Origin of the sequence: Paracoccus sp. S4493 (assembly GCF_000967735.1) — a bacterium.
GTDB lineage: Bacteria > Pseudomonadota > Alphaproteobacteria > Rhodobacterales > Rhodobacteraceae > Paracoccus > Paracoccus marcusii.
The window spans coordinates 1-56,645 of record NZ_JXYF01000028.1 but is presented as its reverse complement, the minus strand read 5'-3'; the positions used below and the strand labels follow the sequence as shown (position 1 = coordinate 56,645).

Here is a 56,645-nt window from a genome sequence, read left to right as displayed (position 1 = left end):
GGGTGATCCTGTCGGGCCATACCGACACGGTGCCGGTCGAGGGCCAGGACTGGGCCAGCGACCCCTATGCGCTGACCGCGCGCGACGGGCGGCTGTACGGGCGGGGCAGCTGCGACATGAAGGGGTTCCTGGCCTGCGTGCTGGCCGCCGTACCGGACCTTGTGGCGCGCGATCTGGCGCGGCCCGTGCATCTGGCGTTTTCCTATGACGAGGAGGTCGGCTGCGTGGGCGTGGTCGGCCTGCTGGAGATGCTGCGCGACGAGGGCCTCCGCCCCGCCCTGTGCATCGTCGGAGAGCCCAGCTCAATGCAGGTGGTGATCGGGCACAAGGCCAAACGCTCGATGCGGGTGACGGTGCGGGGCAGGGGGTGTCACTCCTCGCTGGCGCCGCAGGGGGTGAATGCGGTCGATTACGCCGCCCGGCTGGTGGTGCGGATGCAGGACATCGCGGCCCGGCTGGCGACCGAAGGCGGGCGCGACGCCGACTATGACATCACCCACAGCACCGCCCATACCGGCACCATCCGCGGCGGCACGGCACTGAACATCGTGCCCGACCTGTGCACGCTGGACTGCGAGTTCCGGGTGCTGCCGCAGGAGGATGCCGACGCCCTGGTCCAGGAGCTGCATGATTACGCCCGCGACGAGTTGGAACCGATGATGCGGCGCATCGCCCCCGAGGCCGGGATCGAGATCGAGGTCTTTGCCCAGTTCCCCGGCCTGGAGACCCCGCCCGACGCCGAGGCCGTCACCCTGGTCAAGCGCCTGACCGGCAGCAACGGCCATTCCAAGGTCGCCTTCGGTACCGAGGGCGGCCGCTTTGCGGAGATGCTGGGGGTGCCCACGGTGATCTGCGGGCCTGGCGCGATCGCCCAGGCCCACAAGCCCGACGAATACATCGAGCGGTCCCAGCTGGACGCCTGCGACGCCTTCCTGGGGCGGCTGGCCGATTGGGCGACGCGGGGGGCGTGACGCCGCCCGCTGGCCGTCAGCGCGGCATCAGCTTGGCGGCCAGCGTCTGGACGTCCGGCCCCGAGACCTTGGGCACGATCCGATAGGCCGCGTTCACGAAGCAGAACAGTGCGAATCCCAGCAGCCCCAGGCAGACGCCCGTCACCAGGATCTGGCCATAGACCTGCCCCGACAGCCAGGAGAACGCCTCTCCGGTGCCGCCGGCCTGCTGGGGGTTGGCCTGCCAGGCCGCGAAGCCGAACAGCAGGCCCACCACGCCGACCACCACGCCATGCGCGATCAGACCCGCCTTGAGCACGGGGTTCCAGCGCGTGGTGACCGGGTTGGCGCGCAGGTGCTGGCGGTATTCGTTGGTCCAGCCCTGGCGCATGTAATGCCCGCCCGCCCCGATGATCAGCACCGCCGCGGCCCCGATCAGCCAGCGGCCGCCGGGCCATTCCATGACGGTGCGGACATGGCCGGGGATGCTGGACCCCTCGCCCGAGCCGCCCCCCGACCCGCCGCCGAACAGCAGCGGAAAGACGGTCGCGCCGATCCCCAGGTGGATCGCGCCGGTCACCAGCATGCCGATGCGGGCGACGATGCCCTTTGCGTCGCTGCCGTAGTCTTCGAGGTCGAAGGCCGCGTCCAGCACCCGCCACAGCGCATAGGCCAGCATGCCGATGAAGATGACGAACAGCAGCACGCCGCCGCCCCAGGTCGTGTCCAGCCAGCCCAGGGCCGAGGACGTGTCCTGCGCGCTGCCCCCCCGCCAGATCGAATAGAGAGAGATCCCCGCGACGGCCAGATAGACCAGCCCCTTGCCGATATAGCCTGCCCGCATCAGCGGCATGGCCCAGCCCAGCTTGCTTTCGGTCATGTTCGTCGTTCCCGTTCCGGTTTGTGCCGAACCTACCGCAGGTCCGGGCGGCCGCGTCAAGCGATTGGCCCGAAAACCCGCCGTCAGCCCTCCGGCCCGCGCGGATCGTGTCGGGCAAAGGCGCTGATCAGGTCGGTGCGCGTCACCACCCCCACCAGCGACGGCCCCGACAGGACCGGGACGGCGTCCACGTCGCCCTCGGCCATCAGGGTCAGCAGATCGCCAAGCGGCGTGTCGGCCCGCGCGGTGGGCATGTCGGCCCGCATCAGCGCGGCCGCCGGGCCCGCGGGCCGCACATCGGTTGCGATCATGTGGATCTGGAAGATCATGCCCAGATAGCGTCCGTCGGGCCCGGCAACGGGGATCGAGGTGAAGCGGTGGCGCCGGAACAGCGCCGCCACCCGTTCGGCCGGGGCGTCGGGGCCGACGGTCACCAGATCGCGCGACATGATCGTGCCCGCCGTGACCGGCCCGACCCGCTGCGCCGCCGCCTGCAGTTCGGCCGCCCCCACCAGGCGGGCCAGATCGCCCGCGCCCAGGTTGAAGTTCTGCCGATAGCGTTCCAGAAGATCGGTCAGCTGATCCTCGGACAGGCCGATGCGCGCGGCGGGGTCCGGGTCGGCGGTGCGGTGGGCGTTGCGGTCGTCCACCTGGCGCATCGGATAGCGGCGCCCGGTCAGCCGCGCATAGACCGCCGCGACGACGACCAGCAGCACCGTCCCCGCCGCCACCGGCGTCACCGCAAAGCGATAGCCCAGGTCCGCGATGGCGTCGGGGCTCATCGCGGCGGTCATGGCGACGGCCCCGGCAGGGGGGTGCAACGCGCGGCACAGGATCGTCGCGGTGATGGCCAGGCCCACCGCCACCGCGATCCGCAGCGCGGGATCGGCGACATGCAGGCACACCGCGACACCGATCAGCGCCGCCACCGTATTGCCCACGATCGCGGCCCAGGGCTGCGCCAGGGGACTGTTCGGAACCGCGAACAGCAGGACCGAACTGGCCCCGAAGGGCGCGATCAGGTACAGGCCCAGCTGGCTGTCGACTGCGGGAGACAGCACGAACAGCCCGGCGATGATCAGGCCCGCGACGGCCCCGATGCCCGCCCGCACCGCCTCGGGCAGGGGGGTCGAGGCGACCGACGGGCCCAAGGCGCGCAGCGCGCTGATCATCAGTGGTCGCATGGTCACGGTCCCGGTCAACTGCACGTTTCGCGGTCACTATGTCCATTATTTGGGCAGATGAAAGGGCATTCCGGGATATGCCCGCGGCGGGCCCCTGCAGCCTGTGCGGTGTTCATCCCTTAGCAGCGGCCCAACGCGCGGTCCGCGCATCGGGCCGGGGATGTCAGGTCTTCAGGAAATCCTGGGTGCTGATGACATCGCCATAAAGAAACGCCAGCGCGCCCATGATCGCGGTGTGGACATGCGCCGCGGGGGCGGTCTGTCCACCGAACTCGATGTCGCGGGTCGCGCAGGCATCGTGGATCGTGGTGGTGGCAAAGCCGTGGTCGTTGGCGGCGCGTGTGGTCGCGTCGATGCACATGTGGCTCATGGCGCCGACGACGACCACGTCGCGGACGCCATGTTCGTCCAGCAGATCCTTGAGCCCGGTCTCGCGGAACGAGTTGGGGTGGTTCTTGGTGATGACCGCCTCGTCCTGGGCGGGGGCCACGACGTCGTTGATCCGGGCACCCGCGCTGCCGGGGACGAAGATCGGGCCGCCGGGAATCTCGTGGCGGATGTTCACCACCAGATCGCCCCTGGAACGGGCATGGGCGATCACGCGGGCGGCGTTGTGGGCGGCGGCCTCGATCCCGTGAAGGGGAAGGTTGCCGTCGGGCCAGTATTCGTTCTGCAGATCGACGACCAGAATGGCGCGTTTGGACATGGGGTTCCTCCTGTCAGTCGGGCCATGGTGCACCGGATGCCCCGCATCGCGATAGGGGTCATGGCGCAAAGCCTGCGATCCGGACGGAACATCGCCCGCGGCGGGATGTTGATGCGGACATGACCGACGAAAGGACCGCGCCATGGACGACAAGAAGAAATCCGACCCCGTCGTGCCCCGCCAGAACGGCCAGGGCCAGGGCCAGGGCGTACCCCACGACCCTAAGGAGTTCGACGTGATGAACCCGGCCAAGATGGACAAGCCGTCCGCCGACGAAACCCCGTCCAAATCCTGACGTGACGGCGCATCCCTACGCGGCCGCGACCCCCGACGATCAGGGGTCGCGACAGGCCGCACGGGCGGTCGCGGTGATCGTCATCGCGACCGCCGTCAAGCTGGCGGTCTTTGCGGCGCTGGAACGTCCCTGGGGCTGCGACTGCGGCCGGATCTGGGCGATGCCCGGCGATCCGGCGCTGAATTCCCAGACCCTGCTGGACCCGTATTCCCTGCTGCATGCGGTGACGGGCGCGCTGCTGGTCCTGATGGTCACGCGGCTGCGGCCCGACCTGGGCCTCTGGGCGCTGCTGGCCGTCGTCGTCGCCAGCAGCACGACCTGGGAGGTGATCGAGAACCTGCCCGTCAGCATCCGTCTGTTCGGCTATGACGCGGCGGACCCATTGGCCTATCACGGCGACAGTCGTCTGAACGCATTCGCCGACACGGCCTGCGCGGTTGCCGGGGCACTGTTCGCGCGGGTCGCATCGGCGCGGGTTGTGCTGGCCGTGGCGGTCGGGACAGAGATCGCGCTGTCCCTGTGGATTCAGGACGGTTTCCTCATCGCTGCCATTCGCGCGCTGCAACAGGCGCTGTGACCAGGGTCGGGCGCCGGCCCAGCACGCCTTCGATCGCGTCTGCGGCCCCCGCGGCGCGCGGCCAATGCGGCGCGTCCTGCGCAAAACCGCGGGCATTTGCTCGAAACGACGGGTCGTCCAGCAGGCGGCACAGCGCGTCGTGGATGCGTGCCTCGGACGCCCACCGGGGCGACAGGCGCAGGCCGGTCCCGGTCCGGGCGATGCGGGCGGCGACGCCCGGCTGATCGTTGGTCAAGGGCAGGGCCAGCATCGGCACGCCCTGTTCCAGGCACTCCATGACCGTGTTCATGCCCGCATGGGTCACGCAGACCTGCGCGCGTTCCAGGATCGCGCGCTGCGGGACAAAGCTGCGGACCCAATCCGCGGGGATGTCGCGCGCGCCCTCGGCCGACTGGCCGCCAAGCGAAACAAGCACCTGCGCCCCGGCCCGGCGACAGGCCCGCGCGATCCGCGCCAGCAGGCGGTGCCGGTGCCCCTGCAGCGTGCCCAGGCTGACATAGACCAGCGGCCGATCCGGGTCGGGGCGGATGTCGCAGGGCAGCGGCTCGGCGACGGGCGCGCGGAACAGGCCCATGTGGCGCACCCGCCCGCCGGTCACGGGACGGGGGTGGTCGAACCCCGGCACGGCCTGCGCCAGCGTCATCAGGGGCGACACGCAATCGGTGAAATCGCGCAGCGGCCCAAGGTCCCAGTCCAGGGCGATGGTCTGGATCACCCGCGACTGCCGCCGCATCACCCATTGCGCGATCCGCCGCGCGGTCCGCAGCCGTTCGATCCCCCGTTCGCTGTGGTCGGGGCGCCAGCCCAGGAACGGGATCGGCACGCCGGGTTCGTCGTCGAAGGGCAGGGCGCATGCGATCGACACCATCGGGATGTGCATGTGGCGCGACAGCAGGCCCGCCGCCGGCTCTGTCTGGTCGCCCAGGATCAGGTCGGGCCGATAGGCGGCGATGGCCGCCGGACCAAGCCGGCACAGCATTTGCGTGCGCGCGGCGCCCGCGGCGATCTCTCCGTGCAGGCGCGCCGAATGGGGGCGGTTGTCGGGCGGCAGGCAGGGCCTGGAGCGGACCGTGTCGCCGGCCAGAAAGCGGACATGGTGGCCGCGGGCGCGCAGCTCCTCGGCCAGCGCGGCGAAGGCCTGGCGATGGCTGGGATAGGGCGGGCAGATCATCAGGATGCGGGCGGCAAGCCGGTCGTATTGTACCATCATCGTCCTCTTGCAGGCCCAACGACGGCTTGGGGCAATCGTTGCAAAACTTTCTCCCCGGCAATGCACCATCGACGGATCGGGCCTTCGTGGCGGGCTGAACCGCGATCGGGGCGGTTTGTTCCGCACCGTCAGGAACATGGTCCCGACTTGCCGGTTGCGCCGCCCGTGCGGAACGTAAGGAACGGCCATGACCTGCAGGATACTGATCGTGGAGGACGACTATTGGGCCGCGCTGCACCTGGCGACGGAGGTCCGCGACCGCGGGGCGACCGTTCTGGGTCCGACCGGGTCGATCCCCCTGGCCGTCGCGCTGATGTCCGCCCGGCGGCGTCCGCATGCCGCGATCCTGGACGTCCAGCTGCGCACCCAGCTGGCCTTTCCCCTGGTCGACGCGCTGGCGGAACAGGGGGTGCCCTTCATCTTCGTGACCGGTTTCGAAAGGGAGGACATGCCCGAACGCTTTGACGCGGTGCCGCATTTCGTCAAGCCGATCATCGGCGATGCCTGCATCGACGCGGTGATGGCCCTGGCCGACGCGACGCGCCGGACCCGCGTGTTCCGGCCGCAATGCCGCATCCGGTCAGCCCGGCGCGGCGTGATCGGGGGCTAGCCGTCCCGGCGCGCCTTGGACGCCGCGATGGCGGCCTCAAGACGGCGTGCCAGTTCCTGCAGCCGGGGCGGCACGGCCACCTTTTCCATCTCGATCAGCAGTTCCTTCATGCTGTCGTCCATTTCGTCCTGGGGCGGGCGGGGATCCGTCTTGCTCATCGTGACCTCAAAAGCGCCTGGCGGCCTGCCAAACACGTCTTCCATTGCCTTCAGCAGATACCACGGCGCGGGGTCGGTGACAGTTCACATTTGCCGTGGCACCGCGAATTCGTCCCCGACGGTCACGCATCGTTGCGAAAACGGCGCAGGCACCCCCCGTGATGTCCGTCCGCTGAACCTGCAAACCGTTGGGATGTTCCCGAAGACGCGCGCATCGCCGAAACAGGCGGGAAACGGCCGGCCGATCACGTTTTCGGAACCAGATCGGTATGTACGCATTTGTTCAGCGTTCTGCTTTGGGAACAGGTGTAGCCGACCATGTCCGACAATGTACTTCACCACATTCCTGCCCTGCGTGCCTATGCGCGCTCGTTGTGCGGGCGACAGGAGGATCCCGACGATCTGGTCCAGGAGACCCTGTTGCGGGCCATCGAACATGCCGACAAGTACCAGCCGGGCACCCATATGCGGGCCTGGCTTTTCACAATCATGCGCAACCGTTTCTATACCAACGTCCGCAAGTCGGCCCGCGAACGCACCGGGTCCGAGGATTGCGTGTCCGACAAGCCGATATCGCAAGCCACGCAGGAATGGCACCTGCGCCATCAGGAGGTGTGGGACCAGCTGGGCCGGATCCCCCTCCATTATCGCGAGGCCATCGTTCTGGTGTCGGTCTTGGGCGAAAGCTATATCCGCGCGGCCGAGATCCTGAAATGCGACATCGGCACCATCAAGAGCCGCGTGAACCGGGCGCGGACGATGCTGAAACGGGCGTTGGAACCGGAGTTCTGACGCGTCCCCATGCGTTAGGCCCGGTCAGCGTCCGCAGTTTCGATGACATCGCATGATGTCCCTGCGCCGGGTGAAGGGGGCCCGATGATCGGGCCCCGCACAGATCGTCATTCGTCGCGGTCGTCCACGATCACCGTCAGTTCCTGACCATCGCGATGCAGGGCGATCACGTCGTCGGTGGTATGATCGGCATCCTCCAGCGCGTCCGTGACGGCCTGGTTTTCCAACAGGGTTTCCCGCAGGGTGGTCAGGTTGTCCTGGGCCTGCTCCAGCGCTGCGTCGACATCGCCCGGCGTGCTTTCGGTCACGGCACTGGCCTGGGTTCCGCCTCCGGTCGCCATCCCGTCCGCGATGCCTGCGGGGGCATCCGCCGCGCCGCCGGCCGAGGCGCCGGAGGTGCTGTCCGACTGCATCGCCGCCGAGCCGTTCGTGTCGATCGTGGTCTGGCCGCCGGTCATCGGGGGCGTTCCCTCCTCGGCGGTCGAGACCGCGCCGCCGCCCACCTGTTCCAGCTCGCTGAGGCCCATGACGGTGACGGTCGTGTCCGCATCCATCCCCTCCAGCTGGTCGCCGTAGTCGCGGCCCGACTGCAGGTCGGCCACGACGCGTTCATAGGTCAGCGACATGTCGGCCGAACCGCCCGACTGCGCGGCCGATCCCGTATTCTGACCGCTGCCGGTCGTGGTGCTCATGTCGGCGGTGCTGGAGCCTTCGGCCCCGGCATCCTCCGTGCCGGTCATCGGGGCCCCGCCGCCGCCCAGGACGGCACCGTCCGCCGCCGCGCCGCCGCCTGCGCTGTCGGGTGCGGTGGTCTGGGCCAGGGCCGCGCCCGGCAGTGCCAGGGCAAGGGTCGCCGCGACAAGGGCCGCGCGGCTGGTCTGTGTCAGTGTCCAGGTCATAATGTCTCCTCCGGAAATGATGATGCGCCGTGGTCATGCGCTTGGACGGTCCCAACCGGGGCAACCCGCAGATGTTCCCGCACGCCTGCGTGAGACGAAAAAAGGACCGGCGCTCGGGCACAGCGCCGGTCCCGAAGGACGACCCGGGGGAGTTGGGCGTCCTTCACAGCATGTCGGCGGTCCGCTGCATCCAGTCGCGGTGCCGACGTTCGTCCGCCAAGGCCTTCTGGAAGAAGGCCAGCGTCTTGGGAAGCGCCGAGGGGTGGCTCGACGCGCGTTCATAGGCGGTGACGGTGTCTTCCTCGTTGGTGCGCATCGCCTTGAGGATCGTGCCGTCGCCCATCAGCCCGGCCAGGGCGATCTTGCCCGTGGTCAGCATCTGCTTCATGTCGCCTTCCGCCGGCGCATCGGCGCCCGTCTCGGCGGCGATCTGGTTCAGCACCTCCAGGTGTTGCAGGTGATCCTGGCGGAACGTCTCGACCTGCTGCGACAAAGCCGGGTCCGACAGCCGCGAGATCGTGGATTCGTAAGCGGCGATGGCATCGCGCTCCAACAGGATCAGGTTCGTGACCAGGTCTGTGATCGTGTCTTCGGTGCCGACGGTGGTGGCCATGGGAGGGTCCTTTCTGTGGGACGTTCCGGATTTGGGGGCGTGCAACCGGCGGATCGCCGGTTTGTTCCAGGGCATCGTTCGACGGCACCCGATCCGCCCGCCGCGACGATGGGCGGGAACATCGCGGCCCCGCCCCGGTTGCACGTCCCGCCCCAACAGGAGAGGCCCATGACCCAGGATCCCGAACGCCCGTCGCCCGCCGATCAGCCCGCCGATCGACCCGCCGATCGACCTGGCGCCCAGACCGACGGCACCGCGCCCCCGTCCGCCAGGATCGACGAATCCGCCGCCGAAAGCGGCCAGCCCGCCGACATGGCCTATTACCGCGTCCCCGCCAGGTCGGGGGCGATGATGCTGCTGGGCACCATCGCCATCCCGCTGGCGGTGATCGTGGGGATCGCCGTCGTCCTGCTGATCGCGCTGTGAGTTTTTCGGTCGGCGCGCTGGAACATTCGCCGCAACCGCCGGTTCAGCAGCCCCAAAACGTCAAGGAGAGCACCCATGGCCGAACAGACACTGGACACGCTGTTTCATGAAACGCTGAAGGACATCTATTACGCCGAACGCAAGATCGGCACCGCGCTGCGCAAGATGGCACGTGCGGCGCAGGACCCCGAGTTGAAGGCCGCCTTCCAGACCCACGAACAGGAGACGCAGGCCCAGTACGAGCGCCTGTCCGAGGTGTTCGATGCCCTGGGCAAGCGCCCGACCGGCAAGACCTGCGACGCGATCGAGGGGATCATCGCCGAGGCACAGGAGATCATGGAGGAGTTCAAGGGCAGCCCCGCGCTGGATGCGGGCCTGCTGGCCGCGGCCCAGGCCGTCGAGCATTACGAGATCGCCCGCTATGGCACGCTGAAGACCTGGGCCGCGCAGCTGGGCCTGGCGGATGCCGAGCGCCTGCTGGACCAGACCCTGCAGGAGGAGACGGCCACCGACGAGATCCTGACCGGTCTGGCCGAGACCGTCATCAACGCCGCGGTCCAAGGCTGACCCGACCCCACCGGCCCGCATCGCGCGGCGCCGGTCCCCCAAACCGGAGAGATCCATGTTCTATACCGACAACAAGCTGCAATATCCCGTCCGCGTCGATGCCCCGAACCCGCTGTTCGCCCGTGCCCTGCAGCAGGCCATCGGCGGCGTCGAGGGAGAGATCCGCGTGGCGATGCAGTATTTCTTCCAGGCCTGCGGCGCGCGCGGCGACGCCCGGTTCCGCGACCTGCTGATGAACACCGCCGCCGAGGAGCTGGGCCATATCGAGATGCTGGCCACCGCGGTCGCCCTGAACCTGGAAGGCGCGCCCCTGGCGATGCAGGAGGAGGGCGCCCGCGACAAGGCGGTCGAGGCCGTGATGGGCGGCATGAACCTCAAGAACCTGCTGTCGGCGGGTCTGTCGGCGATGCCCGTGGACAGCGACGGCGTGCCCTTCGACATGTCCCATATCTATGCCAGCGGCAACATCGCCGCCGACATGACCGCCAACATCGCCGCCGAATCCACCGGGCGCACGTTGGCCGTGCGGCTGTACAACATGACCGACGACCCGGGGATGAAGGACATGCTGTCCTATCTGATCGCGCGGGACACGATGCACCAGAACCAGTGGATGGCCGCACTTGAGGAGTTGGGCGGCGCGCAGGGCGCCTTCCCGATCCCCAACAGCTTTCCCCAGGCCGAGGAGCAGTCCGAATTCAGCTATGCCTTCCTGGGGTTCCAGGCGGATGGCAGCGCGCCGGTCGACGGCCGCTGGTCGCAGGGTCCGTCCGTCGACGGCAAGGGCCAGTTCACGTCCCAGCCTACGACCGCGATGGGTCAGCAGCCCGACCTGGGCCCGGCCCGCACCGGCAGCGGCGCGCAGACCGAGCAGATGTAGCATCCGTGCCGGCGGCCTTGGGGTCGCCGGCACGCCCTCGTGCCAGGACATGCCCATGACCGACAACCTATCCGTCGCCACCGTACCTGGGATCGGGCGCCGCAGTCTTTCGGCGCCTTGCGACAGGTCGCACCGGGCGACAGCCGTCCGCACGGAACGGCGGATCGGTCGTTGCGCGACGCCCATCCCCGGCCGGATGCCGACGCGATCATGAGACAGTCCATTTCCGGTCACGCCGGCGCAGGTGACAGCGTGATGCTGGACTGCGTCATCATCGGCGGGGGTCCGGCCGGGCTGACGGCGGCGATCCATCTGGCCCGGTTCCGGCGTCGCGTGGTCGTCATCGATGCAGGTGCCAGCCGCGCCGCGCTGATCCCGCGGACCTGGAACCATCCGGGCTATCCAACGGGCATCCGGGGCGGTCGCCTGTTGGGGCGGATGCGCCAGCAGGTGACCGATCTGGGCGTTCCCATCATCCGGGGACGCGTGGTGCGCCTGGACCCCCTGCCGCATGGCGGGTTCGAGGTTCTGGCGGGTAGCCTGTACATCGCGCGGCATGTCATCCTGGCCACCGGGGCCGTCGACCGGCTGCCGCCGATCGCCGATGCCCGCGCCGCGATCCTGGCCGGCCAGCTGCGCCTGTGTCCCGTCTGCGACGCCTATGAGGCGACGGACAGGCCGGTGGCCGTCATCGGCGCCGATGCCCATGCCGCGTCCGAGGCGCTGTTCCTGTCCCATTACACGCGGCAGGTCACCCTGCTGACGCTTGGTGCGCCGCTGCGACTGTCGCCTGACGATCACGGTAGCGTGACGAATGCGGGCGTCGCGGTCGACACGTCGCCGGACGTGACCTGGGACCTGTCCGGGCCGGGGGTCGCGCTGATCCGCCCAAATGCGCCCCCGCTGCGGGTCGAGGCGGTCTGGTCGGGCCTGGGGGCCGTGGCGCAGGCGGGACTGGCGACTCGGCTTGGCCTGATCCCCGCGCCGGATGGCCGGATCCCCACGGACGATCATCAGCAGACGACGGTGCCAGACCTGTTCGCCGCAGGCGATCTGACGACCGGGCTGAACCAGATCGGCACCGCGATGGGCCAGGCCCAGATCGCCGCCAGCCGCATCCACAGCATCCTGCGCAGCGCCGAGGGGCGCGCCCTGGCCCCCGTTCGGCAGGAGGGCGGGTGATGCGGGCGTGGCTGCCCGCGGTGATCCTGGGATTTGCCTTGGGCGGCTTTTTCGACGGGGTCCTGCTGTACCAGATCCTGCAATGGCACCATCTTCTCAGCCTGGTGCCGGGCATGGACGACCTGCGGCTGCAGATCCTATGGGACGGCTATTTCCACGCCGCAATGTACGCGGTCGCGCTGGTCGGGCTGGTGGCGGTGTGGCGCCACCGGTCGGTGATCGGCGCCGATCCGCGCCGCCGGCTGTGGGCTATGCTGCCGGTCGGGTTCGGACTATGGCACGGCATCGATGCGGTGCTGTCGCATTGGGTGCTGGGCATCCACCACATCCGGGACGACAGCCCGGTCCCGCTGCTGTGGGATGCGGGCTGGCTGATCGGGTTCGGCATCCTGCCCGCGGCCGCGGGATTGTACGTGGCGATGGGGCCGCGCGGTCCCGAAGGTCGCATCGGGGGCTTCACGGCCGCGCTGCTTGCGCTGACCGTCGGGATGGGCATCTGGGCCGCACAGCCGCCCGGCGACGGCCGGCTTGCCTCGGTCGTGTTCCGCAAGGACCTGACGGACGCCCAGATCCGCGACCGCCTGACCGCAAAAGGTGCAACCATCATGTGGCAGGACGCGGCCCTGTCCCTGGCGGTGGTCGACATGCCCGCCGGCGGCGCCTGGCGCCTGTACGGACAGGGCGCCCTGCTGGTCGCGGGCGGGGGCCTGCCCGCGGGCTGCCTGGGATGGCGCAGAACCTGATATTGCACGATAGGCAATTTTTCGCCGAAACAGGCCCTTCCGTTAAGGTATGTTTAATGGGCAGTCTTTGCGTGATTGGATAGGGTCATGCCTGACGATGGCGATCCGGGGGGACCATGCGCATTCTGGTGGTCGAAGACGAATTCCTGATCGCCGAACAGCTGTCCCGCGACATCAGCAATCTTGGCGACACCGTGATCGGTCCCTTTTCGGACATCGGCGATGCGATGTGCAGCCTGACCAGCGCGGATGCCGAGGCGGCGATCCTGGACGTGCGCTTGGGCGCGCAGACGTCGTTCTGCATTGCCGATCAGCTGAGCCTGCAGGAGGTGCCGTTCGTCTTTCTGACCGGCTATACCGTGCGGGACGTCCCGGACCGGTTCAGCCAAACCGTCATCCACGCCAAGCCCAGCCCGACGCGCAGCCTTCTGCTGCAGCTGCATGCGCAACGCCTGCGGTTCGGTGACGCGGACGGGGTGCAGGAGGTCATGGTGGACATGCTGTCCTATGTCCGCCTGGTCGCCTCGGACGCCGCCGCGGCCGAACGTCTGGTCGAGCGGGTGATGCTGCAGGCGATCCGCGCCATCGAGGGCGGCGATGCCGTCACGGGCACCCTGCGCGGCCTGATGATCGCTCTAATGGACCACGAGATCGCGCGGAACCTGCCCCGCCATTTCCACTAGGGCGGGAACATCGCGCCCTGTCGCCGGTTGCAGGCACCGGTCCGTCCCGTGACGGGCCCGAATGCCACAGGAGACCGCGCATGACCGATTATCCCTATCCGCCCTTTCCCGAACAGGAACAGGACCTGCCCGGCAGCTTCCGCAGGATGGACCCGGTTCCCGATCACGGCGAGGACAGCTGGAAGGGCAAAGGCCGTCTGACGGGGGCGTGGCGCTGATCACCGGCGCCGACAGCGGCATCGGGCGCGCCGTGGCCATCGCCTATGCCCGCGAGGGGGCCGACGTGGCGCTGGTCTGCCTGGACGAGAAGGGGGACATGGAGGATACCGCCGCCTTGGTCCGCCAGGCCGGCCGCGAGTGTCTGGTCATCATGAGCGACCTGTCCAAGGCCGAAAACTGTCGCGACGTGATCGCGCAGACCGCCGATCGGTTCGGGCGCATCGACATCCTGGTCAACAACGCCGCCCATCAGCGCAGCTTTGCCAAAATCGAGGACATCAGCGACGAGGAGTGGCGCTATACCTTCGCCACCAACATCGACGCGATGTTCCATCTGACCAAGGCCGCGGTCGCGCATATGGGCCGGGGGGCGGCGATCATCAACACCGCATCGGTGAATGCCGACAAGCCCAGCCCGGACCTGCTGGCCTATGCCACGACCAAGGGCGCGATCCAGAACTTCACCGCGGGCCTTGCGCAGATGCTGGCCGATCGCGGCATCCGCGCGAATGTCGTGGCGCCGGGGCCGGTCTGGACGCCACTGATCCCGGCCAGCTTTCCGGGCGACAAGGTCGCCACCTTCGGCCAGAACTATCCCATCGGGCGGCCGGCGCAGCCTGCGGAACTGGCATCGGCCTATGTTATGCTGGCGGAGGCGGCCTCTAGCTACATCTCCGGGGCGACCATCGCGGTCACCGGTGGCCAGCCGATCATCTGAGGGGGATGCCATGACCAGAACGCTTGCCCTTGTCGCGGCCCTTGCGGGGGTCGCGCTGCTGGTCCGGTCCGCCACGCGCCGATCCGGCCCTAACGCGGGCGACGCGATCCGTCCTGCAGGGCCCGACCAGATGCGCGATCCGCCCCCGGACTGGTCCGATGTCGATGAACGCGGGGACGAATCCTTTCCGGCCAGCGATCCGCCGGGCACCTACTAGGGCCCGGCCTTCCTGCCTTTGGTGCGGGCAAATCGACCCTTGTTTCGCCTTCTGCCGGAACATTCGCGGGCGGTGCCTGTTCTGTTCCTGTCCGATCCAAGGAGGCATATCCGTGTCCAACGACCAGCCCGCCACGCCATCCCCCGCCAAGGCCCGCACCCCCCGGCGATCGCCGCGACGGGCGGTCGACGCCGATCCGACCCTGCTGCGCCTTGCCGCCGCGCGTCTGGCGATCGAGGGGATTTCCCATCAGGTCGATGGCGGGCGCTTTGCGGCAAAGGTCGTGGCCGGGCAGCCGGACCTGTTCCAGGCGGACATCTTTTCGGACGGGCACGACATCATCGACGCCGTTTTGCTGTGGCGCCCGGTCGGGCAGGATGATTTTGCCGAAGTGCCGATGACCTTCGTCATCAACGACCGCTGGCAGGCCAGTCACGCCTTCGACGCGCCGGGGGACTATCAGATCGGCTTTGCCGCTTGGCGCGACCTGTTCGCGACATGGCGCAAGGAGATCCTGGCCAAGCATGCCGCGGGTCAAGCCATATCGCTGGAACTGACCGAGGGCCGGCGCCTGATCGAGGCCGCCATAGGCCCCAAGGGCCGCGCCGGCGCCGACGACCGGGCCGCGCTGGAGGCGGTTCTGGCGCAGGACGACGGTCTGGCGGCGCAGGGTGATGCGACCCGCCTGGTCGCGCTGACGGATGATCCGGTGACCGCGCTGATGAACCGCGCTGCACCTCGGACCGACCTGACGCTGTCCGACACGCTGCCTTTGCATGTCGACCGGCAGGCCGCGGCCTTCAGCGCGTGGTATGAACTGATGCCCCGGTCACAATCGGGCAGCATGGATCGGCACGGCACCTTCGACGACGTGATCGCGCGCCTGCCCTATGTGCGCGATCTGGGCTTTGACGTGCTGTATTTTCCGCCGATCCACCCGATCGGGCGCACGAACCGCAAGGGTCCGAACAACAGCCTGACCGCGGGACCGAGCGATCCCGGCAGCCCCTATGCCATCGGGTCCGCGGATGGCGGGCATGATGCGATCCACCCCGAACTGGGCGATTTCGACGATTTCCGCCGCCTGATGGACGCCGCCCGCGACCACGGGCTGGAGATCGCGCTGGATTTCGCGATCCAGTGCTCGCCGGATCACCCGTGGATCAGGGAACACCCGGAATGGTTCGACTGGCGCCCCGACGGCACCATCAAGTTCGCCGAGAACCCGCCCAAGAAGTACGAAGACATCGTCAACGTCCATTTCTATCGCGATGCCCTGCCGGGGCTGTGGTACGCGCTGCGCGACATCGTGCTGTTCTGGGTGAACCACGGGGTGCGCATCTTTCGCGTGGACAACCCGCACACCAAGCCTTTCCCGTTCTGGGAGTGGATGATTGCCGAGGTCCGCCGCGTCGATCCGGGCGTGATCTTCCTGGCCGAGGCTTTCACCCGGCCCAAGGTGATGAAGCGGCTGGCCAAGGTCGGGTTTTCGCAATCCTATTCCTATTTCACTTGGCGCAACGAAAAGGCCGAGATCACCGAATACCTGACCGAGCTGACGCAGACCGACAGCCGTCTGGTGATGAACCCGAACTTCTTCGTGAATACCCCCGACATCAATCCACGCTATCTGCAGTCCAGCGGTCGGCCCGGCTTTCGCATCCGCCTGGCACTGGCCGCGACCCTGGGTGGCAATTACGGCGTCTATAGCGGCTTCGAGATCTGCGAGGCCGCGCCCGTGCCCGGCAAGGAAGAGTATCTGGACAGCGAGAAGTACCAGCTGCGGGTCTGGGACATGGACCAGCCGGGCAACATCCAGGACGACATCCGCCTGATGAACCGCCTGCGCCGCGATCACCCGTCGCTGCGCCAGTTCACCGATCTGACCTTCCACATGGCCCATAACGACCAGGTTCTGGCCTATGGCAAGCGTTCCGGGGACGATTACGTGCTGATCCACGTCAACCTGGACCCGCACAACACCCAAGTGTTCCAGTTCGAGGTCCCGCTGTGGGAATTCGGCCTGCCCGACGACGCGTCGATCGAGGTCCGTGACCTGATCCACGGCAACAGCTTCACCTGGCACGGCAAGACCCAGACCCTGGATCTTGATCCGCAGACCCGTCCCTATGCCATCTGGCAACTCATCGCACCCGGAGCGCCGCGCCCATGAACATCCCGAACCCCAAGCGCGACGGCGCAACCTTCGCCGCGACCGGCGGCATCGACCGCGACCAGGCCGACTGGTACAAGGACGCGGTCATCTATCAGCTGCACATCAAGGCGTTCATGGATTCGAACGGCGATGGCATCGGCGATTTCGCCGGGCTGATGCAGCGGCTGGACTATGTTCAGGAACTGGGCGTGACGGCCATCTGGCTGCTGCCCTTCTATCCCTCGCCCCTGCGCGACGACGGCTATGACATCGCCGACTATCGGTCGATCAATCCGTCCTATGGCGCGATGCGCGACTTCAAGGCCTTCGTGACCGAGGCGCATCGGCGCGGCATCCGCGTGATCACCGAACTGGTCATCAACCACACCAGCGACCAGCATCCGTGGTTCCAGAAGGCCCGCCATGCCAAGCCCGGATCGGCGGCGCGCGATTTCTATGTCTGGTCCGACACGGACGAGAAATGGCCCGAGACGCGGATCATCTTTCTGGACACGGAAAAGTCGAACTGGACCTGGGACCCTGTCGCGGGCGCCTATTACTGGCACCGGTTCTATTCGCACCAGCCCGACCTGAACTTCGACAACCCCAAGGTGCTGGCCGAGGTTCTCAAGGTCATGCGCATGTGGCTGGAGATGGGCGTGGACGGTCTGCGCCTGGACGCGATCCCCTATCTGGTCGAACGCGATGGCACCAACAATGAGAACCTGCCCGAGACGCATGACGTTCTGAAGGCCATCCGTGCCGATCTGGACAAGCATTTCCCCGACCGGATGCTGCTGGCCGAGGCAAACCAGTGGCCCGAGGACACCCGCCCCTATTTCGGCGAGGGTGACGAGTGCCACATGGGTTTCCATTTCCCGCTGATGCCGCGCATGTACATGGCGCTGGCGCAGGCCGACCGTCACCCGATCACCGACATCATCCGCCAGACGCCCGAGATCCCCGAGAACTGCCAGTGGGGCATCTTCCTGCGCAACCATGACGAGCTGACGCTGGAGATGGTGACGTCCGAGGAGCGCGACTATCTGTGGCAGACTTATGCCACCGACACGCGGGCGCGCATCAACCTGGGCATCCGCCGCCGCCTGGCGCCGCTGATGCAGAACGACCGCCGCAAGATCGAACTGCTGAATTCGCTGCTGCTGTCGATGCCCGGTACGCCGATCATCTATTACGGTGACGAGATCGGTATGGGCGACAACTATTACCTAGGCGACCGTGACGGGGTCCGCACGCCGATGCAGTGGTCGGGCGACCGCAATGCGGGCTTTTCCACGGCCAAGCCGCAGCAGCTTTATCTGCCGACGATTATCGACGCGGTCTACGGCCACCAGGTGATCAACGTCGAGGCGCAGGCGGACGACCCGTCGTCGCTGCTGAACTGGATGCGCCGGATGATCACCGTGCGCCGCCAGCATCCCGCCTTCGGGCGTGGAGAGATGACGCTGCTTTATCCGCGCAACCGCAAGATTTTGGCGTATGTCCGCGAACACGAGGGGCGCGCCTATCTGTGCGTCGCCAACCTGTCGGACAGCGCGCAGGCGGTCGAGCTGGACCTGGCCAGCCGCCGCGGCATGGTGCCGGTGGAGCTGACCGGTCGGTCGGCCTTTCCGCCGATCGGCGATCTGCCCTACATGCTGACGCTGCCGGCCTATGGTTTCTTCTGGTTCGCCCTGTCGGGCGAGGAGGAGATGCCGTCCTGGCACGAACAGCTGCCCGACATCCTGCCGGAATTCATGACGCTGACCACTCGCGACGGCAAGGTCAGCACCGCGCTGGCCGGCCGCGAAGGGGCGCAGCTGCAGGCAGAGGTTCTACCCCAATGGCTGCCGCTGCAGCGCTGGTTTGCGGCCAAGGACCAGTCCGTCCCGACCCGTGTCCGTCTGCGTCACCTGGGCGATCTGGGGCAGGGCGAACATGCGATGGTCGCACTGGACGTGACCCCCGGCGGCGAGGGCGAGGAGCAGAGCTATTTCCTGCCCCTGTCGGCCCGGTGGGGCGACGAGAACCTGCGTCCCGGTGCGCCCAAGCTGTCCTGGACGCTGGCCAAGATCCGCCACACCGCACGGGTTGGCGCGCTGGTCGACGGCGCCTTCGACGAACGCCTGCCGCAACTGCTGCTGGACGGGATGGTTGAGGGCAAGGCCCAGGGCGATCTGCAGTTCCACGGCACCGACGCCCTGCGCGCCATCACTGAACCGGGCACTCCGCGCCAGATGGGGGTCGAGCAGTCGAACCTGTCGATCGCCTTCTCGGACCAGATCATCCTGAAGCTGTATCGTCGCCTGCGCACCGGGCATCAGCCCGATGTCGAGGTGGCGCAGTTCCTGACCACGGTCGCGGGCTTTGCCCATACGCCGCGCTATCTGGGCCATCTGGATCACAAGGGTGATCAGGACACGACCCTGGCGGCCGCCTTTGCCTTCGTTCCGAACCGGGGCGACGCCTGGACGGGCATCGTCGATGCGCTGATGCTGGAGCTGAACGAAAGCGACGGCTGGACCTCGGCGGGCGATGCCGCGCCGGTGCGGCACGGATACGACTTTCCGCTGTCGATCGGCACCTTGCTGGGACAGCGGACTGCCGAGCTGCACCGCGCCCTGGCGACGCCCACCGATGATCCGGCTTTCGCGCTGCAGGACCTGACCGCCGAGACGCTGCGCGGTTGGGCCGATGATGCGGTCGCCGATGCCGAGGCGATGCTGGCCCGGCTGGAACAGGCCGACCTGCCAGACGATGCGGCGCCCTTGGCGCAACAGGTGCTGGCGCAGCGCGACGCGTTGCTGGACCGGCTGCGCCGGGTTGCGGAGCTGACCCCGTCCGGCGGGCTGTCGCGCATCCATGGCGATTATCACCTGGGCCAGGTCCTGCTGGCGCAGAACGATGTGGCGATCATCGATTTCGAAGGCGAACCCGCGCGGTCGCTGGACGAACGTCGGGCTCTGTCGTCGCCCTTGCGCGACGTGGCGGGCATGCTGCGGTCCTTTGATTATGCCGCGATGACGGTCGTGGCACGGCATCGCGCCAGCTTTGGCACGACGGTCGAACAGGCGCTGGAGCGGATCGAGGATTGGCGGCGCACTGCCAGTGCGGCCTTCCTGGACAGCTATCGCCAGCATGTCGACGGGTCCGCGAACCTGCCATCCGATCGCGCCGCGGCCGATGCATTGCTGGATTTGTTCCTGCTGCAGAAGGCCATCTACGAGACCGGATACGAGCTGGGCAACCGCCCGGCCTGGGTCGGCATCCCGCTGGCCGGTATCCTGGAACTGCTGACGCAGGAGAACGCATGACCGATGTCGCATATCTGCCCGACGGGCTGACCTCCACCGGGATTGAGGCGATCCTGCGGGGTCAGCATCACGATCCCTTCGCGATCCTGGGTCCGCATGACGGGCAGCTGCGCGTCTTTGCGCCCCAAGCCGCAGAGGTCCGCGCGGTGGCCGATGGCGGTGTCTTTTCGCTGGAACGCATCCACCCCGAGGGGTTCTTCTGCGGGCCCGCCCCACAGGGGGACTATCGGCTGGCGATGCGGGCAGGCGATCATGAATGGCAGGTCGACGACCCCTATCGCTTTGGCCCCGTGCTGGGAGAGATGGATGAATATTTGCTGGCCGAAGGCAGCCACCGCCGCCTGTACGACAAGCTGGGCGCCCATCCGGTCACCCATCAGGGCGTCGCCGGCGTGGCCTTTGCGGTCTGGGCACCCAATGCCCGGCGCGTCAGCGTGGTCGGCCATTTCAACGCATGGGACGGACGCCGCCACCCGATGCGCCGCCGTCTTGGCCCCGGCATCTGGGAGCTCTTCATCCCCGGCCTGACGACCGGCGAGATCTACAAGTACGAGATCCTCAGCGCACATGGCGAACGCCTGCCGCTCAAGGCGGACCCCGTCGGCTTCGCCCATCAGCAGCCGCCGGAAACCGCGTCCGTCGTCCACGGTCTGCCCGATCACGACTGGCGCGACGGCGAATGGATGACCGAACGCGCGCGCCGGCAGGACCGTCAGGCGCCCATCTCGATCTATGAGGTGCATCTGGGGTCATGGCGCCGGGGCGGCGATGCCGAGATCCTGGACTATGACGCGATGGCTGATCTGCTGGTGCCCTATGTCCAGCAGATGGCCTTTACCCATGTCGAATTCCTGCCGGTGGGCGAACATCCCTTTACCGGATCATGGGGCTATCAGCCCGTGGGCCTGTTCGCCCCGACCAGCCGCTTTGGTTCCCCCGAGGCGTTCGCGCGGCTGGTGGACCGGCTGCACCAGGCGGGCATCGGCGTCATCATGGACTGGGTGCCCGCGCATTTCCCGTCCGACGCCCATGGTCTGGCGCAGTTCGACGGCACGGCGCTGTACGAACATGCCGATCCGCGCCAGGGGTTCCATCAGGACTGGAACACGCTGATCTACAACTTCGGCCGCCGCGAGGTTGCCAATTTCCTGCAGGCCAGCGCGCTCTACTGGGTCGACAAGTTCCATGTCGACGCGCTGCGTGTGGATGCGGTGGCGTCGATGCTGTATCTGGACTATTCGCGCCAGCCCGGCGAATGGGTGCCCAACCGCAATGGCGGCAACCAGAACCTGGAGGCCATCGACTTTCTGCGCGAGGTGAACACCCGCGTCACCACCGACAATCCCGGCGCCGTCACCATTGCCGAGGAATCGACCGCCTTCCCGATGGTCAGCCGTCCGGTCGACCAGGGGGGCCTGGGCTTTGCGTTCAAGTGGAACATGGGCTGGATGCACGACACGCTGGCCTATTTCCGGCTGGACCCGATCCATCGGCAGTATCATCAGCACGATCTGACCTTCGGCCTGGTCTATGCCTTCTCCGAGGATTTCGTGCTGCCGCTGAGCCATGACGAGGTCGTGCACGGCAAGGGATCGCTGATCCGCCAGATGGCCGGAGACCGCTGGCAGAAGTTCGCGAACCTGCGGGCCTATTACGCCTTCATGTGGACCCATCCGGGGAAGAAGCTGTTGTTCATGGGCTGCGAATTCGCGCAGGACCGCGAATGGAACCACGACCAGTCGCTGGACTGGCATCTGCTGGAAGACCCCATGCATTCCGGCGTGCAGGCGCTGGTCGGGGACCTGAACCGGCTGTATCGCGACACGCCCGCGCTGCACCGGCTGGATTGCGATCCCGACGGGTTCGAATGGATCGACAGCAGCGACAGCGCCCAGAGCGTGCTGGTCTGGATGCGCAAGTCGGACGACGGCGCGCCCCCGGTGGTGGTGGTGTGCAACCTGACCCCCGTCGTGCGCGAGGATTACCGGATCGGCATTCCGGTTCCCGGTGCCTGGCGCGAGGTGCTGAACAGCGACGATCAGGCCTATGGCGGATCGGGTGTCGGCAACGCGGCGGTGCGCGATGCCGAAGCCGTCGTCTGGCATGGTCGCGACCAGTCGCTGAGCCTGACCCTGCCGCCGCTGGCGACCATCGTGCTGATGCCGGTGCAGGCATGACCTCTGCCCCTCCGGCGCAGGGTGATGGCAGCGACCTGCATGCCCGCGCCCGCGCCTATGGCATCCAGCCGCAATACGACCTGGTCGGGGGCGCGGTGCATGACGCCCCCGACGAAACTTTGGGCGGGTTGCTGGAGGCGTTCGATGCGGACACGCTGCCGCCCTTGGCATCAGAGCCACGCCTGACCGCGCCTGCCGGTGCGCAATGCCATGTCCCCGGGCAGGGTCGTCACTGGGGCATCGCCTTGCAGCTGTACCAGCTGCGCAGCGATCGCAACTGGGGCATCGGCGATTTCGGCGACCTGCGCGTGCTGGCCGGTCATGCCGCACAAGCCGGGGCGGCGTTTCTGGGCCTCAACCCGCTGCACGCGATGTTTCTGGCCGACCCGTCACGGTGCAGCCCGTTCTCTCCGTCGAACCGCCGGTTCCTGAACCCGCTGTATCTGGCGGTCGATCAGGTGCCGGGATTTCGCGCCGACATGGCCGATGCGGCAGTGCTTGAGGACCTGCGCGCCGCGGAACTGGTCGACTATCCGGGCGTAGCCGCGGCCAAGCTGTCGGCCTTGCGCGCCATCTGGTCCGCGGGCGCGACCCTGCCGGACGATTTCGTGGCCCAAGGCGGCGACGATCTGCGCCGTCATGCGCTGTTCGAGGTCGCATCGGCCGCGATGGTCGATGCCGGTTACGGCGCGGGTTGGCTTGGTTGGCCCAAGGCATGGCGCAATGTCGATGGCGATGCCATGCGGCAGCTGGCGCAGGAACGGGCGGATGACGTCACCTTTCACATGTGGCTGCAATATCTGTGCCAGTCACAGCTGCAGACCCTGCGCGACCGCTGTCGCGATCTGGGCATGGCGATCGGCCTCTATCTGGATTTCGCCGTCGGAGAGGCGGCCGACGGGTCCGGCAGCTGGGGCAGCGACATCGTGCTGCCCGACGTGCGCATCGGCGCGCCGCCCGATTACTTCAACGAACAGGGGCAGGACTGGGGTCTGGCACCGCTGTCGCCCGTCGCCATGGCCGCGACCCGCGCGGCACCGTTCCGCGAGTTAATCCGGCACGCGACACGGCAGGCAGGCGCGCTGCGGATCGATCATGCGATGGGACTGTGGCAGCTGTTCCTGATGCCAGAGGGGGCAGGGGCCGCCGACGGAACCTATGCCCGCTATCCGCTGGAGGACATGCTGTCCGCCCTGGCCGAGGCATCCCGGCAGAACCGGACCACCATCATCGGAGAGGACTTGGGCAACGTCCCCCCGGGCTTCCGCGAGGTGATGGAGGCATGCCGCATCCTGTCCTATCGCATCTTCTTTTTCGAACGACGCGAGGACGGCTTCATCCCGCCTGCGGACTATCCGCGCGACGCGCTGGCCTGCCTGTCCACGCATGACCTGCCGACGTTTCGCGGCTGGTGGAAGGGCGATGACGTGGCCCTGCGCCAGCGGTTCGGCTTCATCAGCGACGCGGCCGCGACCGAACAGCGCGATGCGCGTACGGTGGAACGCGCCGATCTGTTGGCCGATCTTGTCGCGACAGGGCTGCTGACGACCGACGTCGCGGCGGGGATCGACCCAAGCGACGCCCCCGCCACATTGACCATCGCCGTGCATCGCCACTTGGCCAGCGCGCCGTCGCGCCTGTTCGCCGTGCGTCTGGAGGATCTGGCGGCCGAGTTGCACCCGGTCAACGTGCCGTCGACGGTGGACGAATATCCCAACTGGCGGCGCAAGTTGTCGATGCCACTGGACGATCTGGTGGCAACGGCGCTGTTTCGGGATCTGACAGGCGGACTGGCGGCGGAACGACCGATCGAACCCGACGCTGCCTGACCCCTGCGGATCAGGCAGCGCCAGGGGCCGTCAGTCGTTCTTCAACGCCTTCATCTCGTACTCCATCATGAACGAAATGAAGGACCGGATGACCACGATCGCGCCCAGCAGCAGGATGTTCGCCAGACTGAGATGCAGGATGGTGCGGATCAGGTCGGCCACGATGAGCACCTCCAGCCCTGCCAGGATGTGTCGGCCAAGTGCCAGCCGCCCATGGTTCAGCTGATGATGGCGGTCATGCGCGTCGCGGTGCATCACGTCGCCCGACACGAAGCGCGTGGCGAAACGCGCCACGCCCAGAAGCAGGATCCCGATCGCGAACAGCTCCAGCGCGATCACGATCCATTCCAGCCCCGTCGCCACCATGCCCAGGTGATCCGCCATGGAGGACATCGTCGTGTCAGTCATGCTGCCTCATCTGATGGCTGCCGGTTCATGCCGTTTCGGTCCGTTTAGGCAGGGAGTAGAGCAAGACGGCATCCGATGCACCTCCCAAGGTTCGACGGACATCGTCGCCCTGATGCCCGACGCCAATAGGTGGTCGCCTGTCCGCCCTCCGGCGCGGCCATTGGGGCGTCATTCACGACCGTTACAAGGAAAGCGTTACGGAAAAGGTCTGATCCCGAACCATTCAAACCCAACAGAAAATCCCGGCATTCCTGCCGGGATCGATCCTACTGCCTGAACTGTTGGCCGGTCATCAGGCCTGATCGCCATGCCCCTGCACGACCTGCGCGTGCTGGACGACCGTCCAGTCCTCATGGGCCTTCTGTCGATAGACGGATGTGCAGGTGGCGGTGAAGGTGGTGTCGCCCTTCTGCGCCTTGACCTCATAGCCGACGACGATCAGGCCCTCTTGGGGACGAGAGATATGGCGGTTCGAAAAGGCGACCTCGTCCCATTCCGGCGTGCCGGTGACGGCCTCGACCGCTGCCTCGTCGTGAAACAGATAGGGCGCATGGCTCAGCGCCATCACGCATTCGGGGTCGACCCGCTCATGGTACCGCCCTTCCGAGGCGCGCCACAGGCTTTCCTCAAAGTTCCAGACCCGTGTGTCATCCATCATGCATCTCCCGTTTGCGTTCCACCTCAACAGGAGGGATCGCAGCCGGTTCCCCGAAGGGCGGCACAGTGTCGTGATGATGACAGGGGGCGTTTCGGTGATCGCGGATGGATCAATCGGCAATCCCGTCCCGCACGCGTCGCGTACAAAACCGGTTCGGGTAGATAAACAACCGGGGAAAGAACCTAAAACACCGCCAATCAACGTCCCCGGTTGTTATGTACCTTATGCCTGAAATTGATTGACCAGTCAGCCTATCTGTTTCGACAGGGTGGGGTGATCGCATATCGGACGGCACCAACAAGACCGGCCCCCGGAAACGGGACCGGGGGCCGCTGCAGGGGCCTGATCCACCCGCCTAATGAAGGCTGAGAGGAGAGGGAACTCGCTGATCGGGCAAACCCTGCACATACACTTTACGGGCGGGGTCCGGAAAAGTTTCACCCTATGCGGTCAAGATCTCCTAGAGCGACAGATCCTCGATGATCTCGGCCCGCACGCCCTTCAGCGGGTCGTCCTCGGTGTGCTGGACAAGATAGTCATAGGCCGCCTGATGGCTGTCGAATGCCATGGGCGCGTCGGTCGCGGTGAATCCGTCGCCTGCCTGCGACAGCTTCATGTGCGGGGCGGCGCCCAGGGCGATGACGAATGTCTGCATTCTGCTCTCTCCGGTCCGGGATGGTGGGGGCGGGCATGGCTGCGGCCCGCCGATCCCTGCTGCAACGCACGCCGGGCGGAAATGGCGCCGACCGTCATGCGGTCGGCACGGTCCCCCCGTCGATCACGTATTCCGTGCCGGTGATGCTGGCGGCGCGATCGGACGCCAGGAACGCGATCAGGTTGGCCACCTCGGCGGGCCGGGACGGGCGGCCCAAGGGGATGCCGCCAAGGCTGTCCATGATGATCCGCCGGCCCCCGTCCAGGTCCGTTCCCGCATCCGCCGCCACGCGTTCTGCCAGCCGGACCGAGGCCTCGGTCTCGATCCACCCCGGCGCCACGCGGACCACGCGCACGCCATGGGGCGCGACCTCCTTGGACAGGCTCTTGCTGTAGACCGAAAGGGCGGCCTTGGCGCTGGCATAGGCGGTCGTGGCCTCGGGCAGGGGCAGCAGCGCCTGGATCGAGGTCACGTGGATCACCACCCCCGACCCCTGCGCGACCATGCCGGGCACCAGCGCGCGGTCCAGACGCAGCGCGGGCCGCAGGTTCAGGTCCAGTTCGGCCTCCCACTCCGCCTCTCCCAGGGTGGCAAAGCCGCCGCCGGGGGCGGACGATCCGCCCAGCATGTGCACGATGATGTCGACGCCACCCATCCGATCCCGCACGGCGGCCGCGACGCTGTCGCATCCCGCCAGGGTGGTCAGGTCGGCGGCGACGAACAGGTCGTCCGGCAGGTTGGCGGCCTTGCGCGCCGTGGTCAGCACCCGCGGCCAAGGTCGCGAAACAGCGCCACCGTGGCCGCGCCCGCGCCCTGCGTGCCGCCGGTGATCAGGGCGCGCTTGCCCTGCAGCGTCAGGAACCCAGTCATGCCCCGATCTCCAATGCGGTGATGCGATCGTCGGACAGCGCGAAGGCAAAGCGCAGCATGGCCGGGCTGCCGGGGAAATCGCCGGTGACGGTGGCGCGGACGAAGGTCCTGCCATCGGCCTGGGTCATGTCGATCGGTTCGGCATGGTGGCGGTACTTGGCCTTGGCGGCCAGCCACCAGTCGCGGATCTGCCGCGGCCCGTGATGGTCGCGACCTTCGTCGTGGACCACGGCATCGTTGGCAAAGGCGGCGGCCAGGGCGTCGCCATCCTGGGGTGCGCGGGCGGTGAAATAGGTGCGGATCGGGGGCGGCATCTGCATGGGACGTCCTTTCATGTCTGCTGCCCCCAACATAGCGCTGGACGGTCATGCGGATAATCGGGATAGATCGGCATCTGGTAATGACAGGATCGGGACAGTGGGCGTCGTGCGATGGATGGAGGGCTGAAGGCGCTGGAGGCAGTGCTGGCCATCGCGCGGCGCGGGTCATTCCGGGCAGCGGCGCTGGACCTGGGCATGTCGACGACCGCCCTGTCGCACAGCATCGCGCGGCTGGAGGCGGCGCTTGGCGTCCGCCTGTTCAACCGCACCACCCGCAGCGTGTCGCTGAGCGATGCCGGCCGCGCCTTTGTCGCCCGCATCGGCCCCGCGGTGACCGAGATCCGCACCGCGATGGAGACCGCGCAATCGCAAGGGACGACCCCCTCCGGCCTGCTGCGCATCAACGCATCCGTCCAGGCGGGGCGCGAGGTGGCGCCGCTGGTCCTGGCCTTCCTGCGCCGTCACCCGCGGATGCAGGTCGATCTTGTCACCGAAGGGCGGCTGGTCGACATCGTGGCCGAAGGGTTCGACTTGGGCCTGCGCCCTGCGGACCTGGTGCCGCGTGACATGATCGCCCTGCCCGTGGGGCGGCCGCAGCGCCATGCCGTCGTCGCATCGCCGGATTGGATCGCGGCACATGGTACGCCCCTGACGCCCGCCGATCTGCCGCCGGCGGAGTGCATCCGGGTGCGGCTGCCCAACGGCGCGCTGCTGCGCTGGCCGTTCCAGCGCGGCGCCGAGGTGGTGCAGATCGAGGCCCAGGGCCGCCTGACCCTGGACGAGGCCGCCATCGCGCGCGCCGCGGTGCTGGATGGCGCCGGCATCGGGTTCTTCATCGAACAGGACGTGGCCGATGACATTGCTGCCGGGCGGATGGTGCGCCTGCTGGCCGATTGGACGCCGCCACGGGCGCGGTTCAGCCTGTACTATCCGGATCGGCGCAATCCGTCGGCGGGGTTTTCGGCGTTCCTGGCCATGGTCCGCGACGCGGGGCGTGCGTGATGGTCCGCGGTCCTATCGCGGCCGCAGCCCGTCCAGGAACACGTCCAGCAGCAGGCCGGCCCGCGCCGGGTCCGCGCCGGGACCATAGCTGAGGCTGAGCAGCACCCGGATCAGGTCGTCCGCCGTGACCGTGCCGCGGACCTCTCCCGCGGCCACGGCGCGGTCGCGCAGCCCGCCCACGGCCGCCAGCATGCGCGCCGACTGTTCGGTGAAGAACGGCGCCTCCTTGTCCAGCACTGGGGCCATGGCCGCGACCATGCCCCGCTTGGTGGCCATCATGTCCAGCGCGGCGTGCATCCAGACGGGCAGGTCGTCGGCGCGGGCCAGTGCCTCCAGCGCCTCGACCTCGCCGGCATAGACGGCCTGGAACAGCGCCTCGCGCGTGGGGAAATGGCGGTACAGCGTCGCGATGCCCAGGCCCGCGCGCCGCGCCACGGCCTCCAGGCTGGCGGCGTCGCTGCGAAAGACCTCGCGCGCGGCGATCAGCAGGCGGTCGCGGTTGCGGGCCTGATCGGCCCGCGGCTTGCGCGCGACTGGCGTGTCTTCGCCCATTCCCCGACGTCTCCTTCATCGTTGTTGCGAAACGGAGGATGCCTCCGTATAGTGATGCCATGGCCGCCACCGGTCCGACTTCCCGATAGCTTACCGCCAACGAGGGAAAGATGACACAGACCCTGAACCTGACCATCAACGGAACCGCCCGGGCGATCGCCCTGGACGACCCGCGCGCGACCCTGTTGGACGTGCTGCGCGAACGCATCGGCCTGACCGGGACCAAGAAAGGGTGCGACCGCGGCCAGTGCGGCGCCTGCACCGTGCTGATCGACGGGCGGCGCATGAATGCCTGTCTGGCCTTGGCGCTGTCCCATGACGGGGCCAGCATCACCACGGTCGAAGGCCTGGCCCAGGGCGAGGACCTGCACCCCGTTCAGGCCGCGTTCATCCGCCATGACGGGTTCCAGTGCGGCTATTGCACGCCCGGCCAGATCATGTCCGCCGTCGCCCTGATCGCCGAGGGCGAGGCCGGGCTGGACCCCGAGCGCGTCCGCGAAGGGATGAGCGGCAACCTGTGCCGCTGCGCCGCCTATGCCGGCATCACCGAGGCCGTGCTGGACGCGACCCGCGTCATGACCGCCCGCGAGGACGCGGCATGAACCCGTTCGATTACACCCGCGCCGACACGCTGGAGGCCGCGGTGGGCGCCGATGGCGCGATCCTGGCAGGCGGGACGAACCTGCTGGACCTGATGAAGATCGGCGTGGCGACGCCATCGCGGCTTGTCGACATCTCGCGGCTGCCGTTGCGGGAGATCGACGACCATGACGGCGGCCTGCGCATCGGCGCGATGGTCAGCAATGCGGATCTGGCGCGCGACTCGCGCATCCTGGCCCGGTTTCCCGCCGTGGCCGAGGCGCTGCTGTCCGGCGCGTCCCCGCAACTGCGCAACGCCGCCAGCACGGGCGGCAACGTGATGCAGGCGACCCGCTGCAGCTATTTCCAGGACCCGCTGTCGCCGTGCAACCGCCGCGAACCCGGATCGGGCTGTTCCGCCATCGGCGGCGTGACCCGCAACCACGCGATCCTTGGCTGGTCCGACGCCTGCATCGCGACGCACCCGTCCGATCTGTGCGTAGCGCTGGCGGCCTTTGACGCGGTGGTCCATGTCGCAGGCCCGACCGGCACCCGCAGCGTGCCGATGGCCCTGTTCCACCCGCTGCCCGATGCGGTCGGCGTGCCGCCCGCCCTTTCGGCCGGAGAGGTCATCACCCATGTGACCCTGCCCGATCCCGGCGGCATGGCCCAACACGCCCGCTATCTGAAGCTGCGCGAGCGGACGTCCTATGCCTTTGCCATCGTCTCGGCCGCGGCGGGGGTCCATGTGGAAGACGGCCGGATCGTGGCCGCCCGCCTGGCCCTGGGCGGGGTCGCGGCCCGCCCGTGGCGCGCCCATGCCGCCGAGGCCGCCCTGATCGGCCAGCCCGCGTCCGGGGACGCCTTTGCCCATGCCGCCGCGCTGGCGGTGCAGGGTGCCGCGCCGTCGGGGGACAATGCCGCCAAGATCGTGCTGGCACAGCGGATCGCCCTGCGCGCGCTGATGCTGGCCGCACAGGGCACGCCCGACCGGATGCCGGCGCTTCCCGCCTCTGTCTTCAAAGGAGACGACCATGGCTGACATGACGACCACCCAGCAGCATGTGCGCTTGGGCTCGAACGCGGGTCAGCCGATGACCCGGCGGGACGGGCTGCTGAAGGTGACGGGCCGGGCGCCCTATGCGGCCGACCTGCGGCCCGAGGGCGTGCTGCATGCCGTCACCGCCGTCGCGGGCATCGCGCGGGGCACGGTCACGCATCTGGACACCGACGCGGCCATGGCGCATCCGGGCGTGGTCAGGGTTTATACCCCCGCGAACCGACCCCCGCTGGCGGTCCATCCCGACACCAAGATCCACGGCTTTGCCTGGAAGACCGAGGCGCTGCAGGACGACACGGTCCGCTATGCCGGCCAGCCCATCGCGCTGGTCGTCGCCGAGACGTTGGAGGCCGCGACTGAGGGCGCGCGCCTGCTGAACCCGCAGTATCGTACCGACCCGCCGCGGATCGGCCTGGACGGCGATGCGCCCTATGAGCCGGAGACCGTCAGCATCGGCCGCCCGCCGTCGCTGCAGGTGGGGGACATGGACGCCGTCCGCGCGCGGGCTGCCCACCATGTCGACACGGTGATCGAGACCGCGGCCCAGTATCACAACGCGTTGGAACCCCATGCCATCACCGCCCGATGGATCGGCGACCGGCTGGAGATCGACACGCCGAACCAGGCCATCGGCCTGCTCAAGCAAAGCTTTTCGGCCTATTTGGGCATCGATCCGGCGCAGATCGTGATCCGCAGCCCGTTCCTGGGCGGCGGCTTCGGGTCCAAGGCCATCCTCTACGGTGCCCAGCTGACGGTGGTCCTGGCGGCGCGGGACCTTGGCCGGCCCGTCAAGCTTGCCCTGCGGCGCGACCAGATGTACGGCCCGGTCGGCCACCGTCCCGCCACGCGCCAGACGCTGCGGCTGGACCTGGACGACCAGGGGCGCATCATGGCGCTGGACCATCACACGCTGGCCGTCGCCTCCAGCTTCGACGATTTCATCGAAAGCGCTTCGAACGCCTCGCACAGCGTCTATGCCACGACCGCGATGCGCACGACGCACAGCGCGGTGCGCGCCGATACCGGCACGCCCGGCCCGATGCGCGCGCCCGGAGAGGCGCCGGGATCGGCGGCCCTGGAGGTGGCCATCGACCAGGCGGCCCATGCGGTGGGCATGGACCCGCTGGCCTTCCGCCTGCTGAACTATGCGGAAACCGACCCGGCATCGGGGATGGCGTTTTCGTCCAAGGCGCTGCGCGAATGCTATGCGCGGGCCGCTGACCTGTTCGGTTGGGCCGACCGCCCGACCGCGCCGCGGCAGATGCGCCAGGGGCGGCTCCTCAAGGGCTGGGGCATGGGCACGGCGCAGTTTCCCTGTCCGATGTTCCAAGCCGCCGCGCATGCGACGCTTCGTGCCGATGGCAGCGCAGTGGTCGAAACCTCGGCCGCGGACATGGGGCAGGGCGCCTGGACCGCGCTGGCGCAGATCGCCGCCGACGGGCTTGGCATCGATGTCGACCGGCTGGAGTTCCGGTCGGGCCATTCCGACCTGCCCGATGCCGGGGTGGCGGGCGGATCGGGCCACACGGCCACGGCTGGCACGGCGCTGTTCAACGCGGGCGCCGACACGGTGCGGCAGTTGGCCGACATCGCGACGAAGGATCCCGGATCACCGTTGTTCGGGGCCGGCAATGCGGGCGTCACCGCGCGGGGCGGGCGCCTGTACCGCAACGACGACGACAGCCGCAGCGAGGCCTATGAGGACATCCTGGCGCGCGCCGGGCTGGACCTGCTTCGCGGAGAGGGCAGGGGCGCCCGCGAGGGCGAGCCGGAACGGGCGATGTTCTCTCATGGCGGGGTCTTCGCCGAGGTGCTGGTCGACCCGGACCTGGGCCAGATCCGGGTCAGCCGGCTGGTCGGTGCCTTTGCCGCCGGTCGCATCGTCAACCCGCATCTGGCGCGCAGCCAGCTGCTGGGCGGGATGATCTGGGGCATCGGCTTTGCGCTGCACGAGGAGGCGGTCCATGACCCGCGCACGGGGCGGTTCACCAACAACGACCTTGCCGGATATCACATCCCGGTCAATGCCGACGTGCCGCATGTCGAGGCGCTGACCGTCCACGAGGACGACGAGTTCGTGAACGCGCTTGGCATCAAGGGTGTCGGAGAGCTGGGCGTCACCGGCACGGTGGGCGCCATCGCCAATGCCGTCTGGCATGCGACCGGCATCCGCCCGACGCGGTTCCCGATCCATCCCGAAAGCCTGATCTGACGGAAAGGGCCGGCCCCGTGCAGGGGCCAGCCGCAGGGATCAGTTCGACTTGACCGCGGGCAGGTCGATGTTGATCTCAAGGCTGGACATGTTGTCGCCACGCTCCATGCGGACGTCGACATCCTTGTCGCCGATCGGCACGTGCTTGCGGATCGCCGCGACGATGTCGCGCTGCAGCATCGGCAGGTAATCCGCCTCGGCGGTGCCGCTGCTGCTGCGTTCATGGGCCAGAAGGATCTGCAGGCGGTCCTTGGCCGTCTGCGCGGTCGCGGGCGGGGTCTTCTTGCGGGCGAATCCGAACAGGTTCATGACGCCCGCCCGAACAGACGCTGGAACAGGCCCGGGCGGCGTTCGCCCTGGATGCGCATCTCGACCTGGGTGCCGGTCAGTCGGCTGACGGCGTCGTTATAGGCCTGGGACGCGGCGGAAGGGCCGTCCAGGGTGACGGGCGTGCCGACGTTCGACGCCTTCAGGATCGCCTTGCTTTCCGGCACGACGCCCAGCAGCGGGACGGCCAGGATCTCCAGCACGTCGTCGACGGTCATCATCTCGCCGCGGTCGACGCGCTCTTGGTCATAGCGGGTGATCAGGACCTGCGCCTTGATGGGCTCGGCGCCCTGGGTCTCGGCGCGCTTGGTCTGGCTGCTCAGCAGGCCCAGGACGCGGTCGCTGTCGCGCACCGACGAGACCTCGGGGTTGGTCACGACGACGGCCTCGTCGGCGAAATACATCGCCATCTGGGCGCCGTGCTCGATCCCCGCCGGGCTGTCGCAGACGACATAGTCGAATTCGGCCTTCAGCTCGTTCAGGACCTTCTCGACGCCCTCCTTGGTCAGGGCGTCCTTGTCGCGGGTCTGCGAGGTCGGCAGGATCGACAGCGTGTCGACCCGCTTGTCCTTGATCAGCGCCTGCTTCAGCTTGGCGTCGCCCTGGATGACGTTGATGAAGTCGAACACCACCCGGCGTTCGCAGCCCATCGTCATGTCCAGGTTGCGCAGACCCACGTCGAAGTCGATGACGACGGTCCGGAAGCCCTTCTTGGCCAGCGCGGCCGAGATCGCCGCCGACGATGTCGTCTTGCCCACGCCGCCCTTGCCCGACGTGATCACGATGACCCGCCCAAGGGGCGGGTTGGTCTTGGGTTCTGTCGTCATGCGATCACCTCCATGCAAAGTTTTTCATCCCTGAGATATATGTGCGTGCAGCGTTGGAGGGCCGCCGCATCCAGCGTCTCGCTGGTCTGGTAAAGGCCCGCGATGGCCACCAGTTCGGCGCTGAGGTTCTGACAGAAGATATGCGCGCCCTCGTCGCCATGACATCCCGCCATCGCGCGCCCGCGAAGCGTGCCATAGACATGGATGTTGCCCGCCGCCACCAGCTCGGCGCCCGACGCCACGGTTCCGATGATGGTCAGGTCGCCATGTTCGGCCATCACCCGCTGTCCGGACCGGACGGGCGCGTGGATGACGACGTTCTGGACCGGGGGCGGCACGTCGGCTGCAGCCGCGGCACCCGACGCGGCGGCGGCAGCGGCGGCCGCGCGGGGCAGCGGTGCGTCGCGTCCGGTGGTCACCGGGATAAGCCCGTGCCGGTCCAGCAGCGCCTCGTCCATGCCATGCGCGTTCTGGACGCCGAAGACCCGCAGTTCGCGGGTCCGTAGATGCGCCAGCAGGTCACCGATGCGGCCGTCCTCGCGCAGGCCGGGGGCGTTGGCCAGGTCCAGCACCATCGGCGCGCCGGCGAAGAACTGGGGCGTTGTGCGCAGCTGTTCGTCCAGCTGGGCATAGAAGGCCGGGTCCGGGCTGTCACGATCGATGCGCAGGACAAGCGCGGTCAGGAATCGACCGCGCACCTGAAAGGCGGCGACGGTGGCCGGCGCGCGATCATGCCGGTTCCGGGCGTATCGTTCTGACACGTCGAGGCTGCTCCTGCTCTGGGGCGGGTCGCGATTCGGTGCCGCGCCGCTTTTGTTGACCCTCCTCTTTCACGAACTGGCGGACAAAGGAAGAATCTCCGCGCATTTTCAGCAGGAACCCGCCGCCGGAATGGCCCGCCCAAGGCAGACAGGCGGTTCCCTGCCGACGCGCGCGACCCCCTGCGCCGCGATCGCGGCCGCCGCGCAGGGCCGGATCGGGTCAGATGCGCGCCTGCTGCCGCAGCGTGCGGACCTGTTCGGCCGTCAGATAACGACTGGCCGCCAGACCGTTATCGCCCTGCCAGCGGGCAATGGCGCTGCGGGTCGAGGGTCCGAACGCCCCGTCGGCGCGCCCGTTCAGATAGCCCAGGCTGATCAGCTGACGCTGGATCGCCACGCGTTCGTCGCGGGTCAGGCCCAGCAGCTCCTCGTCAATGGCAGCTGCGCGGTTCTCGGTCGGCGCCGGGTCGCGGCCTGCCGCATCGCTTTGCAGCGATCGGACCTGCGCGTTGGTGACATAGCCCGTCACCCGTTCGCCGGTGTCGCGCTGCCACATGCGGATCGCCTCGCGCGTGCCGGTGCCGAACAGGCCGTCCGCGCCCTTGGGGTCATAGCCCAGGGCGATCAGGTTGCGCTGGATCTGCACGCGCTGGCTGCGCGACAGGCGCAGGTCCAGTTCGGCCTGCGCCGCGGATGTCGCCGGATCGGCGGGGGCGGGGTTCGATGCGGCGGCCCCGTTCTGCAGCATCCGCGCCTGGTTGGCGTTCAGATAGCCGTTGCCCGGAAGCTGTCGGGAATCCTGCCAGGCCGCGATCGCGCGGCGCGTGCCGGACCCGAAGACGCCGTCGATCCCCGACCGATAGAAGCCAAGCGTCGCCAGCCGCCGCTGGATCGCCATGCGGCTGGCCCGCGACAGGCCCAGATCGGCCTCGGCCCGCGCGGCGTTGTTCTGCGCCACCGGCGCGCCGCCAAGGTTCGACAGCCGCTGGCGGGCCTCGCGCGCATGGGTGCCGTTCGGATAGGCGTCGAGATACTGGCGATAGGCCGCGGCAGAGCCGTTCTCGACCACGCCCTGCCACAGCGAGCTTTCCTGGGCGGCCTGCTGCTGTTCCAGCAGGGTCTTGGCGATCGTGCCGACCATCTCGCCCAGGTCGGTTTCCGCCATCGCGATCTGGCCGGGCAGGGCCATCGTGCCTGCCAGCATCGTGGAAATGATAAAGCGTCGCATCATGTCTGTCCTTCCCGCGCGGATCAAAGCCGTACTGTCAACGTGCGTGATACCCGAAATATTTCCCGCGGAACCGGCGAAGACGCAAAATAAAGCAGATGTGTCCGTTCGTGTCGGGACCGGAGGGCCCCCGCGCGACGCCTATCGCCGCGCGGCGGGACGGACCGGGGCGGGATCGCCGATGGCGGCGGCCTTGGCCTTGCCGCGCCACAGGATGAACAGGCCGGACAGCACGATCAGTCCCGATCCGACCAGCATCCCCACGGTCAGCGTCTCGTCGAACAGCGCGATCCCCAGGGCCGCGCCGAACAGCAGCCGGGTATAGCGGAATGGGGTCACGGCCGACACGTCCCCGGTGCGCATCGCCTTCATCAGGCAGGAATAGGCCCCGATGCCGATCAGGACGGTCGCCGACAGCAGCAGGGCGGCGCGCGCATCGGGCATCACGAAGCCCTGCCGCTGCCACAGGGAAAACAGCAGGCCGGCCACGGCCAGCGCCAGAAAGCCGTACAGCCCCAGGATCGCGGTGCTGAGGCTGCGGGGCGCGGCGCGACTGGCCAGGTCGCGGCCCGCAAAGCCCAGCATGCCGATCACCGCCAGCAGCGACAGGGCCGAGAACCCGCCCGTCCCCGGCCGCAGGATGATCAGCACGCCCAGCAGGCCCAGCCCGATCGCCGTCCAGCGCCGCCAGCCCACCCGTTCGCCAAAGATCAGGGCCGCACAGGCCACCACCACCAGCGGCGTCGCCTGCAGGATCACAGTCGCCGTGGACAGCGGGATCAGCGCCAGCGCCAGGACATAGAACAGCCGTCCCGTGATCTCGAAGAACACCCGGACCCGCATGGCCCGCGAGAGCACGTCCGGCGTCATCAGCGCGTCGCCCTGCGCACGGGCGATGATCGCGAACAGCGCCGCGCCGCCAAGGCCGAACAGCATCATGATCTGGCCCACGGGCAGCAGGTCCGACACTGCCTTGACCAACGCATCCTCCAGCGCAAAGGCCGCCATGGCGACGATCATCCATGCCGCGCCGATGGCGTTCAGCCGCGCGGGCGTGTCCGTCTTCAACATCGTGGTCCCCGCCGCTGCCTTGCGCCCTGCGCATAGGCGTCCCGGTCGCGATGTGCAAACCCCAACCATCTGTCGTCCACGGTACGAATGGAACGGAACCGGAACATGCGTATCGCGTTAACCATGCTGAAACACGAAAGGCTGTTCCCATGGACGATACCGATCCCAAATCCCATCCCGTCGACAACGCCGAAAAGGACCCGTCGGCCTGGGTCAGCGGCGATGATCCGATGACCGGCGCACAGGCGTCCTACCTCAAGACGCTCAGCGAGCAGGCGCACCAGCCCGACGCCTATGACGAGAGCATCAGCAAGGCCGAGGCGTCGACCCGCATCGATGCTCTGAAGGCCAAGCTGGACCTTGAATAAGACCGGGCTGCGGGCCGCGCTGGCCCGCAGCCTGATCCCGCCTGTCGCGGTCGTGCGGGAACGACCGGATCGCCGTCGCGTTGGCCGGCACCTTTTTCCCTGTTGATCGGACCTGAACCGTGCCCCTTCGCATCCTGGTTGTCGCCAGCGAGACCAAAGACCAGCGTGACGAACGGCGCCGCTATGCCAATACCGCTTCCGACGAAAGCTATGCCTTGGCGCTCAAGGCCTTGCGCGATGATCTCGAGATCGTTTCGACCTCCTGTGTAGAGAACGGCACGCAGATGAGCCTGCGCGATCTGGCGCAGTTCGACGGCATCGTCTTTGCCGGATCGCCGATCCAGATGCACCATGTCAGCGACGAGACGCGCCGTGCCTCCTCATTCATGCGATTGGTCTTCGATTCAGGGACGCCGTCCTTTGGATCGTGTGCGGGATTACAGATCGCGGCGGTGGCCGCCGGGGGCGCGACCGGCCCGCGACAGCCGGGCATAGAGGCCGCGCTGGCCCGCAACATCCTGACCACCGATGACGGTCGCGACCACCCCATGCTGGCCGGTCGCCCGCCGGTCTGGACGGCGCCCGCGATGCATTCCAGCATCGTGACGACCCTGCCGCCGGGCGCACGGGTGCTGGCCCGGAACGCCGACACCCCCGTCGAGGCAGCCGAGATCCGGCATGGCAACGGCGTCTTCTGGGGCGTCCAGTATCACCCCGAGATCACCTTGGCCGAGGTCGCGGCCTCGCTGCGCCGCCAAGCGTCCGACCTTGTCGATGCCGGGCTGGCCGCCAGCATCAAGGCGGTCGAGGATCATGCGGACAGGCTGCAGGCGCTCAGCGACGACCCCGCCCGCACGGATCTGGCCTGGCAGCTGGGCGTGGATGGTCAGGTGACCGACACGGCCAACCGCATTCGAGAGATCGGCAATTTCCTGTCCGCGCTTGAGGGGGACGCCCTGCGCCTGCCGCATGGGCGCTAACCCCGACTGCGGCCCGTAACATCGGGACGCGATGCCGCGGCGCGGAACGACGGTCGGGGGCAGGCGTTGGCCCCGGAACTCAGCCATTCGGACCGCATCCCATGCCAGACACCCCGCAGAACCCCCTTGCCATCGTGACCGGCGCCGATTCCGGCATCGGGCGAGCAACCGCCATCGCGCTGGCCAAGGCGGGCCATGACCTGTTGATCACCTATCGGTCGGACCGCGACGGCGCGTCCGAGACGGTATCCAAGATCACCCAGATTGGCCGCCGGGCACGCCATGTGCGTTGCGACCAAAGCGTCCCTGACGACATCGCCGCGATGTTCGCGGACCTGGATGACCAGGGGATCGCCGCGCGCGTGCTGGTCAACAATGCCGGCATCGACGCCAGCGGCACGCCGGCGGCACAGATGACCGACGATGACTGGCTCAAGACGATCGCCACGGATCTGACCGGTCCGTTCATGCTGTGCCGCGCCTTTGCCACCCGTGCCGTCAAGGCGGGGAACGGCGGACGGATCGTCAATGTCAGCTCGATCCACGAGGATACGCCACGCATCGGATCGGCCGCCTATGACGCCGCCAAGGGCGGGCTGCGGATGTTGACGCGCACGCTGGCGCTGGAACTGGCAGGCGATGCGATCACCGTGAACAACGTGGCGCCCGGCATGATCCTGACCCCGATCAACCAGGCGGCCAAGGACGACCCCGACCTGCGCCGCAAGATGGAGAAGAACATTCCCCTGGGCCGCGCGGGCGAACCGCACGAGGTCGCCGACCTGATCGCCTTTCTGGCATCGGACGCGGCGGCATACGTGACGGGGCAAAGCGTCTTCATCGATGGCGGGCTGTCGATCAACCTGGGGCAGGGCGCCTGATGGCGCGCGACGCCGCGGGCTATCTGCCCCTGTCCGATTATGCGGCGCTTGGCGACGGGCGCGGCGTGGCCCTGGCCGGTGCGGACGGGGGCATCGACTGGTGGTGCGTGCCGAACATGGACAGCCCGCCGCTGTTCGATCGCCTTCTGGTCGGTCACGACGTGCTGGAAAACGGCGCGCAGGGCGGCCATTTCACGATCACGCCGCGGGGGACGTTCTCGGCCACCCGGCGTTACCGGCCCGACAGCAACGTGCTGGAGACGCGGTTTCGCACCGATGACGGCGTGGCCGTGCTGATCGAAAGCCTGAACAGCTCCACCGCAGGACGGCTGCCTTGGGCGGAGCTGGCGCGACGCATTCAGGTCCTGGACGGGCGGATGAGCTTTGACGTGGTGCTGCAGCTGGGCCACCGGTCGGGCAAGCGCAGCCCCTACATGGCCAAGCGCGGCCCCTACGAGACGTTCCATGTCGGATCGGTGCTGGGCCTGTTCCTGCATGGCGAACAGCTGCAGATCGACCATCGCGGCGACGACCGGGTCGAGGCGCGGCTGGTCCTGACCCGGGGCCAGACCGAGGTCATCGCCATCGTCGCCGGCGCGAACGAGCCGCTGGTCGTGCCGCCCCTGTCCGACATCGACGCCCGCATCGACCTGTCCGACCAGGAATGGCGCGACTGGTGCGCCCTGATCGCGCCCGACCTGCCCGACCGCGATTTCCTGATGCGGCAGGCGCTGGCGCTCAAGGTGCTGCTCTATGCGCCCAGTGGGGCGATCGCCGCGGCGGCCACGACCTCGCTGCCCGAACGGATCGGGGGCGACAAGAATTACGACTATCGCTTTGCCTGGGTGCGGGACGCGGGCTACGTCATCGAATCCTTCCTGCACCTGGGGATCATGGCCGAGGCCAAAGCCGCGCTGACCTGGCTTTTGAACCAGCTTTGCGCGCATGGGGCCAAGGTCTGCTTTTCGCTGGACGGCGGCGTCGAGGAGGGCATGGAGGAGATCCCCGTTCCCGGCTATCGTGGATCCCGCCCGGTCCTGTCGGGCAACCGCGCGGCGCGCCAGCATCAGCACGGCATCTATGGCGACATCTTCGAGACGGTGTCGGCATTCGTGCGCGCCGGCGGCCTGATCGACGACCGCAGCGCCGAGACACTGTCGCATTTGGCCGATGAATGCGCCGACCGCTGGAAGCAGAAGGACAGCGGCATCTGGGAACTGCCGCAGCTTGAACATTACACGATGTCCAAGATCAGCTGCTGGCAGGCGCTGAACCGCGCGGTTGAACTGGCCGATGCCGGCCAGCTGCCCACCACCTGCCGCGACCGCTGGAGCCGCGAGCGCGCCCGCATCGCCGCCTGGATCGATGCGCATTGTTGGGACGCGGATATCGGCGCCTATGTCATGCATCCCGGCACCACGCGGCTGGACGCGGCGCTGATTCTGGCGGTGCGTTTCGATTACGACGGCCATGACCGTCTGCGCCGCACGCTGGATGCGATCGACGCGCAACTGGGCGCGGGCGGACACCTGCATTACCGATATACCGGGATGGACGCCGAGGAGGGGTGCTTTCTGGCCTGTTCGTTCTGGATGGTCGAGGCGCGCGTCCTGCTGGATCAGCGCGACAAGGCGCTTGCGCTGATGTCGGGGCTGCGCGCACGTATCGACGACGCGCCGGGCATCCTGCCCGAGATGATCGATCCTGACAGCGGCGAATGGCTGGGCAACATGCCCCAGGGTCTTAGCCATCTGGCGGCCTTGCAGGCCAGCTTGGCCCTGTCGCGCCACGCGCCGTGAAAGTTTTCAGGATGCCCCGCGGCTTGCGCGCCATCCGGTCGGTGCGCAGGAACCGTTCCCCCGGGGGGCCGCGTTCTATCAGCGAACGAACTGCTGCTGAAAGGAACGTCCCATGAAACTGGACGGAAAGAACATCGCCCTGCTGATCTCTCCCCGTGGAACCGAGGAGCCGGAGTTTTCCAAGCCGCTGGCCGCATTGCGCGACGCCGGTGCCAAGGTCACGGTCGTCAGCACCAAGACCGGCACCGCCAAGACGGTGAACGGCGATCTGGATCCCGGGTCGGATCACCAGGTCGACAGCGCGGTCGGGTCGGTCTCGGCCGGCGATTTCCATGGGCTGGTCATTCCGGGCGGCACCGTGGGCGCGGATACGCTGCGCGCGGACAAGGATGTGGTGGCCTTCGTCCATGACTTCTTCTCGCAGGGCAAGCCCGTCGGTGCCATCTGCCACGCCCCTTGGGTGCTGATCGAGGCCGGTGTGCTGAAGGGGCGGACCATCACCTCCTATCCCAGCCTCAAGACCGACATCACCAATGCCGGCGCCACCTGGGTGGACAAGGAGGTCATGACCGACAGTGGTCTGGTGACCAGCCGCAACCCGGACGATCTGCCCGCCTTCTGCGCCAAGCTGATCGAGGAGTTCGGCGAAGGGCGCCACGAAGACCAAACCCGCAGCGCCTGAGGCATTACCTGCGCCCGTCATCCGTGACGGGCGCGTCTGCTGACCCATTTATGGTCAAGCCGCGTCCCATTGGGACGAAAAATTCAGGGCCCACCGGGCCTTATTTTTTTGCCACTGAGATGACGCAGCCACAGTGACGCAATCGTGCCACCGCCGGCATTGGCCGTTTTCCAAACCGTTGTCGCCGATCTGACAAGATCAGCACAGGGTCCGTGCTTCCTGTTATCGACACCATATCCCCCGGCTCCGATCCGCGGAACGGCGCCCATCGCGGGAAAAGCTGAACGAAGGGCTTGCCGAATCTTCCCGGCGGACACACGGTCGCACGGCGTCGTGAACGCATCGAGTGGTGTCCGGGCCCCTCTGACGAAAGTGGCGGCGCTTTCGTGATGTCGGCACCTGTTTTCGGATTCACCGCCTGGACTTTTCCTCATGACACAGGACACCCTATCCACCGCGCAAAAGCGCCCGGTCCTTTCCTATCTGAAATGGGCGATCATCGTCACCTTCCTGGGCCTGGCCCTGGGCGCGGTGCTGGGATGGCAGACGACCGGCACGCTTGGGGGCATGCTGTCGATCCTGTTCATCGTCACGGTGCTGGCGGTGCTGGAGATCTCGTTATCCTTCGACAACGCCATCGTGAACGCCAACAAGCTCAAGGACATGCAGCCGGTCTGGCAGCGCCGCTTCCTGACCTGGGGCATCCTGATCGCCGTCTTTGGCATGCGGATCGTGTTCCCGCTGCTGATCGTGGTGATCGCGGCGGGCATCGGCCCGTGGCAGGCGCTGGTGCTGGCCGCCAGCCAGCCCGATGAATACGCCCGCATCATGCATGACGCGCACCTGCCCATCGCCGCCTTCGGGGGGACGTTCCTGATGATGGTCGGGCTCAGCTTCTTCTTCGACCACGAAAAGGACGTGCACTGGGTCGGCTGGATCGAACATCACATGGCCAAGTACGCCTCGATCCGCGGGGTCGAGGTCGCAGTGGTCCTGCTGTTCGTCCTGGGCTTCTCGCATCTGCTGGAGGGTGCGGAACGCACGACCTTCTTCACCGCCGCGATCTGGGGCCTGATGACCTTCCTGCTGGTCGAGGTTCTGGGCGGGCTGCTGGACAGCACGCAGGAGACCCTGCACGGTGCCGCCAAGGGCGGTCTGGGCGCGTTCCTGTACCTTGAGGTCCTGGACGCGTCCTTCAGCTTCGACGGCGTGATCGGTGCCTTCGCGCTCAGCCAGAACCTGTTCGTGATCGCGATCGGCCTGGGCATCGGGGCGATGTACGTGCGGTCCATGACCATCATGCTGGTCGAGAACAGCACCCTGTCGGAATACCGCTATCTGGAACACGGCGCCTTCTATGCGATCATCGCGCTGTCCGTGGTGATGTTCGCCCAGTCCCTTGTCCACATCCCCGAGGTCATCACCGGCCTGGGCGGTGCGACGCTGATCGGCATCTCGCTGTGGTCGTCGATCCGCTGGAATCGGCACGAGGCACAGCTCGCCGCCCAGTGACGACGCACCCTGCGGCCGCGCCCGACGCGGCCGCAGGAACGGCATGAATGGCGCGCCATCATTTATGTCGCAATTTCATCGTTCGAACGGGAACGATGGCGTGATCGGTGGGTTCGGCAGACGGACCACTGATCACAAGGGCGCATCCCATGGCCACAGTTTCGCGTTCCGGCCTGTCGGACAGCTCCCTGCTGGGTCTGGCGATCCTGAATTTCTTCCTGGCGGATGCGCGGGACGGGCTTGGGCCGTTTCTGGACGCCTTTCTGGCGACGCGCGGCTGGTCGCCGCTGACCCTGGGGGCGATCGCGACGGTCGGTGGGCTGATCGGCCTTGCCCTGACCCCGTTCGCGGGGGCGCTGGTCGACAGGTCGCACTGGAAACGTGCGCTGATCGCCGGCCCGGTGATCGTCATCACCGCGGGGGCGCTGCTGACGCTGCTGGTGCCTGATCCGGCCGTGGTCTGGGTCGGTACCATCGCCACCGCGGTGCTGGGCGTAGTCATCGCCCCCGCCCTGGCAGGGCTCAGCCTGGGGCTGGTCGGGCAGCGCGCCTTCCCGCGCCAGATCTCGCGCAACGAATTCTGGAACCACAGCGGCAACCTGGCATCGCTGATGGCGATCTATCTTGCCGTCAGCCTGTTCGGAGAGTTCTCGGTCGTCTGGCTGATGATCGTGACGGCGCTTGGGGCGCTGATCGCGCTGCGGATGATCCGCCCGGACCGGATCGACCATGACGTGGCGCGCGGCATGGTCGGGGGCCAGGGTACGGACGACCATGCCCGGCCATCCGGCCTGTCGGTGCTGTGGCACAACCGCGGCCTGATCCTGCTGGCGCTGGTGATGATGCTGTTCCATTTCGGCAATGCCCCGATGAGCCGGTTGATCGCGCAGGAATTCTCGATCCAGTTGGGAACGCCTTTCCGCACGACGGCGCTGATCACCGGGGTCGCACAGGCGACGATGATCGCGGTGGCCGCGGCGACCCCGTGGCTGATCCGGCGTCTTGGGTTGCAGTCGTGCTTTCTCATCGCACTGTGCGCGCTGCCGCTGCGCGGCGTCCTGGCGGGGATGGTCCCGGATTTCTGGGTCGTGGTTCCGGTGCAGATGCTGGACGGGATCGGCGCCGGCATGCTGGGCATCCTGACCCCGGTTGCCGCGGAACGGCTGCTGGCCGAGACCGGGCGGTTCAATCTGGGCTTTGCGACGGTGATGACCGTGCAGGGGGTCGGGGCGACCTTCTCCAACGTCTTCGCCGGCTGGATCGTGTCTGGCCACGGCTATGGCATGTCCCATTTCATCGGCGCGGGCGTGGCCCTTGCGGCCTTGGCGGTGTTCCTGCTCTTCAGCCGGACCATCGCACCCGGGTCCCAGCCCGCGGACTGAACGCGCAGGGGGATGGCCTGATGCGTTGACTTTTGATGGTGAAAAGAACAAAACAGGAACTTACAGCCCTGTTTTGGTAACCCCATGTCTGCCTCCTCCGCCACGCTTTCCGCGCTTCGCAGTCGCATCTCGCATCTCGAGGGGCATGTGCAGGCCCATGCGGTGCTGCCCTTCGGGCTGCCCGAGCTGGACCGCCGCCTGCCCCAGGGCGGGCTGGCCCTAGGCTGTCTGCACGAGGTCGCAGGCAGCGGTGCGGGCGCCGATGACGGGGCCGCGGCCGCCTGCTTCGCGGCCGGCATCGCCGCGCGCCTGCCGGGTCAGGTCCTGTGGTGCGTGACGCGGGCGGACCTGTTCGCGCCGGGCCTGGCGCAGGCCGGTCTGACCCCCGACCGGGTCATCCATGTCGAGGCCGGGGACGAGACATCCGTCCTGGCCTGCATGGAGGAGGGGTTGCGCCATGGCGGCCTGGCCGCCGTCGTGGCCGAGATCGGGCGCCTGTCCATGACTGCCTCGCGCAGGCTGCACCTGGCGGCCAAGAACACCGGCACCACGGGCATCGCGCTGCGCCGCTGGCGGTGGCTGGCGGATGCCGACGACTTTGGCCAGCCCACCGCGGCGATGACGCGCTGGCGCGTGTCGGAACGCCCCTCAGCCGCGCTGCCGGTGCCGGGCCTTGGCCGTGCGCTGTGGTTGGTGGAACTGATGCGCGCACGGGCGGGCGAGACCTTCGATCTGGAAGTGGAGGCATGCGATGGCACGGGTCATCTCGGTCTGCCTGCCGATGTGGCCGATCGACCGGCTGCGGCGGGTGGGCGATACGCCTTCGGATAGCGCGCCGCTGATCCTGTCGGGCCGGGCGGGCAGCCGCCGGGTGGTCACCGCCGCCTGCGACCGCGCGCTGGCGCTTGGGCTGCGGCCGGGCATGCCGGTCAGCAAGGCGCAGGCGATGATCCCCGACCTGCGCGTCGAGCCGGCCGACCCGGATGCCGACATGGCGGCGCTGGAACGGCTGGCCCTGTGGCTGATGCAGCGTTTCGCGCCCATCGTCGCGGTCGATCCGCCCGACGGGGTGGTGATCGACGCGACCGGCACCGACCATCTGCACGGCGGAGAGGACGCGATGCTGCAGGCGATCCTGGGCCGGCTGACCCTGTCGGGCATCGTCGCGCGGCTGGCCATGGCCGACACGTGGGGCGCGGCCCATGCCCTGGCCCGCCACGGCACGAACCTGCCCATCGTCGCGACCGGCGACATGCAGGCGGCGCTGGCGGCGCTGCCTTTGTCCGCGTTGCGCCTGCCGCCCGCCATCGTCGGCGGGCTGCAGGATCTGGGCTTTGCGACCATCGCGGATCTGATCGCGGTGCCGCGCGCGCCGCTGACCCGCCGGTTCGGACCTCAGGTGATGCGCCGCCTGGACCAGGCTCTGGGCAGCCTGGGCGAACCCGTGGACCCGCTGCGCCCTGCCGACTTGGTGACCGCACGCCGTGCCTTTGCCGAACCGATCGGCGCGGCCGAAACCATCGCCCGCTATATCGACAAGCTGGTCCGCGATCTGTGCCGCCAGCTGGAGGCGCGGGGCCTGGGCGCGCGGCGGCTGGACCTGATCTGCTGGCGGGTGGACAGCCGCGCCCAACCCGTGCGCGTGGGCCTGGCCGCGCCCCTGCGCGACCCCGCACGCCTGGTGCGCCTGTTGTGCGACAGGATCCCCACCATCGATCCGGGCTTCGGGATCGAGATCATGTCCCTGACCGCGACCCTTGCCGAACCCCTGGCCCCGCGCCAGACCGACAGCCTGCTGGAACCCGCGGCTCCCGACATGTCCAGCCTGATCGACAGCTTGACGAACCGGGTCGGCGCGCGCGCCGTCTATCGCCTGGCGCCGGTGGCCAGCGACGTGCCCGAACGGTCGGTCACCCGCGTGGCCCCGATGAGCGTCATCGCCGATGGCTGGCCCGACCACTGGCCGCGCCCCTCGCGGCTGCTGGCGCGGCCCGAACCGATCGACACCATGGCCCTGCTGCCCGACCACCCGCCCCGCTGGATCGTCTGGCGCGGCGCCCGCCACGACGTCGAGGGCGCCGACGGGCCGGAACGCATCTTCGGCGAATGGTGGAAGCGCGATGCCGAAACCCGCGCGGTGCGCGACTATTTCCGCATCGAGGACCAGGCCGGGCGCCGGTTCTGGATCTTTCGCCAGGGCGACGGAGAGGACGTGACCACCGGGTCCCACAACTGGTTCCTGCACGGTGTCTTCGGATGAGCTATGTCGAACTGCAGGTGACCTCGCATTTCTCGTTCCTGCGCGGGTCGTCCTCCGCGCAGGAGCTGTTCGCCACCGCGGCGCTGATGGGCATGCGGGCGCTGGCCGTCACGGACCGCAACAGCCTGGCGGGCATCGTCCGTGCGTTCGAGGCGTCCAACGACACCGGCGTGCGGCTGATCGTCGGCTGCCGCCTGGACCTGCGCTGCGGCATGTCGGTGCTGGTCTATCCGATGGACCGCGCGGGCTATGGCCGACTGTGCCGTCTGCTGTCCCTGGGCAAGGCGCGGGCGGGCAAGGGGGCGTGCCACCTGGACTGGGCCGATGTGGCGGACCACGCCCAGGGCCTTCTGGCAGTGTTGGTCCCCGACATGGCCGATGACGACTGTGCGCTGCGCCTGCGCCGGATGCGCGACGTCTTCGGCGATCGCGCCTATCTGGCGCTGACCCTGCGGCGGCGGCCCAACGATCCGCTGCGCCTGCATCGGCTGTCCCTGCTGGCCGCACGGGCCGGAGTGCCGACGGTGGTCACCAACGACGTGCTGTTTCATGACCCCGACTGCCGCATCCTGCAGGACGTGATGACGGCGATCCGCCACAACACGACCGTCGACGCCTTGGGCTTTCGCCGCGAACGCCATGCCGACCGCCACCTGAAGACCCCGGCCGAGATGGCGCGCCTGTTCGCCCGCTATCCCGATGCGCTGGCCCGCAGTGCCCAGATCGCCGACCGCTGCCGATTTTCGCTCAAGGAGTTGCGCTATCAGTACCCCGAGGAACGCCCCGATCCCTCGGTCAGCCCGCAGCAGACGCTGGAGGCGCTGACCTGGCAGGGCGCGGCCGTCCGCTATCCGGACGGGACCCCGCCCAAGGTCGCGGCGACCCTGCGCCACGAACTGGCCCTGATCGCCAAGCTGGAATACGCGCCCTATTTCCTGACCGTGAACAACATCGTCCGCCACGCCCGCAGCCAGGGGATCCTGTGTCAGGGGCGGGGGTCGGCGGCCAATTCCGCGGTCTGCTTCGTGCTGGGCATCACGGCGATCGACCCCCAGGGCGGCAACCTGCTGTTCGAGCGCTTCATCAGCGAGGAACGCCACGAACCCCCCGACATCGACGTGGATTTCGAACACGAGCGGCGCGAGGAGGTCATCCAATGGATCTATCGCACCTATGGCCGCGATCGCGCCGCGCTGACCGCGACCGTGATCCGCTATCGCACCAAGGGCGCGCTGCGCGACGTGGGCAAGGCCCTGGGCCTGCCCGAGGACGTGATCCGCGCCATCTCGGGCCAGATCTGGGCCTGGTCCGAGGACGGCGTGCCCGAAACCCTGCTGCGGGAGCTGAACCTGAACCCCGCCGACCGCCGCATGCGGCTGACGCTGGACCTGGCGGCGCGGCTGCGCGGCACGCCCCGGCACCTGTCCCAGCATCCCGGCGGCTTCGTCCTGACGCAGGACCGGCTGGACGAGCTGGTCCCGATCGAACCGGCCGCGATGCAGGACCGCCAGATCATCGAATGGGACAAGGACGACATCGACGCGCTGAGGTTCATGAAGCTGGACGTGCTGGCCCTGGGGATGCTGACCTGCATCGCGCGCTGTTTCGCCCTCTTGGACCGCCACAAGGGCCTGCGGCTGGACCTGGCCACGATCCCGGCCGACGACGAGGCGACATTCGACATGATCTGTCGGGCCGACACGCTTGGCATCTTTCAGATCGAAAGCCGGGCGCAGATGTCGATGCTGCCGCGGCTGAAGCCGCGCAGCATCGCGGACCTGACCATCCAGGTGGCCATCGTCCGGCCCGGCCCGATCCAGGGCGACATGGTCCATCCCTATCTGCGCCGCCGCGCCGGGCTGGAGGCGGTGGTCTATCCCAAACCGGAACTGGAACAGGTGCTGGGCCGCACCTATGGCGTGCCGCTGTTTCAGGAACAGGCGATGCGCATCGCCATCGAATGCGCGGGCTTTACCCCCGGCCAGGCCGACATGCTGCGCAAGTCGATGGCGACCTTCAAGCTGACCGGCGGGGTGTCGGCCTTTCGCGACCGCGTCATCGAGGGGATGATCGCCAACGGCTATGATCCCGAATTCTCGGAAAAGATCTTCCGCCAGCTGGAGGGGTTCGGCAGCTATGGCTTTCCCGAAAGCCATGCGGCCAGCTTCGCGTTGATCGCCTATGCCTCGGCCTGGCTGAAATGCTGGCATCCCGACGTGTTCTGCGCGGCGCTTCTGAACAGCCAGCCGATGGGGTTCTATGCCCCGGCCCAGATCGTGCGCGATGCGCGCGATCACGGCGTGGCGATCCGCCCCGTCTGCATCGCGCTTTCGGACTGGGACTGCACGCTGGAACCGGCGGGGCAGGGGTTCGCCGTCCGCTTGGGTCTGCGCATGGTCAGGGGGCTGGCCGAAACCCATGCCCACGCCATCGTGGCCGCCCGGCCCGCCGCCACGGCCCAGGACCTGTGCCGCCGCGCGGGCGTGCCCGCCGCCGCCCTGACCCGCATCGCCGAGGCCGACGGCTTTCGCCCGACCTATGGCCTGGCGCGTCGCGAGGCGCTGTGGGCCATTCGCGGCCATCAGCCGGACCTGCCGCTGTTCGCCGCCATCCCCGCCCCGGAACCCGCCGTCGCCCTGTCCCCCATGCCCGCCGGACGCGAGGTGGTCCAGGATTACGCCCATACCGGCGTCACCCTGCGCCGCCACCCGCTGTCCTTCCTGCGCGACAGCCTGACCCGCCGCCGCATCCGCCCCTGTGCCGAGGCGATGGCCAGCGCCGACCGCCGCTGGATGCATGTCGCGGGGCTGGTGCTGGTCCGTCAGCGCCCCGGATCGGCCAAGGGCGTGATGTTCATCACCCTGGAGGATGAAAGCGGCATCGCGAACCTGGTGCTGTGGCCCAAGGTCTTCGATCGGCACCGGCGCATCGTCCTGGGTGCGGGCATGATCGGGGTCGAGGGCCGCGTCCAGCGCGCCGGAGAGGTGGTCCATCTGGTCGCCCACCGCCTGACCGACATGTCGGCAGAGCTTGCCTCCGTCGGTCGGCAGGGCGCCTTTCCGCTGCCGCACGGCCGCGGCGACGAATTCCACCGCGGCGCGCCGCCCCCCGATCCGCGCAGCGAGGGCCCCAAGCCCCGCCAGATCTATGTCCGCGACCTGCCGCGTGACGGGATCACCGTGAAGACCCGCGATTTCCGCTGACGGTCCGGTCCTTGCGGGGCCATGACGTTTCTGTATAACATGAAGTATGGAAAAGAACCGCACCCTGGACGTCCTGTCCGCGCTGGCCCATGACATCCGCCTGGATGTCTTTCGTCTGCTGGTGCAGGCGGGGCCCGCGGGCATGGCGGCCGGCGACATCGCCACGCGGCTGGACATCCGCCCGAACACGCTGTCGAACAACCTGACCATCCTGACCGCCGCGGCCCTGGTCCGGTCGGTCCGCGAGGGGCGCTCGATCCGCTATTTCGCGCGAATGGACACGATGGGCGGCCTGCTGGGCTTTCTGCTGCAGGACTGCTGCGGCGGTCGCCCCGACCTGTGCCAGCCGGTACTGGACCAGATCGCCCGCACTTGCGGGCCCATGACACGCACGGATGCCGCCCCATGACCGAACCGTCCCCCGCACAGCCCAGCCCCCTGGGCGTGTTCGAACGCTGGCTGACCCTGTGGGTCGCGCTGGCGATGATCGCCGGGCTGGCGCTTGGCGCATTGGCGCCCGGCGCCGTGCAGGCCATCGCCGCGGCCGAGGTCGCCTCGATCAACCTCGTCGTCGCGGTGCTGATCTGGGCGATGGTCTATCCGATGATGGTCAGCGTCGATTTCGCGGCCATCGGCGGCGTCGCCCGGCAGCCCAGGGGCCTGCTGATCACGCTGGTGGTGAACTGGCTGGTCAAGCCCTTCACGATGGCGCTGCTGGCGGTGCTGTTCTTCGATCACGTCTTCGCCCCCTGGATCGCGCCGCAGGATGCGCAGCAATATATCGCCGGTCTGATCCTGCTGGGCGCCGCGCCCTGCACGGCGATGGTCTTTGTCTGGTCGCAGCTGACACGGGGGGACGCGACCTATACCCTGGTGCAGGTGTCGGTGAACGACTTGATCATGGTCGTGGCCTTTGCCCCCATCGTGGCCCTGCTGCTGGGCGTGACCGACATCGCGGTGCCATGGCAGACGCTGGTCCTGGCAACCGTCCTCTATGTGGTGCTGCCGCTGGCGGCGGGCCTGCTGACGCGGCGCGTCCTGCGCGACCCCGCCCGGATCGAGGCGTTCTCGGCGCGGGTCAAGCCCCTGTCGGTCCTGGGGCTGATCGCGACGGTCGCGATCCTGTTCGGCCTGCAGGGCCGGACCATCCTGGACCGCCCGGCCATCATCGCGCTGATCGCCGTGCCGATCCTGATCCAAAGCTATCTGATCTTTGCCATCGGCTATGGCGCGGCCTGGCTGATGCGCGTGCCGCACCGCATCGCAGCCCCCTGCGCGATGATCGGCACGTCCAATTTCTTCGAACTGGCGGTCGCGGTCGCCATCAGCCTGTTCGGCCTGAATTCCGGCGCCGCGCTGGCCACGGTGGTCGGCGTGCTGGTCGAGGTGCCGGTGATGCTGTCCCTGGTCGCCTTCGCCAACCGCACGCGGGGGCGGTTCCCGGACCCTTTTTCAGCCCCCGCACCGAAAGGACCCGCCCGATGACCGATGCCGCGACCCTGAACCCCGATGCCTTTCGCCCGGTCCGGGCCGCCGACCTGGTGCCCGCCGCCCGCAGCAGCCATCCGACACGGATCCTGATGCTGTATGGATCGCTGCGCGAGCGCAGCTTCTCTCGCTTCGCGACAGAGGAGGCCGCCCGCATGCTGACCGCCCTGGGGGCCGAACCGCGGATCTTCGATCCCCGCGGCCTGCCCTTGGCCGATGCGACCGAGGCCGACCATCCCAAGGTGGCCGAACTGCGCGACCTGGTCGGCTGGTCCGAGGGGATGGTCTGGTGTTCACCCGAACGCCACGGCGCGATGACCGGGGTGATCAAGACGCAGATCGACTGGATCCCGCTGTCCCTGGGCGGCGTGCGCCCAACGCAGGGCAAGACGCTGGCGGTGATGCAGGTCTGTGGTGGCAGCCAAAGCTTCAACACCGTGAACCAGCTGCGCATCCTGGGCCGCTGGATGCGGCTGCTGACGATCCCGAACCAGTCCTCGGTCGCCAAGGCATGGGACGAGTTCGACGACGACGGCCGCATGAAGCCGTCCCCCTATCACGACCGCATCGTGGACGTGATGGAGGAACTGGTGCGCTTTACCCTGCTGACCCGCGACATCCGCGATCAACTGGTCGACCGCTACTCGGAACGTGTCGAAAGCCACGAGGCGCTGTCGCGGCGGGTGAACCAGGGCCAGGCGGTCTGACGGGTCGTGCGGGCTTGACGGTGCCGCCGGGGTTGCCGACAGTCGGTCCGACCCGATCCTGGAAGGCATCCCATGGCACTGAAGATAGCGGTTCTTGACGACTACGCCGACGTGGCGCGCCGATATGCCGACTGGCCGCAGGGCGACGATGTCACGGTCTTTCACCGCACGATGACCGACCCTGCCGAACTGGCCGCGACGCTGGCGCCCTTCGACGTGCTGTGCGTCATGCGGGAACGGACGCCGCTGGACGGCGCCCTGATCCGCGCCCTGCCGAACCTCAAGCTGATCGTGACCACCGGGGCCCGCAACCTGTCGATCGACGTGGCCGCCGCGCAGGAACGCGGCATCACCGTCTGCGGCACGCAATCACGGGGGACGACCACCGCCGAATTCGTGATGGCGCTGATGCTGGCCCTGACGCGGCGCATCGTCCCCGAGGCCAATTCCGCCGCCGCCGGGGGCTGGCAGACGGGCATGGGCCGCGACCTGTCCGGGCTGACGCTTGGCATCGCGGGCTTTGGCCGTATCGGGCGCCAGGTCGCCACGCTGGCGCGGCCCTTCGGGGTCGAGATCCTGGCCTGGTCGCGCAGCCTGACGGCGGACCGGGCCGCGGCCGACGGGGTGCGCCACGCGCCCGACCTTGATGCGCTGCTGCAAGGATCGGACATCGTGTCGATCAACCTGGTGCTGTCCGACACGACGCGCGGCCTGTTCGGGGAACGGGAACTGGCGCTGATGCGTCCCGACGCGCTGCTGCTGAACACCTCGCGCGGGCCGATCGTGCAGGTGGATCCGCTGCTGGCGGCGCTGCGCGCGGGACGCTTGGGCGGTGCCGCGCTGGACGTGCATGACGTCGAGCCGCTGCCCGACGGGGCGCCGGTCCTGGATCGCGACCTGATCGACAGCGGGCGGCTGCTGGTCACGCCGCATCTGGGCTATGTCAGCGACCAGACGTTCCGGATGTTCAACCGCCAGACCGTCGAGGCGGTCGAGGCCTGGAAGGCCGGCCGGCCGATCCGCGTCATGGGGGGCGGGCCGCAGGCTACTCCGTCAACCTGATCGAATATTCGTCGGCCAGCCATTCCAGCACGAAGCGGCGGGTGTCGTCGTCGATGCGCGTCACGCTGGCGGCCAGGTGCTGGGCATCGTCGCCGACCAGCGACTGATAGGCGCCCAGGATGGCCGGCGCGCGCGCGATGTATTCGGGGTCGCTGCGCGCCGCGCGGATCGCCTGCAGCCAGGTCTCGCGGATCGCGGGCGGGGTGTCGCCGGGCAGGACCAGCATCTTCTGCGCCGCGAACCCTGCCGATGCAAAGACGCGATAGGCGTCGTATTCCGGTCCCGACGGCTGCGTGCCGTGCAGGTGCTCGTACAGCTCCTCCAGCGTGGGCAGGTTGGGGAAGGTCGGGTCGCGCCGGACGCTGCCATCGGCGTCCACGATTCCCCAGCTGAACAGCGGCACCGCATCGCCCGCGGCGACCATCGGTGCCACGTTCTGCAGATAGGCCGAGGTGGTCTGATAGTCGATGTTGACCTCGTGAAGGCGCATCGCCTCCAGCCCGTCGTGCCGGCCGGTATAGCCGAAGACGTAGTTCGCATCCAGGCCCAGCACCCGGAAGGCCAGCATCGGCACGAGGTCCAACGAGGTGATCCCCTGGCTGGCAAAGACCAGCTGATGGTCCTGAAGCGCCGCGATGTCGCGCCAGGATGCGACCCCCAGATCGCCCGCCACATAGACCACGCCGCCCGTGGGCGATGCCATCAGCACCGACCAGTCGTCGAAATCGTACCGCACGCGGAAATCGCCCAGCAGATAGGCGAACAGCGACGATCCCGACGTGCCCAGCAGGCTGAGCCCGTCGGCCGACGCGTCTTCGGCGAAGGCGTTCGAGCCGCGCGTGCCGCCGCTGCCCGGTTCGTTGCGCACCACGATCGAGGGTTGCCCCGGCAGGTGACGCGCCAGCAGCGGTGCGTGGAACCGCGCCCAGACATCCGACCCTCCGCCCTGAGAGAACGGGATGACCAGTTCGACCGTCTGCCCGGCAAAGTCGACATCCTGTGCCGTGGCCGCGCGCGGCGACAGCATCGCCATCGCGGCGGTGACGCAGATCATCAGCGCGCCGGCAAGGCCGGGCGCGGTCGGTGCGTGTCGCATGGCTTGCCTCCCTGGCGTGGCGGCCTTGCAGCCGTCTCTCCCTGCTGCGTCATGTTTAGGGGCTGTATCTTCACCGATCCACCCCCTAAGAGGGAAAAGTCCCCCGAGCCGAGGCGAAGGCCATGCGGATCGTCCTGATCGAAGACAACCAGATGCTGGCCCGCGCGGTCGAGCAGGCGCTGCGCGAGCAGGGCCATTCCGTCGACTGGCTGGCCGACGGGCAGGATGGGCTGGACTTCCTGACCCATGACGGCGCCGATCTGGCCATCGTCGACATGAACCTGCCGCGGCTTGGCGGCCTGGACGTGATCCGCCGGACCATCGCGATGGACCTGGACATCCCGGTGCTGGTCCTGACCGCACGCGACGGGCTGGACGACCGGGTGGCGGGGCTGGATGCCGGGGCCGACGACTACATGACCAAGCCCTTCGAGATGGCAGAGCTGTGCGCACGCGTCCGCGCCCTGGGCCGGCGCCGCGGCAAGCGCGGTCAGATGGTCGAGACGATCGGCGGGCTGTCCTTCGACCGCGCGGGGCGCCGCCTCAGCGGGCCCGACGGGGTGATCGAGCTGTCCCGCCGCGAGCTGGCCCTGTGGGAGGCGCTGTTCGACAACGCCGAACGCGTGGTCGCGAAATCGGCCCTGTGCGACAGCATCTACGGCACCGGCGCGGACGTGGACGTGAACGCGGTCGAACTGCTGGTCTCGCGGCTGCGCCGCAAGATCGACGGCGGCGCGGTGCAGATCCGGTCGATCCGCGGGCTGGGCTATATCCTGCAGCAGGACGGGCCCGCATGACCGCGCCCGACGGTCGCGCGGTCAGCCTGCGGACGCGGCTGTTCGTGCTGATCGTGGTACCGCAGTTCGTGCTGGCGGTCCTGGCCAGCGTGGTGCTGCACTGGATGGCGCGCGACATGTCGCGCAACCTCTATGACGACACGCTGAAGGTGGTGGCTCATGCCGTCGCGCGCGAGGTCATGGTAACCAAGGGCGACCTGATTGCGGAATCGCTGCTGACATCGCTGCAGGGCGCGATCGGGGATCCGCTGTTCTATCAGGTCCATGCCGCGGGCGGGCGCTTCATCGTGGGGCGCACCGATGCGCCGCCCATCCCGGCGGGCCGCGAATACCCCGAGGCGGTGCCCGTCTTCTACAACGCCGTCTACAACGACCAGCCGGTCCGCGCGGTGGTGCTGCGCGAATACATCACCGATCCCGAACTGGACGGCTGGACGACCGTGCGCGTCTGGCAGACCGTGACCCGGCGCGAGGCGCTGACCCTGCAGATGCTGGGACAGGCGGCGGCGGTCGTGGCGCTGATGGTGGCCCTGGGGGCGGCGCTGGTTTGGTTCGGCATCAATCGCGGCCTGTCGCCGCTGACCGACCTGCGCGACGCGGTTGCCCTGCGCAATCCCCAGGAGCTGCGCCCGATCCGCCGCCGCGTCCCGCGCGAGGTCGTGCCGCTGGTCGCAACCATCAACGGGCTGTTCCAGCGGCTTGGCGCGGAACTGGACCGGCGGCGGGCGTTCATCTCGAACGCGGCGCATCAGCTGCGCAATCCCGTGGCCGCGATCCAGGCGCAGGCGGAATCCGCCCTGCACGCGCGATCGGATGCCGACCGCCAGCAGCGGCTGACCGACCTGCACGAACTGTCCCGCCGCCTGTCGCGCCTGACCCAGCAGATGCTGCGGCTGGACGCCGCCAGCGACGCGCTGGACGCACAGGGCGGCGCCCCCGCCGATCTGGCGCAGATCGTGGCCGAGGTCGCGCGTCGCCATGTCCCCGCGGCCCTGCGCCGCGACGTCGACCTGTCCCTGGACGGGGTCGAGGGGCCGCTGCCCGTGGCTGCGAACCCCGTCCTGCTGGAGGAGGCGGTCGACAACCTGATCGACAATGCCCTGAAATACGGCACCCCCCAGGGCAGCGCGCTGCGGCTGGAACTGTCGCGCGACGGGGGCATGGCCGCGCTGCGCGTGCGCGACCAGGGCGACGGTATCCCCGCCCAGCTGCACGACGCGGTGTTCGAGCGATTCTTCCGCGTCAGCACGGCGGATGACGGCGGATCGGGGCTGGGCCTGCCCATCGTGCGCGCCATCGCCCGGCGCGCGGGCGGCGACGCGCGTGTCGAACCGTCCGACCGCGGCTGCGTCATCCTGCTGACGCTTCCCTTGGCAGAGGCTGATGCCCCATCGGGCAGAAAAAGTTAACGCAGCGGCATCCTGACAGTCTTTGGACAGCTTCATGTGCGATGACTGTCCCGTTCGCCCGGTGCCCCAGGTGCCGGACCAATGGGAGGAATAAAAACATGCAAGCAACACTGCGTCGCCTCAAGGGCGCCGTCGCCGCCGCATTCGTGGCCGCCAGCCTGACCGCAGCCCCCGCCACCGCGCAGGACGTCGATTTCTCGGGCCAGACCGTCGAATGGTGGGTTCCCTTTTCGGAAGGCGGCGGTTCGGATGTCTGGGCGCGTTTCTTCGCCCCCTACCTGTCGCGGCATCTGCCCGGCAATCCCAACGTGATCATCCGCAACGTCCCCGGCGGCGGCTCGATCACCGGAACCAACGAATTCGCGGCCCGCGCGCGTCCGAACGGCCTGCAGCTGCTGGGCACGTCGGGTTCGACGCAGTTCCCGTTCCTTTTGGGCGACACGCGCGTCCGCTATGACTATGCCGATTTCGAACCGGTGCTGGTCTCGCCCACGGGCGGCGTGGT

55 protein-coding genes and 2 pseudogenes (1 of these 57 running past the window's edge) are annotated in these 56,645 nt (G+C 68.3%); 38 read left to right on the top strand and 19 right to left on the bottom strand.

The window, feature by feature from the left end:
- A protein-coding gene (argE, locus tag TW83_RS05885) for an acetylornithine deacetylase (RefSeq protein WP_045981841.1) crosses the window boundary here: on the top strand, positions 1-971 show its 3' portion. 196 nt of this gene lie to the left of the window's left edge; the window shows 971 of its 1,167 coding nt (coding positions 197-1,167); its start codon lies beyond the left edge, outside the window; its stop codon occupies positions 969-971.
- Between the two features lie 16 nt (positions 972-987).
- Here the strand turns inward: argE and TW83_RS05880 are convergent, their stop codons facing one another.
- The 3 genes from TW83_RS05880 to TW83_RS05870 all read right to left on the bottom strand — a co-directional run bounded on the left by TW83_RS05880 (position 988) and on the right by TW83_RS05870 (position 3,720).
- Entirely contained in the window at positions 988-1,830 is an 843-nt protein-coding gene (locus TW83_RS05880) for a DUF1206 domain-containing protein (protein WP_045981840.1), read from the bottom strand.
- An 83-nt stretch (positions 1,831-1,913) separates the two neighbouring features.
- On the bottom strand, positions 1,914-3,014 hold the full coding sequence (locus tag TW83_RS05875; protein ID WP_239441291.1) for an HPP family protein: 1,101 nt from the start codon (positions 3,012-3,014) through the stop codon (positions 1,914-1,916).
- Between the two features lie 163 nt (positions 3,015-3,177).
- Positions 3,178-3,720 carry a cysteine hydrolase family protein gene (locus tag TW83_RS05870; RefSeq protein ID WP_045981838.1) on the bottom strand — a complete coding sequence of 181 codons (543 nt, stop codon included), beginning with the start codon at positions 3,718-3,720 and terminating at the stop codon, positions 3,178-3,180.
- Positions 3,721-3,862: 142 nt separating this feature from the next.
- Between TW83_RS05870 and TW83_RS20450 the strand changes: the two genes are divergently transcribed.
- Together TW83_RS20450 and TW83_RS19245 are read left to right on the top strand one after the other, a co-directional pair.
- Positions 3,863-4,015, top strand: a complete 153-nt coding sequence (locus TW83_RS20450) for a hypothetical protein (protein WP_157001368.1) — start codon at positions 3,863-3,865, stop codon at positions 4,013-4,015.
- A gap of 1 nt (position 4,016) precedes the next feature.
- Entirely contained in the window at positions 4,017-4,592 is a 576-nt protein-coding gene (locus tag TW83_RS19245; protein WP_052714660.1) for a DUF2585 family protein, read from the top strand.
- On the opposite strand, the gene TW83_RS05860 is transcribed toward TW83_RS19245, so the two are convergent.
- A complete protein-coding gene (locus TW83_RS05860; protein WP_162198028.1) occupies positions 4,555-5,799 on the bottom strand; it encodes a glycosyltransferase in 1,245 nt (414 codons plus the stop codon). The two genes, TW83_RS19245 and TW83_RS05860, sit on opposite strands and share 38 nt — an antisense overlap.
- Positions 5,800-5,989: 190 nt before the next feature.
- Here TW83_RS05860 and TW83_RS05855 point away from each other — a divergent pair, with 190 nt between their 5' ends.
- Complete coding sequence (locus TW83_RS05855; RefSeq protein ID WP_052714656.1) at positions 5,990-6,412, top strand: response regulator; 423 nt, start codon at positions 5,990-5,992, stop codon at positions 6,410-6,412.
- On the opposite strand, the gene TW83_RS05850 is transcribed toward TW83_RS05855, so the two are convergent.
- Complete coding sequence (locus TW83_RS05850; RefSeq protein WP_157001366.1) at positions 6,409-6,570, bottom strand: hypothetical protein; 162 nt, start codon at positions 6,568-6,570, stop codon at positions 6,409-6,411. The genes TW83_RS05855 and TW83_RS05850 overlap by 4 nt on opposite strands.
- A 318-nt stretch (positions 6,571-6,888) precedes the next feature.
- Here TW83_RS05850 and TW83_RS05845 point away from each other — a divergent pair, with 318 nt between their 5' ends.
- Positions 6,889-7,362 (top strand): sigma-70 family RNA polymerase sigma factor, encoded by a 474-nt coding sequence (locus TW83_RS05845; protein WP_045981836.1) that lies wholly within the window; start codon positions 6,889-6,891, stop codon positions 7,360-7,362.
- Between the two features lie 107 nt (positions 7,363-7,469).
- Here TW83_RS05845 and TW83_RS05840 read toward each other — a convergent pair whose 3' ends face one another.
- A complete protein-coding gene (locus TW83_RS05840) occupies positions 7,470-8,261 on the bottom strand; it encodes a hypothetical protein (protein WP_045981835.1) in 792 nt (263 codons plus the stop codon).
- 163 nt (positions 8,262-8,424) lie between these two features.
- Complete coding sequence (locus TW83_RS05835; RefSeq protein ID WP_045981834.1) at positions 8,425-8,874, bottom strand: ferritin-like domain-containing protein; 450 nt, start codon at positions 8,872-8,874, stop codon at positions 8,425-8,427.
- Positions 8,875-9,042: 168 nt separating this feature from the next.
- Between TW83_RS05835 and TW83_RS05830 the strand changes: the two genes are divergently transcribed.
- From TW83_RS05830 to malQ, 12 genes and pseudogenes are all read left to right on the top strand, one after another.
- Positions 9,043-9,300, top strand: a complete 258-nt coding sequence (locus TW83_RS05830; protein ID WP_045981833.1) for a hypothetical protein — start codon at positions 9,043-9,045, stop codon at positions 9,298-9,300.
- A gap of 75 nt (positions 9,301-9,375) precedes the next feature.
- Positions 9,376-9,867 carry a DUF892 family protein gene (locus tag TW83_RS05825; RefSeq protein ID WP_045981832.1) on the top strand — a complete coding sequence of 164 codons (492 nt, stop codon included), beginning with the start codon at positions 9,376-9,378 and terminating at the stop codon, positions 9,865-9,867.
- Between the two features lie 55 nt (positions 9,868-9,922).
- Positions 9,923-10,747, top strand: a complete 825-nt coding sequence (locus tag TW83_RS05820; RefSeq protein WP_045981831.1) for a manganese catalase family protein — start codon at positions 9,923-9,925, stop codon at positions 10,745-10,747.
- A 210-nt stretch (positions 10,748-10,957) separates the two neighbouring features.
- Entirely contained in the window at positions 10,958-11,929 is a 972-nt protein-coding gene (locus TW83_RS05815) for an NAD(P)/FAD-dependent oxidoreductase (protein WP_157001364.1), read from the top strand.
- On the top strand, positions 11,929-12,672 hold the full coding sequence (locus tag TW83_RS05810) for a DUF2243 domain-containing protein (RefSeq protein ID WP_045981829.1): 744 nt from the start codon (positions 11,929-11,931) through the stop codon (positions 12,670-12,672). The genes TW83_RS05815 and TW83_RS05810 overlap by 1 nt, the downstream gene beginning before the upstream one ends.
- Before the next feature lie 116 nt (positions 12,673-12,788).
- Positions 12,789-13,355: a response regulator gene (locus TW83_RS19240; protein WP_052714652.1), complete on the top strand. Its 567-nt coding sequence runs from the start codon at positions 12,789-12,791 to the stop codon at positions 13,353-13,355.
- 80 nt (positions 13,356-13,435) lie between these two features.
- Positions 13,436-14,292 (top strand): annotated as a pseudogene (locus tag TW83_RS05800) (SDR family oxidoreductase).
- 10 nt (positions 14,293-14,302) lie between these two features.
- On the top strand, positions 14,303-14,509 hold the full coding sequence (locus tag TW83_RS05795; RefSeq protein WP_045981828.1) for a hypothetical protein: 207 nt from the start codon (positions 14,303-14,305) through the stop codon (positions 14,507-14,509).
- A gap of 205 nt (positions 14,510-14,714) precedes the next feature.
- The gene (locus TW83_RS05790) at positions 14,715-16,682 is read left to right on the top strand and encodes an alpha-1,4-glucan--maltose-1-phosphate maltosyltransferase (protein WP_045981869.1); all 1,968 of its coding nucleotides are present in this window, start codon (positions 14,715-14,717) and stop codon (positions 16,680-16,682) included.
- Positions 16,679-19,978 (top strand): maltose alpha-D-glucosyltransferase, encoded by a 3,300-nt coding sequence (gene treS, locus TW83_RS05785; RefSeq protein WP_045981827.1) that lies wholly within the window; start codon positions 16,679-16,681, stop codon positions 19,976-19,978. The genes TW83_RS05790 and treS overlap by 4 nt, the downstream gene beginning before the upstream one ends.
- Positions 19,975-22,155: a 1,4-alpha-glucan branching protein GlgB gene (glgB, locus tag TW83_RS05780; RefSeq protein ID WP_045981826.1), complete on the top strand. Its 2,181-nt coding sequence runs from the start codon at positions 19,975-19,977 to the stop codon at positions 22,153-22,155. The genes treS and glgB overlap by 4 nt, the downstream gene beginning before the upstream one ends.
- Positions 22,152-23,984 (top strand): 4-alpha-glucanotransferase, encoded by a 1,833-nt coding sequence (gene malQ, locus TW83_RS05775; protein WP_045981825.1) that lies wholly within the window; start codon positions 22,152-22,154, stop codon positions 23,982-23,984. The genes glgB and malQ overlap by 4 nt, the downstream gene beginning before the upstream one ends.
- 30 nt (positions 23,985-24,014) lie before the next feature.
- Here malQ and TW83_RS05770 read toward each other — a convergent pair whose 3' ends face one another.
- From TW83_RS05770 to TW83_RS05750, 5 genes are all read right to left on the bottom strand, one after another.
- The gene (locus TW83_RS05770; protein ID WP_045981824.1) at positions 24,015-24,392 is read right to left on the bottom strand and encodes a DUF1622 domain-containing protein; all 378 of its coding nucleotides are present in this window, start codon (positions 24,390-24,392) and stop codon (positions 24,015-24,017) included.
- 292 nt (positions 24,393-24,684) lie between these two features.
- Entirely contained in the window at positions 24,685-25,050 is a 366-nt protein-coding gene (locus TW83_RS05765; protein WP_204245720.1) for a hypothetical protein, read from the bottom strand.
- Positions 25,051-25,510: 460 nt separating this feature from the next.
- Positions 25,511-25,705, bottom strand: coding sequence for a hypothetical protein (locus tag TW83_RS05760; RefSeq protein ID WP_045981823.1), 195 nt, complete (start codon positions 25,703-25,705; stop codon positions 25,511-25,513).
- 94 nt (positions 25,706-25,799) lie between these two features.
- Positions 25,800-26,471, bottom strand: coding sequence for an SDR family oxidoreductase (locus TW83_RS05755; protein WP_239441290.1), 672 nt, complete (start codon positions 26,469-26,471; stop codon positions 25,800-25,802).
- 100 nt (positions 26,472-26,571) lie between these two features.
- Entirely contained in the window at positions 26,572-26,895 is a 324-nt protein-coding gene (locus TW83_RS05750; RefSeq protein ID WP_045981822.1) for a nuclear transport factor 2 family protein, read from the bottom strand.
- A gap of 111 nt (positions 26,896-27,006) precedes the next feature.
- On the opposite strand from TW83_RS05750, the gene TW83_RS05745 reads away from it, so the two are divergent.
- Entirely contained in the window at positions 27,007-27,897 is an 891-nt protein-coding gene (locus tag TW83_RS05745) for a LysR family transcriptional regulator (RefSeq protein WP_045981821.1), read from the top strand.
- A gap of 12 nt (positions 27,898-27,909) precedes the next feature.
- On the opposite strand, the gene TW83_RS05740 is transcribed toward TW83_RS05745, so the two are convergent.
- Entirely contained in the window at positions 27,910-28,449 is a 540-nt protein-coding gene (locus tag TW83_RS05740) for a TetR/AcrR family transcriptional regulator (protein ID WP_045981820.1), read from the bottom strand.
- A 110-nt stretch (positions 28,450-28,559) separates the two neighbouring features.
- Between TW83_RS05740 and TW83_RS05735 the strand changes: the two genes are divergently transcribed.
- The 3 genes from TW83_RS05735 to TW83_RS05725 are packed head-to-tail and all read left to right on the top strand — an operon-like array spanning position 28,560 to position 32,300.
- Positions 28,560-29,051, top strand: a complete 492-nt coding sequence (locus TW83_RS05735) for a (2Fe-2S)-binding protein (RefSeq protein WP_045981819.1) — start codon at positions 28,560-28,562, stop codon at positions 29,049-29,051.
- Positions 29,048-30,070: a xanthine dehydrogenase family protein subunit M gene (locus TW83_RS05730; RefSeq protein ID WP_045981818.1), complete on the top strand. Its 1,023-nt coding sequence runs from the start codon at positions 29,048-29,050 to the stop codon at positions 30,068-30,070. The genes TW83_RS05735 and TW83_RS05730 overlap by 4 nt, the downstream gene beginning before the upstream one ends.
- Positions 30,063-32,300 carry a xanthine dehydrogenase family protein molybdopterin-binding subunit gene (locus TW83_RS05725; RefSeq protein ID WP_045981817.1) on the top strand — a complete coding sequence of 746 codons (2,238 nt, stop codon included), beginning with the start codon at positions 30,063-30,065 and terminating at the stop codon, positions 32,298-32,300. The genes TW83_RS05730 and TW83_RS05725 overlap by 8 nt, the downstream gene beginning before the upstream one ends.
- Before the next feature lie 39 nt (positions 32,301-32,339).
- Here TW83_RS05725 and minE read toward each other — a convergent pair whose 3' ends face one another.
- From minE to TW83_RS05700, 5 genes are all read right to left on the bottom strand, one after another.
- Entirely contained in the window at positions 32,340-32,609 is a 270-nt protein-coding gene (minE, locus tag TW83_RS05720) for a cell division topological specificity factor MinE (RefSeq protein ID WP_176695051.1), read from the bottom strand.
- A complete protein-coding gene (gene minD / locus TW83_RS05715) occupies positions 32,606-33,454 on the bottom strand; it encodes a septum site-determining protein MinD (RefSeq protein ID WP_045981816.1) in 849 nt (282 codons plus the stop codon). Before minD ends, minE begins: the two co-directional genes overlap by 4 nt.
- On the bottom strand, positions 33,451-34,215 hold the full coding sequence (gene minC / locus TW83_RS05710) for a septum site-determining protein MinC (RefSeq protein WP_045981815.1): 765 nt from the start codon (positions 34,213-34,215) through the stop codon (positions 33,451-33,453). The genes minD and minC overlap by 4 nt, the downstream gene beginning before the upstream one ends.
- A 220-nt stretch (positions 34,216-34,435) precedes the next feature.
- Positions 34,436-35,446 carry a peptidoglycan-binding protein gene (locus TW83_RS05705; protein ID WP_045981814.1) on the bottom strand — a complete coding sequence of 337 codons (1,011 nt, stop codon included), beginning with the start codon at positions 35,444-35,446 and terminating at the stop codon, positions 34,436-34,438.
- A 138-nt stretch (positions 35,447-35,584) separates the two neighbouring features.
- Positions 35,585-36,514, bottom strand: coding sequence for a DMT family transporter (locus tag TW83_RS05700; RefSeq protein WP_239441289.1), 930 nt, complete (start codon positions 36,512-36,514; stop codon positions 35,585-35,587).
- A gap of 149 nt (positions 36,515-36,663) precedes the next feature.
- On the opposite strand from TW83_RS05700, the gene TW83_RS05695 reads away from it, so the two are divergent.
- From TW83_RS05695 to TW83_RS05630, 14 genes are all read left to right on the top strand, one after another.
- Positions 36,664-36,882, top strand: coding sequence for a DUF3072 domain-containing protein (locus TW83_RS05695; RefSeq protein WP_045981813.1), 219 nt, complete (start codon positions 36,664-36,666; stop codon positions 36,880-36,882).
- A 119-nt stretch (positions 36,883-37,001) separates the two neighbouring features.
- Complete coding sequence (locus TW83_RS05690; protein WP_045981812.1) at positions 37,002-37,862, top strand: gamma-glutamyl-gamma-aminobutyrate hydrolase family protein; 861 nt, start codon at positions 37,002-37,004, stop codon at positions 37,860-37,862.
- Positions 37,863-37,963: 101 nt separating this feature from the next.
- A complete protein-coding gene (locus TW83_RS05685; protein WP_045981811.1) occupies positions 37,964-38,743 on the top strand; it encodes an SDR family oxidoreductase in 780 nt (259 codons plus the stop codon).
- A complete protein-coding gene (locus TW83_RS05680) occupies positions 38,743-40,542 on the top strand; it encodes a glycoside hydrolase family 15 protein (RefSeq protein WP_045981810.1) in 1,800 nt (599 codons plus the stop codon). The genes TW83_RS05685 and TW83_RS05680 overlap by 1 nt, the downstream gene beginning before the upstream one ends.
- A 112-nt stretch (positions 40,543-40,654) precedes the next feature.
- Positions 40,655-41,224 (top strand): type 1 glutamine amidotransferase domain-containing protein, encoded by a 570-nt coding sequence (locus TW83_RS05675; RefSeq protein ID WP_045981809.1) that lies wholly within the window; start codon positions 40,655-40,657, stop codon positions 41,222-41,224.
- Between the two features lie 432 nt (positions 41,225-41,656).
- Positions 41,657-42,736 carry a DUF475 domain-containing protein gene (locus TW83_RS05670; protein WP_045981808.1) on the top strand — a complete coding sequence of 360 codons (1,080 nt, stop codon included), beginning with the start codon at positions 41,657-41,659 and terminating at the stop codon, positions 42,734-42,736.
- Positions 42,737-42,885: 149 nt separating this feature from the next.
- A complete protein-coding gene (locus TW83_RS05665) occupies positions 42,886-44,118 on the top strand; it encodes an MFS transporter (RefSeq protein ID WP_045981807.1) in 1,233 nt (410 codons plus the stop codon).
- Positions 44,119-44,202: 84 nt separating this feature from the next.
- On the top strand, positions 44,203-44,949 hold the full coding sequence (locus TW83_RS05660; RefSeq protein ID WP_045981806.1) for a damage-inducible protein: 747 nt from the start codon (positions 44,203-44,205) through the stop codon (positions 44,947-44,949).
- Positions 44,870-46,378: a DNA polymerase Y family protein gene (locus tag TW83_RS05655; protein WP_045981805.1), complete on the top strand. Its 1,509-nt coding sequence runs from the start codon at positions 44,870-44,872 to the stop codon at positions 46,376-46,378. Before TW83_RS05660 ends, TW83_RS05655 begins: the two co-directional genes overlap by 80 nt.
- On the top strand, positions 46,375-49,581 hold the full coding sequence (locus tag TW83_RS05650) for an error-prone DNA polymerase (protein ID WP_045981804.1): 3,207 nt from the start codon (positions 46,375-46,377) through the stop codon (positions 49,579-49,581). The genes TW83_RS05655 and TW83_RS05650 overlap by 4 nt, the downstream gene beginning before the upstream one ends.
- A 46-nt stretch (positions 49,582-49,627) precedes the next feature.
- Entirely contained in the window at positions 49,628-49,990 is a 363-nt protein-coding gene (locus TW83_RS05645; RefSeq protein WP_045981803.1) for a helix-turn-helix domain-containing protein, read from the top strand.
- Entirely contained in the window at positions 49,987-51,066 is a 1,080-nt protein-coding gene (gene arsB, locus TW83_RS05640) for an ACR3 family arsenite efflux transporter (protein WP_045981802.1), read from the top strand. The genes TW83_RS05645 and arsB overlap by 4 nt, the downstream gene beginning before the upstream one ends.
- Positions 51,063-51,776: an arsenical resistance protein ArsH gene (gene arsH, locus TW83_RS05635; protein WP_045981801.1), complete on the top strand. Its 714-nt coding sequence runs from the start codon at positions 51,063-51,065 to the stop codon at positions 51,774-51,776. The genes arsB and arsH overlap by 4 nt, the downstream gene beginning before the upstream one ends.
- 72 nt (positions 51,777-51,848) lie before the next feature.
- Positions 51,849-52,838: a D-2-hydroxyacid dehydrogenase family protein gene (locus tag TW83_RS05630; RefSeq protein WP_045981800.1), complete on the top strand. Its 990-nt coding sequence runs from the start codon at positions 51,849-51,851 to the stop codon at positions 52,836-52,838.
- Here the strand turns inward: TW83_RS05630 and TW83_RS05625 are convergent.
- Entirely contained in the window at positions 52,822-53,934 is a 1,113-nt protein-coding gene (locus TW83_RS05625; RefSeq protein ID WP_052714650.1) for a tripartite tricarboxylate transporter substrate-binding protein, read from the bottom strand. The two genes, TW83_RS05630 and TW83_RS05625, sit on opposite strands and share 17 nt — an antisense overlap.
- Before the next feature lie 122 nt (positions 53,935-54,056).
- On the opposite strand from TW83_RS05625, the gene TW83_RS05620 reads away from it, so the two are divergent.
- The 3 genes and pseudogenes from TW83_RS05620 to TW83_RS05610 form a co-directional block, all read left to right on the top strand.
- Positions 54,057-54,731: a response regulator transcription factor gene (locus tag TW83_RS05620; RefSeq protein WP_045981799.1), complete on the top strand. Its 675-nt coding sequence runs from the start codon at positions 54,057-54,059 to the stop codon at positions 54,729-54,731.
- Complete coding sequence (locus TW83_RS05615; protein WP_045981798.1) at positions 54,728-56,140, top strand: sensor histidine kinase; 1,413 nt, start codon at positions 54,728-54,730, stop codon at positions 56,138-56,140. Before TW83_RS05620 ends, TW83_RS05615 begins: the two co-directional genes overlap by 4 nt.
- A gap of 98 nt (positions 56,141-56,238) precedes the next feature.
- A pseudogene (locus tag TW83_RS05610) lies at positions 56,239-56,645 on the top strand (tricarboxylate transporter); the annotation flags it as partial.

Coding starts and splice junctions, on each gene's coding strand:
- TW83_RS05880 (WP_045981840.1), bottom strand. CDS start 1,830: ATGACCGAAAGCAAGCTGGGCTGGGCCATGCCGCTGATGCGGGCAGGC.
- TW83_RS05875 (WP_239441291.1), bottom strand. CDS start 3,014: ATGCGACCACTGATGATCAGCGCGCTGCGCGCCTTGGGCCCGTCGGTC.
- TW83_RS05870 (WP_045981838.1), bottom strand. CDS start 3,720: ATGTCCAAACGCGCCATTCTGGTCGTCGATCTGCAGAACGAATACTGG.
- TW83_RS20450 (WP_157001368.1), top strand. CDS start 3,863: ATGGACGACAAGAAGAAATCCGACCCCGTCGTGCCCCGCCAGAACGGC.
- TW83_RS05860 (WP_162198028.1), bottom strand. CDS start 5,799: ATGGTACAATACGACCGGCTTGCCGCCCGCATCCTGATGATCTGCCCG.
- TW83_RS05855 (WP_052714656.1), top strand. CDS start 5,990: ATGACCTGCAGGATACTGATCGTGGAGGACGACTATTGGGCCGCGCTG.
- TW83_RS05850 (WP_157001366.1), bottom strand. CDS start 6,570: ATGAGCAAGACGGATCCCCGCCCGCCCCAGGACGAAATGGACGACAGC.
- TW83_RS05845 (WP_045981836.1), top strand. CDS start 6,889: ATGTCCGACAATGTACTTCACCACATTCCTGCCCTGCGTGCCTATGCG.
- TW83_RS05840 (WP_045981835.1), bottom strand. CDS start 8,261: ATGACCTGGACACTGACACAGACCAGCCGCGCGGCCCTTGTCGCGGCG.
- TW83_RS05835 (WP_045981834.1), bottom strand. CDS start 8,874: ATGGCCACCACCGTCGGCACCGAAGACACGATCACAGACCTGGTCACG.
- TW83_RS05830 (WP_045981833.1), top strand. CDS start 9,043: ATGACCCAGGATCCCGAACGCCCGTCGCCCGCCGATCAGCCCGCCGAT.
- TW83_RS05825 (WP_045981832.1), top strand. CDS start 9,376: ATGGCCGAACAGACACTGGACACGCTGTTTCATGAAACGCTGAAGGAC.
- TW83_RS05820 (WP_045981831.1), top strand. CDS start 9,923: ATGTTCTATACCGACAACAAGCTGCAATATCCCGTCCGCGTCGATGCC.
- TW83_RS05815 (WP_157001364.1), top strand. CDS start 10,958: ATGAGACAGTCCATTTCCGGTCACGCCGGCGCAGGTGACAGCGTGATG.
- TW83_RS05810 (WP_045981829.1), top strand. CDS start 11,929: ATGCGGGCGTGGCTGCCCGCGGTGATCCTGGGATTTGCCTTGGGCGGC.
- TW83_RS19240 (WP_052714652.1), top strand. CDS start 12,789: ATGCGCATTCTGGTGGTCGAAGACGAATTCCTGATCGCCGAACAGCTG.
- TW83_RS05795 (WP_045981828.1), top strand. CDS start 14,303: ATGACCAGAACGCTTGCCCTTGTCGCGGCCCTTGCGGGGGTCGCGCTG.
- treS (WP_045981827.1), top strand. CDS start 16,679: ATGAACATCCCGAACCCCAAGCGCGACGGCGCAACCTTCGCCGCGACC.
- glgB (WP_045981826.1), top strand. CDS start 19,975: ATGACCGATGTCGCATATCTGCCCGACGGGCTGACCTCCACCGGGATT.
- malQ (WP_045981825.1), top strand. CDS start 22,152: ATGACCTCTGCCCCTCCGGCGCAGGGTGATGGCAGCGACCTGCATGCC.
- TW83_RS05770 (WP_045981824.1), bottom strand. CDS start 24,392: ATGACTGACACGACGATGTCCTCCATGGCGGATCACCTGGGCATGGTG.
- TW83_RS05765 (WP_204245720.1), bottom strand. CDS start 25,050: ATGATGGATGACACACGGGTCTGGAACTTTGAGGAAAGCCTGTGGCGC.
- TW83_RS05760 (WP_045981823.1), bottom strand. CDS start 25,705: ATGCAGACATTCGTCATCGCCCTGGGCGCCGCCCCGCACATGAAGCTG.
- TW83_RS05750 (WP_045981822.1), bottom strand. CDS start 26,895: ATGCAGATGCCGCCCCCGATCCGCACCTATTTCACCGCCCGCGCACCC.
- TW83_RS05745 (WP_045981821.1), top strand. CDS start 27,007: ATGGATGGAGGGCTGAAGGCGCTGGAGGCAGTGCTGGCCATCGCGCGG.
- TW83_RS05740 (WP_045981820.1), bottom strand. CDS start 28,449: ATGGGCGAAGACACGCCAGTCGCGCGCAAGCCGCGGGCCGATCAGGCC.
- TW83_RS05735 (WP_045981819.1), top strand. CDS start 28,560: ATGACACAGACCCTGAACCTGACCATCAACGGAACCGCCCGGGCGATC.
- TW83_RS05730 (WP_045981818.1), top strand. CDS start 29,048: ATGAACCCGTTCGATTACACCCGCGCCGACACGCTGGAGGCCGCGGTG.
- TW83_RS05725 (WP_045981817.1), top strand. CDS start 30,063: ATGGCTGACATGACGACCACCCAGCAGCATGTGCGCTTGGGCTCGAAC.
- minE (WP_176695051.1), bottom strand. CDS start 32,609: ATGAACCTGTTCGGATTCGCCCGCAAGAAGACCCCGCCCGCGACCGCG.
- minD (WP_045981816.1), bottom strand. CDS start 33,454: ATGACGACAGAACCCAAGACCAACCCGCCCCTTGGGCGGGTCATCGTG.
- TW83_RS05705 (WP_045981814.1), bottom strand. CDS start 35,446: ATGATGCGACGCTTTATCATTTCCACGATGCTGGCAGGCACGATGGCC.
- TW83_RS05700 (WP_239441289.1), bottom strand. CDS start 36,514: ATGTTGAAGACGGACACGCCCGCGCGGCTGAACGCCATCGGCGCGGCA.
- TW83_RS05695 (WP_045981813.1), top strand. CDS start 36,664: ATGGACGATACCGATCCCAAATCCCATCCCGTCGACAACGCCGAAAAG.
- TW83_RS05685 (WP_045981811.1), top strand. CDS start 37,964: ATGCCAGACACCCCGCAGAACCCCCTTGCCATCGTGACCGGCGCCGAT.
- TW83_RS05680 (WP_045981810.1), top strand. CDS start 38,743: ATGGCGCGCGACGCCGCGGGCTATCTGCCCCTGTCCGATTATGCGGCG.
- TW83_RS05675 (WP_045981809.1), top strand. CDS start 40,655: ATGAAACTGGACGGAAAGAACATCGCCCTGCTGATCTCTCCCCGTGGA.
- TW83_RS05670 (WP_045981808.1), top strand. CDS start 41,657: ATGACACAGGACACCCTATCCACCGCGCAAAAGCGCCCGGTCCTTTCC.
- TW83_RS05665 (WP_045981807.1), top strand. CDS start 42,886: ATGGCCACAGTTTCGCGTTCCGGCCTGTCGGACAGCTCCCTGCTGGGT.
- TW83_RS05660 (WP_045981806.1), top strand. CDS start 44,203: ATGTCTGCCTCCTCCGCCACGCTTTCCGCGCTTCGCAGTCGCATCTCG.
- TW83_RS05655 (WP_045981805.1), top strand. CDS start 44,870: ATGGCACGGGTCATCTCGGTCTGCCTGCCGATGTGGCCGATCGACCGG.
- TW83_RS05650 (WP_045981804.1), top strand. CDS start 46,375: ATGAGCTATGTCGAACTGCAGGTGACCTCGCATTTCTCGTTCCTGCGC.
- TW83_RS05645 (WP_045981803.1), top strand. CDS start 49,628: ATGGAAAAGAACCGCACCCTGGACGTCCTGTCCGCGCTGGCCCATGAC.
- arsB (WP_045981802.1), top strand. CDS start 49,987: ATGACCGAACCGTCCCCCGCACAGCCCAGCCCCCTGGGCGTGTTCGAA.
- arsH (WP_045981801.1), top strand. CDS start 51,063: ATGACCGATGCCGCGACCCTGAACCCCGATGCCTTTCGCCCGGTCCGG.
- TW83_RS05630 (WP_045981800.1), top strand. CDS start 51,849: ATGGCACTGAAGATAGCGGTTCTTGACGACTACGCCGACGTGGCGCGC.
- TW83_RS05625 (WP_052714650.1), bottom strand. CDS start 53,934: ATGCGACACGCACCGACCGCGCCCGGCCTTGCCGGCGCGCTGATGATC.
- TW83_RS05620 (WP_045981799.1), top strand. CDS start 54,057: ATGCGGATCGTCCTGATCGAAGACAACCAGATGCTGGCCCGCGCGGTC.
- TW83_RS05615 (WP_045981798.1), top strand. CDS start 54,728: ATGACCGCGCCCGACGGTCGCGCGGTCAGCCTGCGGACGCGGCTGTTC.